This is a genomic window from Thermoanaerobacter ethanolicus JW 200 (genome assembly GCF_003722315.1).
Classification (GTDB): Bacteria; Bacillota; Thermoanaerobacteria; order Thermoanaerobacterales; family Thermoanaerobacteraceae; genus Thermoanaerobacter; species Thermoanaerobacter ethanolicus.
This window is the reverse complement of sequence record NZ_CP033580.1, coordinates 495,001-552,671: the sequence shown is the minus strand read 5'-3', so window position 1 is coordinate 552,671 and position 57,671 is coordinate 495,001. Positions and strand designations below refer to the sequence as shown.

Sequence of the window (57,671 nt, the reverse complement as noted above, 5' to 3'; positions counted from 1 at the left end):
ACTTTCAAGACCAGTAAGTTCCCCTATTACAACTGTAACTTTGGTAACTTTTTTAACCTCTCTCTTTTCTGCTTCTTCCAGCACCATGTCAACCAGACTTTGGGTCACAGACAACTCATGCAATTTATATTCCTTCCTTCTTATCCTTTTCAGGAGGATTTTTAACCTCTTTCTTTTGCAATACGACATATTTGTCATTAGAAATAGGTCGATATTCTCTTAGCATGGTCAGGGACTTAGTAGGACAAGCATCCACACAAACACCACATATTATACAAGCAAAAGGCTCAAAGCCCCACGTCCCTTCTTTTCTATCTACCTGTATACAATTTGAAGGGCAAACTCTTTGACATATACCACATAAGATACACTTCTCAATATCATTTTCTATATGGCCTCTTGCCCTTTCGAAAGGTTCTCTCTTTTCAAAAGGATATTTTCTTGTAGCCGGTTTATGAGTAAGATTACTTACTACATTTTTAAGCATATCCAGCATCTACACCACCTACCTTTCAGTACAGCTGATACATGGGTCAATTGTCAAAACAAGCACAGGCACATCTGCTAAAGTACTGCCTGGAAGCATGTGCAAAAGAGATGCTAAATTTGCAAAAGTAGGCGTTCTTATTCTAAGCCTATCTAAGTATTTTCCTCCAGTGGATTTAATGTAGTAAAATACTTCGCCTCTAGGCTGTTCGACTCTTGAGATAACTTCACCAGCAGGTAAATTAGGCTTTACTTTTACATTTATTTCACCTTCTGGCAGCTTACTTATTGCTTGTCTTGCAAGGTCTATTGACTGAAACATTTCTTTTACCCTTACAATTGTTCGCGCATAAGTATCTCCATCTTTTTCTACAATTGGTTCAAAATTTAAGTCCTTATAAGCAGCATAACCTGTCGTTCTCATATCGATAGGTACACCGCTTCCCCTTAAAGTAGGTCCTACAGCTCCCAACTTATATGCTTCATCTTTAGAAAGTACACCAACACCTACAGTTCTTTGCTTAATAGTATAATTATTTCTAACTATTTTATCAAGCTCTTTTAAGCCTTCTTCGACTTCTTTAAGCTCATTAAGTAACCATTTTGCTTGTTCACTATTAATATCTCTTCTCACACCACCAACAATGTTTACAGAAATAATCACTCTGTTACCAGCTGTAGCTTCCAGTATATCCATTATCTTTTCCCTTATTCTCCAAGACAACATAAAAAGATTCTCAAATCCAAAAGCATCTGCCAAAAGGCCAAACCATAGAAGATGGCTGTGAATCCTGTGAATTTCTGCCCAAATAACCCTTAAATATTTTGCTCTCTCTGGTACATCAACGCCAATCAATTCTTCTACTGCCTGGCAATAAGCCTGGCCATGCATAGCACTGCAGATGCCACAAATATGGTCAACCACATATACCATTTGATTAAAATCCTTTTTCTTAACAAGCAACTCAAGCCCTCTATGAACAAAACCAAAAGCCGGGTAAGCCTCTACTACTTTTTCATCCTCAACGACCAATTTCAAGTGTATAGGCTCTGGCAAAACAGGATGTTGTGGGCCAAATGGTATTGTACTTTTTTCACTCATTCTTATCACCTTTATCCCTTCTCATGATTTCTATACTAGCTTGTGGAGAAATAGGAGCGTATTCCCCTAAAAATAACAATCCTTGGAAGTCAAGTACTAAATTTTTAAATTTCATTCCAAACATTTCATGTATCTCATTTTCCACAGGAAGTGCAGCAAAATATATTTTTGAAATGCTGGGTACCTCTTCTTGTGGAGATACAAAAACATGAAAACTATCCATTTGATAGTCTTTTTCAAAGGTATAAATTATTTTAAATTTGCCTTCTTCTTCAAGACATGTTTCAGTAACAAATCTATACCCATTTTCATAATAATATTTCGTTTCTTTTTCGATATCCTCCAATTTTATTTCTTTAGTCGTAATCATTTTAACACCTCTTCAGCTTTCCCCATTTTTTCATATTTTTCTTTTAAAATCTCAGCCGCTTTATAAAGCCCGTCTATTATAGCCTCCGGCTTCGCAGGACAACCTGGCACATAGACATCTACAGGAATTACTTTATCAATTCCTCCTATAACATTATAAGCTTCTCTGAATACTCCACCAGTCGCGGCACAAACTCCTACTGCTACCACAACTTTAGGGTCAGGCATTTGGTCGTATATATTTTTTAAGACTTCCTTATTTCTTGTATTGACTGTACCTGTCACCACTAAAATATCCGCATGTTTCGGATTTCCTACATTTACCATTCCAAACCTCTCCATGTCATAGAGAGGAGTCATACAAGCTAAGATTTCAATATCACAACCATTACAACTGCTGCAGTTGTAATGCAAAACCCACGGTGACTTTTTAAAAGATTTTTCTACAAATTCTTTTAAACCCATACCAATCATCTCCTAAAATATATATAAGCTATATTCACAATTGTAAATAGAATACTTATACTCCAGCTAAAAGCTAACATCCATTTTACTGTCATTCTTGCTGTTATATTATCTATGACTATATCCACAAAGAATGTCGCCAAAGCAATAAGAGCACCTATTACAAGATTTTGAGACCATAATATAGCTATCATTGCTAGTATTAAAATCATTTCATACCAATCAGCAATATGAATCAAAGCAAGGTAAGGACCTGAATAGTCCGTCAAAATGCCTCGTACCAACTCTTGATGAGCATGTTCTGAAGCTGATAAGTCAAAAGGTGATTTCTTTAACTTGATTGTCAAAACCAAGCCCAAAAGTATAAACATCAAAGGCAAATCTAAAAGCAATTTGCCATGGGTCATTATTTGAGCTAAATTAAAGCTTCCGGTCACATTGTAGACTGCTATAGCAAAAAATATCAACATCGGTTCATATGCTAACATCTGCATTAGCTCTCTTTGAGCCCCAACTTGGCTGTAAGGAGATTTTGTTGAAAGAGCTCCCGCTATATAGAACACAAGTCCTACAGACATTATAAACAAAATCATCAAAAGGTCTGCTTTTATAGCAAAAAGCCCCACAGAAAGAATCGCTGATAAAAGATACATATAGGCAGAAAACACTTGAAAGTCATTTACTAATAGTCTTTGCTTGTATAAAAGTTTTATTACATCGTAAAAAGGCTGCCAGATGGGAGGCCCATATCTTCCTTGTATAAATGCTGTTAGTTTTCTGTCAATCCCTGATAAAAAACCGCCGATTAAAGGAGCTAAAATCACTGCAACAACAAATATCCCAATTTCTTTTATCATAGGATAGCACCTCCCAGAATCACAGCAATTAAAGCAACAGAAATATAATTAAAATATTTTGTCAATATCCCTTCAGTTGCAAAAGTCGTGAGATAGTAGTTTTTTACATCATACCCATCCTCTTCTACATAAGTAAGTCCTGCTGTATAAGGAGTAGTTTTTACAGCAACTCGTGTAGATTTTCTTATGGAAATTAGTGATAACACTATCGCTATACCAATTGTTATGAAAATAGGATAAATGGTAAATCCTCCGTTTGAAGTATATAAATAGCCTTTAACAGCTTTGAGAGCCACATCCATTTTCATATTCAATATTTGAGGCATTACTAACATATTATATAAAGTTGAAATTGCAAAACTTAATACAATAGCTATAGCTGTTAAGCTGTAGAGAGAAATACCAATTGTGGTATTCATATGCTCCTCTGAGCGCTTACTAAAATACGTTCCCGATAAAAGATTTCCTATCCATCTGGTGTAATAAAGTACTGTCAAAGCACTTCCTATCGCTAATATAACAGAAATCCATATTTGATTAGCTGCTACTTCTATTATAAGCCATTTAGATACAAGCATTCCAAAGGGTGCTGCCATAAGAGTTAAAATTCCTATAAAAGTTATTGCCGCTGTTACAGGCATCCTATTTACCAAACCCTTCATATCTTCAATATCTCTACTTCCAATATGTTGCTCTATCGTTCCAACGCACAAGAACAACAAAGCTTTAGACACTGCATGGAATATCAAAAGCAATATAGCTGCAGCAATAGCACTTGAAGTATTAATTCCAATGCTTGCTATCATAAGCCCTAAATTTGATACAGTAGAATATGCCAGTATTCTCTTGGCATTGCTTTGACTTATAGCAAGGAAAGCTGTAGCTATGAAAGTAAACGCACCATATATTGCTATAAAATCACTCAACAATGTACCTCTAAAAAGTGGCGAAAATCTCAGTAAAATATATATACCCGCCTTAACCATTGTACTGGAGTGCAAAAGTGCAGAAACCGGCGTGGGAGCCACCATTGCCCCAAGAAGCCAACTCTGGAAGGGCAGTTGCGCAGATTTTGTAAAAGCTGCAAATGCTATAAAGAACATTGGCAAAAGTATATACGCAGTATCTTTTATGCTTAATACATCAACTAAAGATATAGTGTTGTAGTTAGTGTAAATAAATATTATGCCCAGTAAAAGTGCAAAACCACCCATCATGTTAATCCATAAAGCTCTTGCTGCATTTCTAATAGCTTCTTCTGTTTGGTCATGGCTTATAAGCATGAAGGAACTTAATGTAGTTACTTCCCAGAAGAAATACATCCACATCAAATTATTAGAAAATACTACTCCATTCATTGCCCCTATGAATATAAGTATAATAGCAAAAAATCTTGGCTGTCTTGTAGGTGATACATGTTTCTCTTCTTCATGATGGTCCATATATCCAAAGGCATAAAGAGCTATTAGAGAACCAACAATTGATATAATCAAGTTCATTATAATAGACAGTTCATCTACTAAAAACATTGCAACTTCGTGTTCCTTTAATATAAAAAACTCAAAGTATATTAAAGGAACAAGTTGTAATACTGCAAAAAAAGTCGCTCTCCATTCTTTAATTTTAAAAGAAATATAAAGAACATAAAGCAAAAGAACAAAGTCCCCTATCTTGATGGCCACATCCATACCACTGTAATAAGCCGGTGAATTAAAAATATCAGGTACTTTTAAGTTCTCCAACATAATTAAAGATAGTAAAATGATTACACCCAAAGATACAGCAATAAAAACCTTTCTAATAGAAGATTGCCTCAAAAAAAGAACAATAATACCCGCTATAATAGGAAATATAATGCTTAGCAGTAATAAATTTGACTGCATAAAAACACCTCTCTTAAAAATTTAACTAACTGCAACTTACATATTGTATACAGAATCCTAATTAATTGATAAACCTTCTACAATGATTATACGGTTTCATGTGTATAAAGTCAATAACAATAGATAATATTTATCATGAAATAATGATAATTTTTTCTGTTATTATTTTAACAAATTAGGCTTCTTCCTTTCTTAACTGTCTTTTAAATCTCCACTTATTAGAATTCATAATACTCTTATTTTTTTCTTATGATTCGTTTTATTTTTATCATATAAAAGAAGCGCCTTTTATCAGACGCTTCTTTTATACAAATCAAGCTATAGCAACTTCCTTTTCACCTATCAGTTCTCTTAGTTTCTCTCCTGATATAGTTTCTTCTTTTCTTAAAATATCTGCAATCGCTTTTAATACTTCCAGTTTTTCCTCTAAAATTTCTTTTACTTTTCCTTCTTGGACCTGAATAATTTTATTTACTTCCTCATTGACCTTTTCCTTAGGAACATCTTCTTTACTTACTATCCCTAAATCGGACAATCCAGTGTATACCATCTTCTTTGCAATATCAACCGCCTGTTCAAAGTCATTAGCAGAACCAGTACTTCTATTGCCCAAAACCAAAAGCTCAGCTACTGTACCACCTAAAGCCACCATTATATCTTTTTCCAACTGTTCTTTTGTATAAATGAGCATGTCTTCTTTGTCTGTCTGCCTCACAAATCCAAGTGCTTTACCTCTTGGTACAATTGTCACAGTCGCAACAGAACCTGGATTTACTGTTTCGCTTATTATAGCATGTCCCGATTCATGAACAGAAACTCTAAATATTTCTTCTTCTGTAGGTTTTCTATCACTTTTTTCTCCCAATATAACTTTATCTACAGCCTCTTTAAAATGCTTTTGTAAAATAACTTCTGAATTATCTCGCATAGCAAGAATTGCTGCCTCATTGCAAAGGCTCTCTAAATGAGCTCCAGAAAAACCAAAAGTATCTTCAGCTATTTCTTCAAGATTAACATCTTCCCCCAAAGGCTTATTCTTTGTATGAATTTTTAAAATCTGCAGCCTTCCACTTTTATCAGGCAAGTCCACAACTACTTGCCTGTCAAATCTGCCAGGTCGCAAAAGAGCAGGATCTAATAAATCTGGCCTGTTTGTTGCAGCAATTACTAAAATATTTATTTCTCCATCGCTTTTAATCCCATCCATTTCCACTAGCAATTGATTAAGGGTTTGGTCGTATTCATGATGGCTTTCATTAGTTCCTCTTTTAGCACCTAATATGTCAATTTCATCAATAAATATTATTGCACTGTTTTTGCCTTCTTTTCTAGCAAGATTTTTTGCTGTTTCAAAAAGATTTCTAACTCTTTGAGCACCTACTCCTGCATACATTTCTATAAATTCACTACCTGAAGTAGCTATAAAGCTGGAATTTGTATATTTTGCAGCTGCTTTAGCTAATAAAGTCTTACCAGTTCCAGGAGGTCCTGTCAGTAATATGCCCTTGATAGGCCGTATACCCATTTTAGAGATTTTCTCCCTATTTATTACAAAATCCAAGGCTTCTTTTAACTCAGAAATAGCAGTATTTTGTCCTCCAATATCTTCAAAGGATATTTCCGATTCGGGTTTTATAATATTTTTGCTCCCTGGTATTAACCCTTTATTTTCCATAATATAATTAAAAAGTAAAAAAGCACCTGCCAGAAAGAGTAAAGGAGTAACATTTATACCAAGAAAAGCTGCAAATATAGCAAATGCGATAGTTATTCCCAGTAAAATTTCTTTAACCATCTAGCTTTCCCCCTTGTAAACTTCACGTGGTATTATTTTATATAAATAATGAGAACCATCTCTTAAATCTAAATAGATGTTTTGCTTATCAATATATATATAAGATATTATACTATTTTTACTTGAAATTTCTCTTATTGTATCATACATCTTCATATAATCGCCTTTTTGTATACCTTCGTAAATTGAAAACTGAGAGTTATAATAAACATTATTTAACTTTTCATTAGGATTGTCAATAAGTAAAATATTTATTTTAACAGAGTATTTATTTACCTTGTTTTCTATTTCTTTGTAAGTTTCCATTAAATTTTCTACTTCTCCTAATCTAACTTTTATAGCATATCCATTGGTATCAGTTGAAATTGTTACCATTTTAACAAATTTAACTGTACTTACATCTTTTGAAATCTTATCGGGCAGAATTTTATTTTGATACAATTGAAAGCTGGCAAATAAAAATCCTAAAACTACTACAAAAGTTATCAAAACAATCTGCCATTTTATTCCCTTGAGCAAAACTCTCACTCCTCATTTATTGATATACTGTATTATATCATAGAATATATACCAAGTACAATATTAAAAATTTTGTTTTCTCTCTTATAGGGAGTATAATTAATTTATAGAAAATACGTAAAAAATAAAGAGGCAAATTTGTATGAGAATAGCTGCTACAATAACAGAGAAGGGCTATATTGAAAAACTTCCCGACGGGCCATATATAATTATTTTTGATACACAAAAAGAAAATAGTGAAAAGTACGATAATCCAGGATACTTTCTAAAAGAAGGGAGAAGAAGTGCTATTGTAGATTTTCTCCTTGACCAAAAAACCGATGTAATAATAACTGTGCCTGAAGCTTTTTGCAGTCTTTCTTATGGAAAGGCAAAGCAAAAAGGGCTAAAATTTATACGTCTTGAGAAAAGTTTGCCTTATGAAAAAGTTATACAAAACCTCTCAAAATATGTTGAAAATTTAACCGATACAATTCCTGAAGACGAACTTGCAAAATAAAAAACCCTCACAAAGAGGCTTCAGACTGTAGACAAACTTTCATCAAGGAGATATTTTGCAATCGGTGTGACTTGTTACAAAGCGCTAACAAAAGTTAGCAAGACTGAGGGTGGAGGCAGGGCCGAAGCCAAGGATGGCAGAGGCGGGCATTAAGACAAGGAGGTCGAATGTGGCCGGTACCCTGCCGGAGCCCGAAGGTCGAGCTTTAGTTTTGTCGCTTTGTAACATCGGAGCTACGATGCAAAATATCTCCTTTGAATATTTTTAACTTTGTCAGTAAACTGAAGCTTTACAAAGAGGCTTTTTTTATTTGATAGGCCTTACTTTCTCCACAACCTTTTCCGCCAGCTCAATATAAGGAAGTCCCTCAGGTCCATCATCAAGAGCAGGTGGTATACCTACATCGCTTAATTCTCTGACTTTAACCGTTATTGGAATCTTTACAAGTATTTCTGTTCCTAAATCTTGCGCTAATTTTTCTGTTTCCCCTTCACCAAAAATATTATATCTTTGGTGGCAGTTAGGACATTCAAAATATGACATGTTTTCCACAATACCTATAACTTCTAAATTAACTTTTTTAGCCATATAGCCAATTCTTCCCGCTACGTGAGATGCTGAAGCTTGTGGAGTTGTCACAAGCACAAATTTTGACTCGGGCAATTTTTGCATCACTGTAAGAGGTATATCTCCTGTTCCTGGTGGTAAATCCAATACTAAATAATCTAATTCTCCCCAATATACATCATTGAAAAACTGATCAAGAACTCCTGACAAAAGTGGACCTCTCCATATCAAAGGTGTATCTTCGTCAGTAAAATTACCCATCGAAATCACTTTTATTCCGAATCTTTCTAATGGCAAAATAGTATGCTCATCCAATGCATAAGGTCTTTCATCCACAATCCCCAAAAGCCTTGGAACACTAAATCCCAACACATCCGCATCCAAAAGCCCTACTTTAAAGCCTAATCTGGCAAGAGCTACAGCTAAATTAGCTGCAACAGTTGATTTACCTACTCCACCTTTTCCACTACCTACTACTATTACTCTCGTATTTTCAAATATAGGTTTTCTGCCACCGCTAAGCTTTCTTGCTAAATTTTGTCTTTCTTCTTCTGTCATGCTACCTAAATTTACTATTACTTCTGAAACTCCTTCAAGTTTGGATACTTCTTCGATAGCATCTTTTTTAATAGTATCTTGAAGAGGGCAACCTTTCACAGTAAGGTTTATGTCAATTGTAACTTTATCCCCTTCTATTTGAATATTTCTCACCATATCAAGGTCAACTATACTTCTTCCTATTTCTGGGTCATAAACCTTTCTTAGAGCGTTTAATACTTGTTCTTTTGTAAGCAACTCTATACCTCCCATTGGTATTTTTTTGTTGACATTTATATTATAATATATAATCATTATTAATAGAATACCCTCAAAAAATTTTGTCGATGCGAATAATATAGTGGGGTGGTTAAGTTGGATATAAACGACAGAGTATACGTGGCTAAAAAAGACCCCTCCGAGAGAGAAAAATTAATTGAGGAATATACCCCCTTTATCATAAAGCAATTGTCTTTATTTACAAACAAATACATAGATGAAAAAAATAGTGATGAATTAAGCATAGGACTTATAGCTTTTAGCGAAGCCATAGACAGCTTTGATGATACAAAAGGCTCATTCTTAAGCTTTTCAAGTTTGCTTATTAAAAGGCGACTTATAGATTTTTTACGGCAAAATCGGCAAAATCAGCAAAATACTATTCCTTTAGAACTATATGTAGAAAAAAGCACTGATTATGAAGCGGAAAATAGAAAACTAGAAATGATTTCTTTTGTAAACTTGCTAAGTCTTTACAACATAACTTTAGATGATTTAGTCAAACAATCTCCCAAGCACGCAGACACAAGAAAAATAGCTACAAAAATTGCTTATACAATTTGTGAAAATAGGGGCTTACTGGAATATTTAAAAAGCAAAAAGAATCTTCCTATAAAAGATTTAGTAAATATTTTAAAAGTAAGCCGCAAGACTATAGAAAAACACAGAAAATACATAATAGCGCTAGTAATAATCATTTCTGAAGACTTGCCTCTTTTAAAACAATACATAAGCCCCGAAAGTGAGGTGTCAAAAATATGAAGGCCGTTGTAGTTCAAAAAGAAAAAAATAAAACTTATGTAATGACTGAAAAAGGGGAATTTAAGTGTTTGAATAATTTGCAAAATGTAGATATAGGTGAAACTATCGAACTTAATGAAAATTTTTTAGCTTTAAGGCATACTGCTAAAATTTTAATAGCTGCTTCTCTTCTTCTCGCATTAATATTTACTATTATTAATTTTAAATCACCAGAAGTTTACGCCTATGTGTATATAGATATAAATCCAAGTATTGAAGTTTTAATAGATAAAAACGCCAAAATAATAAGTGCCAATCCTTTAAATGAAGATGGAAAAAAAATCTTAAAAAATCTCTCTTATAAAGGCCTTGACATTACAACGTTTATAAATCAAACAGTAAAAGAATCACAAAAACTTGGTTTTTTGAAAGAAGAAGATACCATAGTAATAACTACCGTTAACATAAAAAATTCACATGTTATAAATGAAGATATACAAAAAGCCATAAATGACATAAAAAAAACAAATGCTAAAATTCAAATAGAAACTTTGAAATCCAATGAAGTACAAAGAGAAGAGGCTAAAAATGAAAAAACATCACCTGGCAGGCTTATCCTCTGGGAAAAAGCTAAAAATGAAGGAATAAACATACCAAAAGATAAATTAAATAGTCCCGAATTTTTTAAAGAACTAAAACAAGCTTATACAAAAATAAAAGAAAAACAGGATGAAAAAAAGATGAATACTACCTCTCAAGATTCTAAAGATAAAGATATTCCTAAAGTTAAAATTACCACTGATAAACCTGCTAAAATAAATACAAAAGACCTTTATAAAGAAGAACCTACTCAAACTATAAAAAATGTAAAAAAAGAAGAAGCAAAAAATCAAAACAAATCAACTAAAAAAGATGAGAATATTGATAATAAACCTACACAGAAAGATATCGGAGCCACAGAAAATACAGAATCAAAAAAAAGCAACACCAATAATGTTTTTGATCAAAAAGAAGAAAATAAAGTAAAATCCAATTCTGATAATAAAGAATTGAATAATTCTGATAAAAGTCTTGATAAAAGCTTTGATAAAAATCCTTACAAAAATGTAAAAGAAATTGAAAACTACCCCCAAAAAGATGACAAAAATAGCGAAAAATATAATGAAAAAATGAGGGAGGTGAAAGATTAAATGCTAAAAAAATCTCGTTTTTTTATTTCAGTAGTTTTAATCTTTTTACTATTGTTTTCCACGACAGCATATGCAAAACCGCAGCCAAAATACTCTTTTGACGACATTCAACAATTCACATGGGCAGTAAAAGCAATTGAAAAAATGTATGCAAAAGGTTTTATAAAAGGAGTTGGAGATAAAAAATTTAACCCTTCAAAGCCTGTCACTCACTTAGAGGCATTAGTAATGATTTTACGGGCGATGGGTTATGAAGAACAAGCTAATAAAATAACTGAGCTACCTAAAGAGTACAAAGGCCCAAAACTTAGTTGGGGAAAAGGCTTTATTACGCTGGCATACCAAAAGGGCATATTAACTTATGACGAGTTAAAAAGGTTTAATCCAAATGAAAAGGCAAAAAGATACGAAATAGCAAAATATTTAGTTCGCGCTTTAGGCTTGGAAAACCAAGCTCAGCAAAATATGAATAAAGTTTTGAACTACAAAGACTGGGATAAGATCCCTAAAGATGCTATAGGTTATATGTACGTAGCTGTAGAAAAGAACCTCATCAAAGGAGATGGAGAAAAGCTCAAGCCAAACGATCCAGTCAGAAGAGTAGAAATGGCTGTTTTATTGGAAAGGCTTGACGAAAAGGTACAAAATAACCTCAATGGCCGTGATGTCGTTGCTACTGTTTATGCTATAGATAACAATACTATAACTGTAAAAGTCAATGGTGGACTAAAGACTTTCAATATATTAAAAAATGTGCCAGTTTACAACGAAAATGAGTATGTCGGAATAGATTATCTAAAGCCCGGCTATCAAATAAGATTAATATTAGATTTCAAAAATAATATAATATTTGTGGAAGTGTTAAACAATAAAAGTGAGGAAGTGATTCCTATAGAACTTAAAGATGTTAAAAATCCTCCTGAAAAAGTATCATCAGCTGTGGAAGCTATTAAAAATAAGCCTGCTGTTAAACTAGTAGAAGAAAATGGAATATATTATGTAATCGCAACTCGCGGTATGATGCGAACAGGTGGATATATCGTAAATATACAAAAGGCTCAAATAATAAAAACGTCAAAAGATACCATATTAGAAGTTGAAGTAAAATATATAGACCCTTCTCCCGATGCAATTGTGACACAAGCTATAACTTATCCATATGACATAAAAAGTTTTACTTACGATGGTAAAATTACACAAATAAGTGTTAAAACAGATAAAAATATAAATGTTTCTGTTGATATTGATTTAGCCTCAGATGTTAAGTAAAATCCCTCATTGGAGGGATTTTACTTTTGAAAACAATTACTAAAATAAGCATAAAATTTTTGTGAAAAAAGCTAATTGATAAAAGTCCACAAATCATATACGATAAAGTTAAATCCATAAAAGGGGGAATTATCCGTGAAAGAAATAAAAGTAAAATTAACTACAATTGAAAGTGTCAAAAATTTTGTAGAAAAAACTTCAAAATATCCTTTTGACATAGACGTGACTTCTGGTCGTTATGTAATAGACGCAAAATCAATAATGGGCCTTTTTAGCCTTAATTTAGAAAATGTCCTTACAGTAATACCTCACACAACTGATGAAGAAAGCTTGAAAAAATTAGAAGAAGATTTAAAAGAATTCATAGTATAATAGTATAAAAATAAAAGCGTAGAGACTACGCTTTTATTTTTATATCAAAGGCGGTGGAGTTGGTTCTATAGGCACAGCAATTTGTCCTGTCTTTGCATCAATATGCAAAATCCAATATCCCTCATCCCTCGCGCCTCTTAAATTTTCTTTAACTGGCTTCCAAACTACAAACCCTGTCATACCACCAAAAGGCTGGTCTGCAAGAGTAAAAAATCCTGGCATTCCATACACAATGTATTTTAATTCACCCTTCTCATCATTTACAAATCCCACAAGATAATGGTCAAAGCTTCCCTCCCTGTAACCCGTTTTAACTTTCCACCACCTATAACCTTCAAAATTTTTTTCAAAAGGCTGAACTTCCTCCAAAAAACTCACTATATTGTTAACATACTCTCTTAAATATTTTATATATCCTTCCTCTACTTCCTCCTCAAACTTAAAAGAAGTTTTCTGTTGTTGAGTATCAGAAGAATACATCAATGGCTTAGGAGTTTCTTCAGGGGCAGAAATATAAAAATTGGTTTCAAATTGAGTCTCTTCCGAAACATTTTGTAAAGTTTCATCTTTTTTAGTAAATTCATTTTTAATATTTTCATCTTCCGCACTTTCATAGTCTTGGGGTATCGCAGTTTCAGTTTCCTCCTGCTTAATTCCCCTATCATTCTTATCACTCTTCTCTGTTAATGTTTCTTCTTGTTTTACCTTTAACAGATATTTTTTATAAGCAGCCTTCCAGTTTGTAGTTTTCTTGTTTATAACAGATGCCAAAGGTACTAAAGTTTTTATGCCATCATGGGCTTCTATAAATGCTACAGAAAATTCCTCCCAACTAATTCCCGAATCTTTTACATTCTCTACATTAAAAGTCCATTCTCCTCCACCGCGTCCTTTATCATCTACTTTTATTGCTCCAAAATCTACAACAGCAACTTCTCCCTCGCCTTTTAGCAATTTCACATTATAGGAATACGTGGGATTAAGATTTTGCAAAGCCGCTGTTATTCTTCCTCTGCTTCCTCTAAACTCCACTTTTAAATAACCTGTCACTTCTTTTCCTTCAATAGAACATCCCTTGTCTTCTTGATTAAAGACAATATAAAACCTTTTATATATATTTATTGGCATTTATTCTTCCCCCTCATTTATCTTAAATATAACTTTGCAATATATATTATGAAAAGAGGGGGATTATTATTACTGCTTTGTCAAATCATAAATAACATTTGCCAAAGCAGCAAACTCCTCTATACTAAGAGTTTCTCCTCTCCTTTGAGGTGATAAGTTTGAAAGAGTAAAAGCTTTATCTATAATTTCTTTTGGAAGTCCTAAAGTTTTTAAAGCATTGGACAATACTTTTCTCCTTTGTCCAAAAGCAGCTTTTACCACGTTAGAAAATAACCTTTCATCTTTTACCTCAACTAAAGATTTATCAAGTATCTCTAATTTAACCAGAGAAGAATCTACCTTAGGTGGAGGAACAAAAACACTTGGTGGTAGATTAAAAAGTTTCTTAGGCTTTGCTTTAAAATTTATAAAAACTGTAAGTATCCCATAGTCCTTAGTACCCGGCAGAGCACAAATTCTTTCAGCAACTTCTTTTTGCACTAGCACAGTTATCTCTTTTACAAATTTACACTCTAAAAGCATCATTATTATAGGAGAAGTTATGTAATAAGGAAGATTAGCAACTACTTTAAAAGGCTTCCCTTCAAAATATTCATTAGCTATTTTATTTAAATCTACCTTCATTATATCTTCATTTATGATAATCACATTGTTATAAATGTTAAGTTTTTCTTTTGTTGCTTCATAAAGCTCTCTGTCAATTTCAAAAGAAATTACCTTTTTAACCCTTTTAGCTAGTTCTTCTGTCAAAGTCCCTAATCCTGTTCCAATTTCTAGTACAAAATCTTCAGAAGCAACTCCCGAAGCAGTCACAATTTTTGCTAAAATATTTTTGTCAAATATGAAATTTTGTCCCCATTTTTTCTTTACATTAACCCCTTTTACTTTCATAGCTCCACCTCAAAAAATAAGACAGGGAAACCCTGTCTATTTTAAAATATAAACTTTCACGTATCTTCTTCCCCATTTAATTGTTTCCTCAAGAGTCGGGAAAAAAACATCAATTTTATCCCCTTTAATAGCTCCACCTGTATCTGCAGCAATTCCAAATCCATATCCTTCTACGTAAAGTCGTGTGCCCAAAGGTATAACCCTTGGATCTACAGCTATTACTCCCCTTGTAGCTTTCGTACCAGTAGCAGTTATCCCATAATTGGGATCTCCTGGTTTTTTACCGGTATCTGTTACGCTATTAGTATAAGCAGTAGCAACCATAGTTCTAATTTCCCTATACCTAAAAGTCTCTCCTCTTGAAGTAGTAAAAACTCCTAGTGTTCCAACATGCACAATTTGGTTTATCGGATTTTTTATTATCTTTTCCTCTATTATATTTTTTGCTACCTCTTTGCCGTTTTCATAAGTAACTTTCATCACAATTTGTTTTTTCCCAACTTCTCCTTGTTGAACTACTCTTACTTGTCCTCTTTCCATATTGTCATTCTTTACTGTCTCTGTTTGATATGGTATATCTACTTCTTGAGTAACAATTTTTTCTGTTACTTTTGTAACGTCGATGTACATGTACCTAAACACAGGCGTATCTAAACTCATATTCACTTTGTCTTGTGGTCCTAAAGTTATACTATTTTGTTGAAATACTTCTTTTACATTAGATGCAGCAGTGTAAATATCTTTTGCTTTTCCACCCACACAGATAGTGATAGGAACTGCTCTTTTGATAGTCACCTTCATGCCATTTTTTAAAGCAGTGTCTAAAGAAGGCGTTACTACATCTTCTTTTCTTAGCTTAATTCCTTTCTCTTCTAACAAATCCTTAACTGTTGATTTAAATGTTGTAACAACCATTTTTTTATCTTCATCCTGAAGGGTTATTTCCTTTTTTAAGCTTGCGTATGTTATAGCTCCGACAATCAATAGGAATACTGCAGCCAACGTTAGAAGAGCAACTGGTTTTTTAACTATTTCACCAAGTCGCTTTCTAAACTTGTCTGTATCCATCCCATAACCTCCTGTTAAAAATTTAATTTAGGGGAGTCGTAAGTAATTTTAATCCAATTAAATTGATTTGTCAAATTTTTATACACAATTTTTCATTTATGGGGAAACCAAACTCAATGATATTATACGCATTTTTTTGACTTTTGATACCTCCCCTCAAAACAGGAGGTTGTTTTTTAAAACTTTTATTTGAGAGGGATGTTAAAAAGTTTTATAGCATTTTCAGCAGTAATCCTACAAACCTCCTCATAAGGCATCTCTCTTAATTCTGCAATTTTTTTCGCTACAAATTTCACATACACCGGTGTATTCCTTTTTCCTCTATAAGGCTCAGGAGTAAGATAAGGGCTATCTGTCTCAATTAAAAGTTTTTCAATGGGAACAGCTTTTGCTACTTCTTTAGGTTTTTTTGCATTTTTAAATGTCACAGGCCCTCCTAAAGAAATGTAAAAATTCATTTCAATTACTTGAAAAGCCATTTCAACACTTCCCGAATAACTGTGAAAAACCCCTCTTAAATCTTTTGTCCATTCCTGTTTTAATATATCTAGTATATCTCCATGAGCATCCCTATCGTGTATTATTATTGGAAGATTTAGCTTTTTCGCAAGCCTTATTTGTTTTATAAAAATCTCTTTTTGAAACTCTTTGGGAGGGTCGTCGTAATAATAATCTAACCCTATTTCTCCTATTGCTACAACCTTTTCCTGTAAAGCTAATCTCTCTATTTCTTCCACTTTGTCAAATTCCCTTTGTGCATCATGGGGATGAATTCCAACAGAAGCATATATAAAGTCATAGTTATGAGCTAGCTCAATAGACTGTTTAGAAGTTAAGAGGTTAGACCCCACATTTATTAAAAATGTGAGGTCTTTTTTACATTCTTCAATAACTTTTTCTCTATCTCTATCGTATTTCTCATCTTCAAGATGAGCGTGAGAATCTACCAACAATTTTATCACTCCTTAGCTTATCTTTGCCCCACTTTCTATATCCCTGTCCACTGTAAGAAGGGACATTTTTCCTTCGGTAGATGCTGCTAAAAGCATTCCTTGAGACTCAATACCCTTTAGTTTCTTTGGCTCCAGATTATATACAATAATTATTTTCTTTCCTATAAGCTCTTCAGGAGTGTAATAACGAGCAATTCCTCCTACAATTTGCCTTGTCTCCTCTCCCACTTTAAGCTTCATCTTTATAAGCTTGTCAGAGCCTTCCACTTTTTCGGCTTCCAAAATCTCTGCAACCCTAAGCTGAATTTTTGCAAAATCCTCAATAGTGATATAATCTATCTTTTTCTCTTCCTCCTCTGCTTTTTCTTCTATAGCACTCAGCTCCTTATTTACATCTATTCTCGGGAAAATAATTTCTCCTCTTTTTACTTTTGTACCTTCTTTTAACAAGCCAAACTTTAAGCTCTCCCAAGTCGTCAAATCTTTTTCTATTCCTAATTGTTCAAACATTTTTTGCGGGGTATTTGGCATAAAAGGAGATATAAGTATTGCAATAAATCTCAAAGCTTCCGCTAAATTATACAAAACAGTACCCAATCTTTCCTTTTTGCTTTCATCTTTCGCTAAAATCCAAGGCATTGTTTCATCAATGTACTTATTAGCTCGTCTTACTAATTTCCATATTTCAATTAAAGCGTTGGAAAACTGAAGTTTATCCATGTACTCTTCAACAGTTTTAGGTAGATTCTGTGCAGTATTTATAAGGTCATCATCTACTTCTTCTTTTTGTGAAGGCTTTGGCAGAATGCCCTCAAAGTATTTTTCAATCATTGTAACAGTCCTACTCAGCAAGTTTCCAAGGTCATTAGCAAGGTCTGAATTTATTCTGTTTATCAAAGCTTCATTAGAAAACACTCCATCCGCCCCAAAAGGCACTTCTCTCAAAAGAAAATATCTTACAGCATCCACGCCATATTTCCTAACCAGCTCTTTAGGGTCTACTACATTGCCTTTAGATTTTGACATCTTGCCTCCTTCCAGTATAAGCCAACCGTGTCCAAACACTTTTTTAGGAAGGGGCAAGTCAAGAGCCATAAGCATTGCTGGCCATATTATTGTGTGAAACCTCATTATCTCTTTTCCAACCAAATGAACATCTGCTGGCCAGTATTTTTTAAAGTCGTCGTCATGGTCTGTAGAATATCCTAAAGCAGTTATGTAATTTGACAAAGCATCTATCCAAACATAAATCACATGTCTTGGGTCAAAAGGTACCTTTATACCCCAGTCAAACGAACTCCTTGAGACAAACAAATCCTCCAAACCTGATTTTATAAAGTTTATCATCTCATTGCGCCTTGACTCAGGCTGTATAAAATCAGGATGTTCATCATAATATTGTAACAGCCTATCCCCATATTTAGACAATTTAAAAAAATACCCTTCTTCTTTTACCCTTTCTACTGGTCTACCACAGTCTGGGCATTTCCCATCTACAAGCTGGCTTTCTGTCCAGAAAGATTCACAAGGAGTACAGTACCATCCTTCATATTCGCTTTTGTATATATCTCCTTTTTCATACAATTTCGTGAATATTTTTTGTACTATTTCCTCATGATATTTATCGGTTGTGCGAATAAATTGGTCATTACTTATATCCATTGTCTTCCATAAATCTTTTATCCATTCAACTATCCCGTCTACATATTCTTTAGGAGACATCCCTTTTTCTCTTGCTATTCTTTGAATTTTTTGCCCATGTTCATCAGTACCGGTCAAAAACTTGACATCATATCCGGTAAGCCTTTTAAACCTTGCCATTGCATCTGCAGCAACTGTAGTATATGAATGACCAATATGTAATTTATCACTGGGATAATAGATAGGTGTCGTAATGTAAAAAGTCTTTTTCATATCCATCCTCCTCTTTTTTGTAAATAAAAAACTCGCCTCCACATAAGGGGCGAGATTGTCGCGGTACCACCCTTCTTCACATGCGCCTCACGACGCATGCCTCACAGAGTGCTAACACACTCCTACCCTGTAACGGGAGTTCCCGGTAAAACCTACTAGCCTTCGGCAGTACGGCTCCGGAGCCATCTTCAAAAGCCCAAACTTTATCGGTTCGCACCTCGCCCGACTCTCTGTGAAAGTTCAAGCTTTTTACTCTTTCCTTCATCGCCTTTTACTATATCTATTTATTCTTTAATATACCCTTTATAAAAAGTATTGTCAACTACCTTTTTAGTATATTTTCTGCATTAGTATAGCTTTTACAATTACACTCGTCGCAATATATCACATTTATGAAATCAAACCTCAAAAAAATGAACAACTTTTTGATATAGAAGCCGCTTCAGATGTAAAATATTTTACAAAAAGTAAAAACTATTCTTTTGATGTTTTAATCGAAATAGGTAAGGGTCAAAAAAATCCAAAAGAAAAAAGCAATTATACAAAAATAAAAGCTTTTTCATTTTCCTCTCTATCCCAAAAATGCTAACAATATTATATAATTGATTTTTAGTAATTGTCATCATAAATTTTTCTTATAATTTGGTTTCTTACACAAAAAAGTGTTAAAATAAATATCGAGAACATCAAAAAAATATAGAAAGGAAGGATTGCAATGCCTTTTATAACAATTGAAGGACCTGACAATTTAAGTAAGGAAACAAAAGCAAAACTTATTTCTGAACTTACAAAAGCAGCTTCACAAGTACTCAATATTCCTATAAATGCATTCTCAGTGATTATAAAAGAAAATAATCCAGACAATATAGGCGTAGGAGGAACCCCTCTCTCTGAACTACATAAAAAATAACTCTTATAAAAAAGAGATGCAGCGAAAATTTTTGCATCTCTTTTTAAATTATATTTTCTCTATTTTCATTCTTTCTTTTACAAACTCTACAGCATCTTCTTTATCTTGAATTTCTCCGTAAAATCTATTTTTCCTTATTTCATATAAAATCTGTCCTAATTTTTTCCCATCTTTTACATCAAAATTTATTATTATATCCAGCGGCGAAAGTAATGGTTTTTCTGTTTCTTTAAATTCTACATATCTTTTTAAAAGCTTGGTAATATAATCTGTAAACTTTGGTATCTCTTCCTCTTTACCTAAATTAAGCCTTGTAGCAGTAAAATCAGCCTGAGATAAAAGTAGAATCGCTATTGAATCATCCTTAAGTTCGGAAAAAAATCTAAAAAGAGATTTATTCGTTGGTCCGCCATTTACATAGTACATTAAAGGCTTCATGTGATAAAGGACAAGCTTCTTTAGCAAAGAAGACTCTTTTTTGGGCATTTTCATCCTTGATGCTATCTTTTTTACGATTTCTGCTCCTTTTGTCTCGTGGTTGTAAAAATGTACTCTATTTTCAGTATCAATGTATATGGATTCTGGTTTGCCTATATCGTGAAAAAGAGCTCCAAGTTTTATTATGTCCTTTACTTTGTTGTCAGAAGAAAGCTTTCTATCTAAATACTCCGAAACTATATCATATACGTCTTTGGGAAATCTCATAGAATTTATGATATTTTCGTATTCTTCTACAGTTTTTAGTGAATGTATCCAAGCATTTGTAAGGTGATAATAGCACTTTCCTACTTCTTTCATTTTAGCAACTTCTTCAAATATATTTTCCATAAGCTTTAAATCTTCCATCATTCTTAAATATTTGTGAGAATTCTTTTCTTTTAATATTATAAAAATTTCATTCATTATTCTCTCTGGCGCTACTTGTTTTATTAAGGCCGCTTCTTCTCTTATTTTAGCCTTTGTACCCTCATCAATATCAAATTTGTAAGTCGCAGCAAATCTTACGGCCCTCAAAGCCCTTAAAGGGTCTTCTTTAAAGGTCATCACACCCACATGCTTTATTTTCCTGTTTTTTATGTCCATCATGCCACCAAAAGGGTCAATAATATATTCAAATTCAAAATAATCTGTCAGTTTTATAGCCATAGCATTCATTGTAAAGTCTCTATGAGCTAAATCTATGTATATGTCTTCACCTCTTAAATTAGTAAAATCTAATATTTCATCTCCTACAACAACCCTATATGTGCCTTTTTCCGCCATAAAAGGCACAAAAGTACCCCCTAATTTTTCTGCCGCTAATTTGGCGATTTTCTCTGCATCTTCCTGAACTACAAAATCATAATCTTTAGCTTCTCTATTTAAAATCCTGTCCCTTATGTATCCCCCAACAATATACAAATTATATGCTTCTTTTCCTAATTTTCTTATTAATTTTGGTATTGTTGCCACAAAAAATCATTCCTTTCCTTTTAAAAGGCAAAAACAACATTACACTATATAGTATAACAAAAGTGAAAAAGTGTACAAGTATTAAAAAAATAATCTGCTATAAAATACACAGGAAAGTATTGCAACAATATCTGCAAAAATTCCAGAGATAACAGAATGTCTCATCTTTTTTATTCCCACTGCCCCATAGTAAACAGCAAGAACATAAAAAGTGGTCTCAGTAGATCCATACATAGCAGAAGCCATTTTCCCGATTAGAGAATCGGCACCATGAGTTTTTATAATCTCAGTCGCAATCCCCAAAGCACCACTTCCCGAAAGGGGCCTTATTAAAGCAAGAGGCACAAGCTCCTGTGGCATGCCTATTTTATTTGTAAAAGGCATTAAAAATTTCCCTAACAAGTCAAGGGCACCTGACGCTCTTAATACACCTATTGCCACAAGCATCGCTACAAGAGCTGGAAATATTTTTATAACTACAGAAATTCCTTCTTTTGCCCCATCGACAAACCCTTCATACACTTTGACATTTTTTATGATTCCATAAAAAGGAATAACAAGAACAAGTATAGGAATAATCCATTCAGATATAATTTTCATCATTATTTTCACTCCTTAAATATAGGCATTTTTTCAAGGTATTTATTCAAAATAAGGCCAGCTACAAGAGCAGTGCTGGTTGAAAGTACGCTGACAATCACAAAATCCGCAGGATTTTTAGCTCCCAAAGAAGCCCTTATTCCAATCATCACTGCAGGTATAAGCTGTATTGAAGCTGTATTTATCACTAAAAAGCGGCACATAGCATTTGAAGCACTGTCTTTTTTATTAAGCTCTTGAAGGTATTCCATAGCCTTAATCCCAAAAGGTGTTGCTGCATTACCTAATCCCAACATATTAGCTGATATATTCATTATCATCGCTGAAATAGCTGGGTGATCTTTTGGCACATCAGGAAAAAGCCTTATAATTGTAGGTTTTAGTAATTTTGCGATAATATCTGTAAGGCCTGACTTATCTGCAATTTTCATTATTCCAAGCCATAAAGACATTACACCAACTAGCCCTATCGAAATAGCAACAGCAGTCTGTGCTGAATCAATTATAGCTTTGGATACTTCTGCCATTCTGCCATTTATTATTCCTACTAAAACTCCTATCGCTATCATAAAAAACCATATGTAATTTATCATGGTATAGCCCTCCCAAATTACCAAAAAAACTTCGTTTATGCTTTTCTTCTTATGTAATAAAATTTATGTTATTAACCTTAAAAAATTCCAAAAAAGGTGTTGACTTATTTTTCAAAACTTGGTATTATTATAAGTGAAGTTTAGTTGTCGAATTTTGTAACTCAGGAGGGGAGAAAAATGTTGAAATCCACAGGTATTGTAAGAAAAGTAGACGAATTGGGAAGGGTAGTAATACCAATCGAGCTCAGGAGGACACTTAACATAGCAGAAAGAGATGCTCTTGAAATCTATGTTGATGGGGAACAAATAGTCCTCAAAAAGTATGAGCCTGCTTGCATTTTCTGCGGCAACGCTGAGAATGTAATAAACTACAAAGGCAAAAATATATGTAAAAATTGCCTTGAAGAGTTAAAGAAATCTGTAGACTAATAGCAGGATAAATAATAGGAGGGTGTGTCCTCCTATTATTTATCCTCTTCTTTTTTTCTTTCCGGTTCTACATGGATTATCACATGGGAATCAGGGAATTTATCAGTTATTTGTTTTGAAACCTTATGGGACAATTCATGGGCGTCTACTATGTTGTAATTTCTGTCCACTCTCAAATGAACGTCTATTTCTCTTCGAGGCCCCGATTTTCTCGTTCTCAATTTGTGAAAACTTGTAATTTCAGAATTTGATTTTATTATATTCTCTATTTCTTTAACTTCCTCTTCTGGAAGACTAGTGTCTGTCAAATCTTTTAAAGCTTCCTTTGTCAACTCAATTGATGCTTTTATAATAAGCAATGCAACAAAAATAGCTATGATTGGATCCAAAATATCCAATTTAGTGACTTTTATGGCAACAAGTCCTAGTGTAACTCCCAAAGACGTAAATACATCAGTTAAAAGGTGCATTGCATCTGCTTTTAAGGCAATAGAATTTTCTTCTTTAGATACTTTAAACAAAAAATATGATACTACTCCATTTACAAAAGATGCAAAAAGCATGACAATAATGCCCATTCCTAAATTTTCTACATAAGTACCAGTAATTATTCTTCGCACTGCCTCATATATGATAAGTATAGCTGCAAAAAAAATTAAAATAGCTTCCACAAAGCCAGAAACGTTCTCATATTTGCTGTGTCCAAAAGGGTGGTCCTCATCTGCGGGTTTTACTGCTACTCGTATGGAGAAAAAGGCAATTAGACTAGCAATTAAATCAATTGAAGAATGTATGGCTTCAGAAATTACCCCTACTGAATGCATTAGTATACCTGCCAACAATTTTATAGCTATCAATACACTGTTAGAAACCACAGATAGCAAAGCTGCGTTTTGTTTATTCATAACATCCTCCATATTCTCAATTGAAATTTCACTGTTGATATATATTATAGTTTATTGGTGAAAAATATGCAAATATTTTTAATTTGGGATATTGAAAATCAAATTCAATTGATAATAACTATTATTTCCAACTTCTTTACTTTTTTCCTATAGTAAGTTTATACACTTGACTTTTGGGTATTCCCAATTCCTTAGCAACTTTTTTAATAACCTCTTTTTTATCCATTCCTTCCTCAAGGTATTTTTGAATTAATTTTTCTGGTTTTTCTTCAACTTGTTGTTTTTGTGCTCCTTCAATAATTAGTACAATTTCACCTTTTATTTCATCCCCCAGTTTCGTTAAAACCTCATCTATTGTCCCTCTTATAAATTCTTCATGAATTTTAGTAAGTTCTCTTGCTATGACAATCTTTCTTTCAGCTACATAAGATTTCAATTCGTGGAGAGTTTCTTTTAAACGATGAGGTGCCTCATAAAGTATGACAGTTCTCTCTTCTTTTGAAATACGGTTTAGCCTTTCTTCTCTTTCTTTATTTTTTGTCGGCAAAAAACCTTCAAAAACAAAGGAAGAAGTATTTAATCCTGAAGCAACTAAAGCGGTAATTGCAGCAGTTGGACCAGGCAATGACACAACTTTTATGTCTTCTTCTATGCAAAGTTTCACAAGGTCTTCCCCAGGGTCTGAGATTGCAGGTGTACCTGCATCTGTAACTAAGGCAATTGACTTCCCTTTTTTTAATTCCTCTATAAGTTTTACCCCTTTTGTCCTTTTGTTATGTTCATGGTAACTGGTAAGAGGTTTTTTTATGTCAAAATGATTTAAAAGTTTAAGAGTTTGCCTCGTATCTTCGGCAGCTATAATATCAACTTCTTTTAAAGTTTTTAAAACTCTTAAAGTTATATCTTCTAAATTACCAATAGGAGTGGGACATAAATATAATACCCCATAATTTTCCATCTTTATTCCTCCTCTAATTGCGTTTTAGAGTATATTTCTATAATTTCTTTTGTATACTCTCCACTTTTTTCATACACATAAAGGGGAGCCAATATGTTTAAACCTGGCTGAGAACCTTTTTTTGATTCTATTAGCAAAAGATTGGGTTTACTATCTACATAAGGATGCACAAATCTCAATTTTTTAGGTTCTAAATTGTATTTTCTCAAAAAATACAAAATGTCAACTAATCTTTCTGTTCTATGAATCATAAAAAATTTTCCTCCAAATTTTAAAAGTTTCGAAGCAGCCTTTATAAATTCCTCAAGTCCTCCATATATTTCGTATCTCGCGATATTTTCTGACTTTTGTTTTTTATCAAATCCCGTTTTTACTGGCATATAGGGAGGATTTGAAGTCACTATATCAAATTTTTCATATCCTAATATCTTTTCTAATCCTCTTACATCGCCTTTTATTATTTTTATTCTTTCTTCCATTTTATTAATAACTACACTTCTTGTAGCCATATCCGCCATATCTTCTTGTATCTCAACACCGTAAATAAAGGTATCTTGAGTTTTAGCAGCAATTAAAATAGGTATTATGCCAGACCCACATCCTAAATCTACAATTTTATCTCCTTTTTTAGCAGTAACAAAATTAGCAAGCAATACCGCATCCATTCCGAATTTAAATTTATCCTTGTGTTGAATTATAACTAAATCTTTCAAGTTTAATTCATCTAATCTTTCCCCATCTCTTAACATTTTATCACCTCTATAATATTCTTGATTTAGACTTGTGCAAAATTCAGAAGCCTTCATTTAAGCCATTCCACAGACATGCTTTTTTTCTATCACTCTTGAATTTTTTATCTTTTATGTAGGATTTCCCCTCCCATTTGTCGAATTATTATATATACACTATAAAAAATTTTTTAAGAAGGAGGAAATCCTACATGTACCAGCTTCAATTACTTTTAAATATACCTGAACTCTTTACCTCTCAGTCTAAAATTGATTTCTATTCTTCTATGTTTGAAAATCTTGACCTGTCTTCAATACCTGAATTCCCTTCCTCTAGTCCTGGCCGTAAGGGTTACTCTCATCATGCACTTTTTAGAGCTTTTATTGTCATGAAAGCTGAAAGATTCGGCACAATTTCTGACCTTTTAGATTATCTCCGCAATAATCTTATCATTGCTCATCTTTGTGGCTTCGACATTTCTAAACCTCTTCCTTCTTATTGGACTTTTCGCCGTTTTATTAATGACTTCTCTCATGATTATTTGACCTCTATTTTTCAAAATCAGGTCAATATCCTCAAAAATATGGGTATTATCTCCGGTGAGTTTATTTCCATGGACTCTACCCCTATTAAAGCTAACACTAAGTTAAATAACCCTAAGTCTTTTTCTAAAAATAAATTCTCTAAAGATAATCAGCCTAAGTCTGATAAGGATTGTAAATTAGGCGTTTATTCTGCTTCTAATGATTCTTCTAATAAACGCTATAAGTTTTATTGGGGCTATAAAAATCACATTATTGTTGATGCTATCTCTGGTTTACCCATCGCTGAAACTACTACCCCCGCTGATGCCCCTGATTTTGAAGTCGCTTTATCTTTGCTTGAGAAGACTAATAAGTGGTTTAACCTTAAGTATGTTAATTTTATTGCCGATAAGGGGTATGATGTTAAGAGAGTTTATAATTTTGTTAGAGATACTCTCCATGGTCATTGTTTTATTCCTCTTAACAAGCGTAATTCTAAAAATCCCCCACTGACTGATGATGGTTATATGGTTTGTGAAGCAGGTATTAAAATGCTCAAAGACGGCAAGCAATATTTTGATGGTTTTATTAAGCAAAAATTTGTTTGCAAGTTCTGTAATTCTAAAGATGACTCTGCCTGCCCTATTCAGCATCCTAAATATTTTAATGGCAAAAAGCATAGAGGCTGTACTAAGTATGCTATTATATCTTCTGATTATAGGTCCTCTATTAATAGAGACTCCCTATATTTTAAGGCTGTCTATAAATTGAGGATTGAATCAGAAAGATATAATTCCCGCTTTAAAGCTCTAGATTTTGAAAAAGCTTATGTTAGAAATATTAATTCTGTCAGCAACCTTAATACTTTTGGCCATATTACTTTGCTTACTGTCGCTATTGTAGCTATTAAACTGGGTAAATTTGATGAGTTTAAGTCCCTTATTGGTCTGATGCAATCGGCTTAACTTTTACTGAATTTAGTTCATGCCATTTTTTAACATTTGACTTCTACAGGATATTTATGCCCTTTTTTAGCTCCTCTTTTTGTCTTTTCTTTTCCCTTACCACTTCCTTTATGTTTGATTGTCAGTTTTGATTACTATATATTGTATATCATACATATTCTGGTTTTTGATCGTGATTATTTTTATTAATTTTGCACATCCCTATTCTTGATTTATTTTATCACAATTGCCAAAAGTTTTTATTAACTTTTTAAATACGTATTGAAAATTGAAGTAGTGCACAGTATACTATATAAAGAATTTAAACATTAGGAGGATGAAAAGTTGACAAAAGTAGTTACTGCTCCCCGCGTAAATTCAGAAATAAATAAATTAAAAACAACGATTTTGCACAGGCCAGGGAAAGAATTGGAAAGATTGACCCCTCAAAATTTATCCGAGCTTCTTTTCGACGATATCCCTTGGGTTAGAAGGATCCAAGAAGAACACGACAACTTTGCAAAAGTATTGCAGCAAAATGAAGTCCAAGTACTGTATTTACAAAATCTCTTAGAAGAAATATTAAAAGAAGAAGATGTAAAAGAAAAATTTATTGAGGAATTACTTCAAGTAAATGGAGTTACCTCTCCAAAAATCAATAACTATTTAAAAGAATTCCTTAAAGAAAAATCTTCAAACGAGGTTGCCGAAATAGCAATTGCAGGTTTGGCTCTAAATGAAATAAAGATAAAAAAATCTATGATGGGTTTAGCAGAATACATATACCAAGATAATTATTTTTATATAAAGCCCTTACCAAACCTTTATTTTACAAGAGACCCCGGAGCAATGATAGATGGCGGCTTAATGATAAGTTCTATGAAAACAGCAGCGCGAAAACCAGAAACTCTAATATTAAAATACATTTATAAATATCATGAAATTTTTAGAAAAAATAATATTCCTTGGTGGTATGATGATAGCTATCCTCATTCCATAGAGGGCGGAGATGTGCTGGTATTAAGCGAAAAAGTAATTGCAGTAGGATGTAGTGAAAGAACAACTCCTCAGGCAATAGAACAATTAGCCCATAATTTATTTGAAAAAGGTTCCTCTGTCGAAAGAATATTGGTAGTGCAAATCCCTATAAACCGTTCTTATATGCATTTAGATACAGTTTTCACCATGGTTGACACAAACAGATTTGTTTTTTATCCAGGAATAAAAAACGAGTTGAGAGTATTTAGCATCATAAAAGAGGAAAAAGGTTTCTCTATACATCAGGAAAAAGATTTGCAAACAGCATTAAAAAATGCGCTAAATCTCTACACAATAGATATAATACCAACTGGCGGGTTAAATGCAATAACTTCTGCAAGAGAACAATGGAATGACAGTACAAACACTTTAGCTATCGCTCCGGGAGTTATTGTAACCTATTCTAGAAATGAAATATCTAATAAAATAATGGAAAAAGAAGGAATAAAGGTAATCCCTATTGAAGGGTCGGAACTTTCAAGAGGAAGAGGCGGCCCTCGTTGTATGACTATGCCCCTTTTAAGAGAATAAATTAAATCACAGTCCCCTTTTTATGCACAAATTTAAAGCATAAAAAAGGGGATTTTTTAATTTGCATTGAAAAGTTATTAACAAATTAACAGATTTAACCTTTCTGTTGTTAATAAATTTTTAATAATTTAATGGTATAATGTTTGGGTGTCAATTTACTAATTGAAAAGGAAGGATAATCTATGAAAAAGTTTTTTGCAATTTTTTTATGTCTTGTGTTTATTTTCTTTGCAGTTTCCCCTTCAATTTCTTTTGCATCTCCAACAAAGAATAAAATAGCAGTGCTCTTTATTTTAGATAGGACAAGTATTAATGACCTTGCTAAATACAATCTTCCAAATATAAAAAAGTTATTAGACATAGGTTCCTTAGCACTTATGAATACAAGAGCAGCCGGAAGTTATTCAGAACCTTCTTCTTATCTCACCATAGGAACAGGTACCCGAGCTTCGGCTGGTGAAATGGGTAGCTTATGTTTTAACAATGATGAAGTTTATGGCTATACTTCTGCAGAAAAATTATATCACCTTTACACTGGGAAACTTCCACAAGAAGGTAATATAGTTAACTTAGGAATACAAGATTTAATAAATCAAGCTTCTACTTTAAATTATACTGTTACGCCGGGATTGTTAGGTGAACTTTTAAAAAGAAATGAAATTAACGTGTACGTATTAGGGAACTCTGACATAAAGACTCCCTCTGGAATATCCTATAAAAGATATGCCCCTTTAATTGGCATGGACAAAAACGGGATATCTGAGGGAGATATTAGCGAAGATTTATTAGTAAAAGATGATAATAGTCCTTACATGGTAAAAGCCGATTATGAAAAACTTTACAATAAATTTGTAGAATACAGTAAAAATGGTGGCCTCATTATTATAGACCCTGGAGATATTTTAAGGGCAGATGTATTTTCTAAATATACTTCCCCTTCCTTGGCTCAGCGTTACAGAGAAAAGGCATTATATGAATCTGATAAACTTATAGGTAAAATATTATCTGATTTGGATTTGTCTAAAGATTTATTTATTGTCGTGACTCCTTATCCTTCTAATCAAGATATACAAATTAACAATTTAATTACCCCTGTAATAATAGCAGGTCCTTCTTATTCACAAGGCTTTGCGACTTCTAATACTACAAAGCGCCAAGGAATTATTACAAATTTAGACATAGCACCAACAATATTATCATACTTTAACATAGAACCCCCTGTAGAAATGTTGGGACATCCAATTGAAAGCATCAAATACCAAAACGCCCTTGGTTATCTTATCAACGCAGATAAAATGATAGTTTCTGTCCACAATGCTAGACCATTGGTATTGAAAAGTTACGTTTTGTTTTTAGTCATTGTGCTAATACTTTATATAGGCCTATTGTTCTTGAAAAAAGAATATTTAAAGTATTTGACACCTATAATTTTAGGAGTAATGACTGTTCCTCTGACATTTTTAATTCTGCCTTTATTAGGCCCCTTATCTCTTTACTTAAACATTGTGGCTGTTGTTGTTTTAACTGGATTAATTGACGGGTTAATCATGTATTTTGTAAAAAATGATTTAGATAGACTAATGGTAATAAGTTTGGTAACCACAATCACAATAATAATAGATTTGTTACTTAATTCTCCTTTGATGAAAAACTCTATATTAGGATATGACGTCATAAGCGGAGCTAGGTTCTATGGAATAGGAAATGAATACATGGGAGTCTTGATAGGTTCTTCAATTATGGGAACTATGGCATTAACTGAAAAATATAAAACCAAGAGCGTAAAAATTTTAGGCTTTATCCTTTTTACTGTTGCATTTTGGTTAATGGTTCTACCACAATTTGGAGCAAAAGTCGGCGGATTTATAACTGGTTTTATGGCTTTTGGTTCCACAATTTTGATGCTCTTTGGAGTAAAAATAAATAAAAAGACCTTTTTAATAATGTTTATCTCTATGGTAATATTACTATTTTTGATGTTTATAGCTTCAATGTTTTTTGGAACTACTACCCATATGGCCCAAACAGCTATTATTGTAAAAAGTGAAGGTATAAATTCTTTGTTCCAAATTTTTACAAGAAAGCTTCAAATGGAGCTTAACCTTATAAGATACACTATATGGTCATGGGTACTTATAATATCTATTTTAGTACTATTTATACTATCTTATAGACCAACGGGAGTACTTAAAAACATCTTCAAAAATTATAAATACGTGTATTACGGATTTTTTGGCAGTATCGTAGGTATGCTTTTTGCTCTTGCCTTCAACGATGCTGGCATTGTAGCAGCAGCCACTACCTGTATATACGCAATACCTCCTATTTTACTACTCCTTCAAAGGAAGGTATAATAAATAATCACTGTAGCCTTTATATTTGGCTCCTTTTAAAGGGTATGTTATAATTGTTATTGTAGCAATTGACCCAACAAAAACAAGGAGATGATAATGTGGTTTTAACCTCTCTAGAAATTCTCGCCTTTTCTTTTATAGCAGGAATTTTTGGAGCCCTTTTAGGATTAGGAGGAGGAATAATTGTAATTCCAGCTCTTACTTTGTTATTAGGTGTAGATATCAAATACGCTATAGGTGCAAGTATAGTTTCAGTCATCGCAACTTCCAGTGGGGCAGCAGTTGCATATGTGAGAGACAAAATTACAAATTTGAGAATAGGGATGTTTTTGGAAATCGCTACAACTACAGGAGCTATAACAGGAGCTTACATTGCAGGATTGATAAGCCCAAAATATCTTTATATAATTTTTGGCATTGTGCTTTTGTATTCGGCTTTGGCTATGCTTAGAAAAAGGCATGAAGAATTGCCTCAAAATGTCGTATCTCACCCTTTAGCTAAAAAATTGAAATTAGAAGGGTCCTATTTTGACAAAGTGTTAAATAAAGAAGTAAAATACAAAGTAGCGGGAGTTTACAGCGGTTTTGGAACAATGTATGTAGCTGGCGTTTTATCAGGACTTCTAGGAATAGGAAGTGGTATTTTTAAAGTTATGGCAATGGATTTATTTATGAAATTGCCTATGAAGGTCTCTACCGCTACAAGCAATTTCATGATTGGAGTGACTGCTGCAGCCAGTGCAGGTGTGTATTTAATGAGAGGTTATATAGACCCAAAAATAGCCGGTCCAGTAGCTTTAGGAGTTCTATTAGGAGCAATGTTGGGAACAAGAATAATGGAAAAACTTAAAAATACTACTATAAGGAAAATATTTATACCAGTGCTCGCCTATATTTCTATTCAAATGCTTATAAAAGGCTTGGGGGTGTAAAACCATGGAAAGAGAAAGTAATAAAGATTTAATGTTAAAAAAAGAAAATAAAGAAAATGAAAAAATAATGGCTATGGAACTTATAATAAGCAAGGCTTTAAATATAGGGGTTACCACCAGCGCAATTGTCATTCTTATAGGCCTTTTAATGCTTATAATAACAGGGAAAAGTGGATATCCTATTGGTTATTATCCCACTTCACCAGGTGAAATTTTAAAAGGTTTCATCTCTTTAAAGCCTTATGCTATCATCCTTACAGGACTTTTATTACTTATATTAACGCCTGTATTTCGGGTGGCCGTATCTATAATTACTTTTTTGTACGAAAAAGATTATTTGTATGCGGGTATCACTACACTCGTTTTTATAATTTTAATAATAAGCTTCATACTTGGAAAAGTAGAATAAAAATAGAGGAAATTTATTCCTCTATTTTTTCTAAGTCCTCCTCAAATAGTTCATCCTCGTAGGTTCCTTCAATTTCTTCTCTTTCTTCTATAACTTCCACTTCTTCAGGATCGTACTCTTTTATTATCTCTATTCCTTCTACATTTTTCATTTTTACTTTGAGTTTTCGTCTAATCACATCTACTTCTGCAATCTTCATTTCTTTATCTCCAACTCTTATTATGCTGCCAACCTTAGGAAGCTCTGCTCTAATTTTTTCATACATCTCCTGTTCATACTTTAAGCAGCACATCAATCGCCCGCAAATACCCGATATTTTGGTGGGATTTAAAGATAAATTTTGGTCTTTAGCCATTTTGATAGAAACAGGCTCAAATTCCCCTAAAAAGGCGGTACAACATAGAGGCCTTCCACAAGGTCCTAAACCTCCTATGATTTTTGCCTCATCCCTTACTCCTATTTGCCTTAGTTCTATTCTCATCCTAAAAACTGCAGCCAAATCTTTCACTAATTCTCTAAAGTCTACTCTGCCTTCTGCAGTAAAATAAAATATGACTTTGGTGTTATCAAAAGTGTACTCTACATCAATTAAATTCATTTCCAAACCATGCTGTTGTATCTTCTGAAGACATATTTCAAAAGCCTCAGCTTCTTTTTTCTTGTTTTCATAATAATGTTCTACATCTTCTGGTGTCGCAATCCTTATTACTTTTTTTAAAGGAGCCACAATCTCTTCTTCTGGCACCTCTTTTATACCGACAACTACTTCGCCAAATTCTATCCCTCTTATTGTTTCAACTATAACTTTATCTCCTACTTTTATTGGCAAATCCCCTGGGTCAAAATAGTATATCTTCCCTGCTTTTTTAAATCTCACACCCACAACAGTAACCAAAATTATAAACCTCCCGCTATATCTAAAAGTAGATTCTCTACTGCTAATTGATAGTTTATATTTGAATTAATCTGTGAATTAAACTGCTCTATTCTATTAATTATATTATTAAGCTTATTGATAGTCAATCGAGATTCCATTTTCTGTATTCTATTTAAAAAATCTATATTTTTTATGAAAGAGGCATCTTTTGTAGCCTTAAAAACTAACAAATCTCTCATATAGGAAAGTAGAATTTTTAAAATTTCTTCTATATTGTCTTTATTCTTATCAAAAAACTCAAACTCCTCTATCACTTCAAATCCCTTCGTAGCAAGAATTTTTTCTATTTCTTGTATTGCCTCTCTTCTAAAATTTAAATATTCCTTATTAGCTAATTTGTTAGCTTGAGCAAAATTACCATCAGCAATATGAGCTAACACTTCCGCTTCTTTTTCAGGAATATTGTGTTCAAACATTAAATAGTTCTTTATCGTATTTTTATTTTCCTTATTAAAACGAATTATATTACAGCGAGAGACAATCGTAGGCAAAAGCTCTTCTTGTTGTGGTGCAATCAATATAAAAAGGCCATATAAGGGAGGTTCTTCTAAAGTTTTGAGAAAGGCATTTTGAGCTGCTACAGTCATTTTATCAGCTTGGTCTATAATAAAAATCTTTTTGTTAGCTTCATAGGGTCTTATATTGATTTCATTAGTTATATATCTTATAGTATCTACTTTTATAGAATTCTCCTCCGGCTCTATAAAAAACACATCTGGATGATTTTTATCCATTATCTTTAGGCAAGAACTACACCTAAAGCAAGGCTTTGCAGTTTCCCCTTTGCAATTTATCATCATGGCAAAATACTCTGCCATAAATCTTTTCCCTAATCCTTCTTCTCCTACAAACAAATAAGCATTTGAAATTTTATTTTGAGATATTACATTTTTAAAAATATTTAATACGGCTTCATGCCCATAAATCCTATACACGCTATCACCTATGAATATATGTCTATTAATAATCCTCTTATATCATCTATCATTTTCAAAAGTTCCAAGTGCTTGGAATCTTTTAAAAACTCCTCTGTAAGCTTTTCTAGTTTGTCATTTACTTTTTCCACTAGAGAATAAATTTTCTTCCTACCTCTTAAGTCGACGTATTCTTTTTTGGTGTATTTTAACATGCCATTTGTCGCTTCCTGTAAAAACTTCTTTACAAGTTTTTTGTAATTAATTAAGTCCTGCAAAGTTAAATTTTCTTTTAATTTTTGTGCTGCACTGTCTATCTCTGATAAAATCCCATTCAATTTATCTTGATGAAATTGCTCTAATTCTTCGTCAAAGGTATCAATAAATTTTTTAGAAACTCTATAAGACTTATTGTACTCACTTTTTATATCAGATGAAATCTTTGGAGATTTTACCTCTTCAATTCTCATGTCAAACACCCTAAATCCTAAGGAATTTTTCTACATTTAATACAAAAACTGTAGCTCCACCAATTGTAACTTCAACGGCTTGTGGCAGGAAAATGTCTGTAGCACCACCCATAGGTGTAGGAGAAGTAATTATTCTATCGCGAGTTTTACATTTTTTCTCTATTATGCTGATAACATCATTTAATTTTTCGTCTTCTACACCTATTATCAAAGTTGTATTGCCAGACCTTAAAAATCCACCAGTAGATGCTATTCTCGTAAAGCTAAATCCCCCTTCAGTCAGGCCATCCATAAGTCTTCTTACATCCTCGTCCTGCACAATAGCTAACACTAATTTCATGTTATTGCCCTCCTTATAAATATTTTTTTACTACATCAATTATGTCTTGGTGCACTTTCATAAGCTCTTGCATTCCATCTATAAATACAAACCTTTTAGGAAATTCTTTAACTAATTTAATATACCCCTCTCTCACTTTTTTGTGAAACCCCCAACTTTCTTTTTCTAATCTGTCTGCTTCTCTTTTTCCTCGCCTTTTCATTGCTTCTTCAGGAGTAATGTCTATATAAATTGTTACATCAGGCAAAATCCCCATTGTAGCTATTTCATTAACTAACTTAACTTTTTCTATCCCTAAACCTCTTGCATATCCCTGATACACATATGAACTGTCTACAAAGCGGTCTAAAATTACAATTTGGCCTTTTTCAAGGGCGGGCAAAATTTTCTCCTCCACTAGCTGAGCCCTAGAAGAAGCGTATAAAAGCATTTCTGTAACTGGAGAAATAAAATTATTTTTATCTAATAAAATATCTCTAACTTTTTCTCCAACTTTTGTGCCTCCAGGCTCCCTTAATACCAAAATATTATAACCCTGTTTTAAAAGATACTCCTCCAGAAATTTTATCTGAGTAGTCTTACCGCATCCATCTATTCCTTCAAAGCTTATAAATTTTCCTCTCATATTTCACACACCAATAGGCTGTTATTTTTAAGACCTAATATCTTAATACCTTTATTATATAATACATTTATATATTTTACCATATCTTTTTTTATGCGCTCTCCCGGACAAATAAGTGGAACACCTGGAGGATAAGGGATAATAAAGTCTGCAGAAACACGGCCTTCTGCTTCTTCTAAAGATATTAATTTAGTCTTTTGCCTTACTGCTTCAGAAGGTTTTAAAACCATTTCTGGAGTATCAGGATAAGCTGCTACTTCTTCAGCTGTTTTTTTATCTTTTTTTACATTTGCAAGCCCTTTTATCCCCTTTATTAAAAGGTCAACCTTTTCTTTATCATCCGCTAATGTAACCATAGCAAGTATATTAAAAGTATCGGCCATCTCTACCTGTATATTAAAATTCTCTCTCAAAAACTTTTCTGCTTCAGGCCCTTTTATACCTAAGTTCTTTACACTTATAGTAAGTTTGGTTTTGTCAAAGTCAACAATGGCGTATTTGCCTACTATTTCTTTACCTAAACATCTTATTCCCTCAATGGTGTTTATCTCATATCTTGCATAATCAGCAAGAATAATCGCTTTTTCTAATCTATTTTTACCTTCTTTCTCCATGTAATCTCTTGCAATGTCAAGGGAGGACATGAGAATATAAGAAGGAGATGTTGATTGAAAAAGGCTTAAAGAATATTTTAGTCGATTTGTATCTACTCTATCAGAATTCAAATGAAGTATAGAGCTTTGAGTAAAAGAAGACAAGGTTTTGTGTACACTCTGTACCACAATATCTGCTCCTGCCTGTATAGAAGAAAGAGGCAAATTATTAGAAAAAGGAAAGTGAGCTCCATGGGCTTCATCTACAATTAAAATTTTATTGTATTTATGAACAATGTCAGAAATTCCTGTGATATCGCTACAGAACCCGTAATAATTGGGATAAGTCATCACAACTGCTTTTATAGCCTCATCTTTTTTTAAATATTCTTCCAATTTGTTTATGTCAATTCCCATTGGAATACCGTCTTCATAATCAATTTCCGGGTTTATATAGACAGGCACTGTTCCTGTCAATACAAGGCCATTGTACACAGATTTGTGAGAATTTCTCATTATAAGTATTTTATCGTCAGGATTTAACACTGCATACATCGCTGCATATATGCCGGATGTCGTCCCATTTACAAGAAAAAAAGACTCTCTTGCCCCAAAAGCTTTTGCTGCAAGTTTTTGTGCCTCAAGTATGGGACCTTCAGGGTTGTGAAGATTGTCAAGTCCTGGTACCTCTGTTAGATCAATCTTTGCCAAATTAACAAGATATTCTCCTGGAAAAGTCCTTCCTTGTTTATGACCTGGCATGTGAAAAGGTATAATTTGGTTTTTTGCATAATCCATAAGTGCTTCATATAATGGAGCTGTCATACAATACCTCCGTATAATCATAATTTTTCGTTATTTTGATTATACCATAAAAATATGAAAACCGGATTTACTTTATCTGAACTCCAAATGAGGCAGGTCTTATAAACAAAGGCCTGCCTCATTGTATATATGTAAACAATGTAAAACTAAACTGTAATAATAGATAGGGTGCATGATGCATTATACGAATGAACCTTAAATACCTTTATCGTAATCTTCGCCATATCTACGTGCCAAAATGCCTTTTAAGCGTTGGACTTCTTTCTCTAACTCTTTTATACGCTTGTTTTTTGCAGCGATAAGGACATCTTTGCTTGCATCCGTCATCTCCCGTTTTACTTGCTTTAGAGAAGGTAGTCCTTCTTGCTGTTTTCGGAGTGTATCAATACGGTCATAATGGTTATCATAAAGGTATTTTTTTGAAACATTGGCTCTTTCAGCAACACTATTAAAGTTAATCTTCTCTTTTTCCTTCAAAAGTTGCTGTATGGCTTTATCAACTCTTTCCTGACATTCTTCCGACTTCTTTTCTCTGGCTTTAGCAAGACCTTCAGTATTTCGCTTATGGTCACTTGTCATTGTTTCTTTCCTCCCCGATATACTCACGACCTTTTTTACCTGCTTTATGGTGTATCTTTCCTTCCTTTAGTACCTTTAAAATCTCTTCATAACGCTTTAAAAGGCTCATATTCTTCTCAACCCATACAGTACGTCCTTGTGCTTTACCACGTTCAATAAGGGCCTTTGTCTCCTGTATTTCAAGTTCATACTGTGGTATAAAATCTGGAGTGGTACAAAGGTTTCTACAGGTAAGGCAAGGATTTAATTGTGTATGACATTCCTGCTTTTTAGGCTTCATGCAATACCCAAGAGGCATTCTCACAGCATCAAGATTGTGTCGGATGTACTCCCATTCAATTACATCCTCATTCTGTATGTCAGAAATATTAATTTTTTTGATTTTACCTGATTCGTCAATCTTGAATAGCCCCTGTTTTGTTGCTTCTTCCCATGATTTGCGCATGGTTGTATCAAGAATTTTAGCATAACAGAGTGTCATTTCAGGGGAAGCATGAGCCATCCACTTCTGAACATGCAAGATGTTCATTCCGTTATTGATTAATTCAACTCCTTTGGTATGGCGAAAAGCATGGTTGCCAAAGTGAAATACATTACCTTGGTCATCAGTAATATTTTGATTTTTAGAAAGACGATTAAGTGCCTGTTGTATTAAATATCCTTGAGGGCAACGGCCTTTTCTTTTTCCATCAAACCTGACAAACAATAGATGATTGGGATTGTTGTCATCTGTACTTTTTTCTTTGACTTCATCAACTACTGCTTGTACAACTGCATAGACTTCATCGGTAATTGGTATACGATGGTTTAAAATCTGTGTTTTTAGAATATCTCCACAAAGATACCAACCTTGGGAAGTACGGTCTAAACAAGTATCATAACGCAAATTAAGAATATCCGATATTCGCCAGCCACTGGCTCTTAATAGAAAAACAATTGGGATGTATTCAGAAGGTGTTAAATGCTCCAGATTATCTTCCAACTGTTGAAGAACTCTTTCAGGAATATATTTAATATCATTTTCGGGCTTTTGAGGTTTTCTTGGAATATCCTCTTTGAATAATAAACATACAGATGGTAATTCAGGTGCTTCTGGATACATAGCACGTTGAATATAATCAAGGAAGATTCGTAAGGAAATTAGATATTCAATGTGCCTTTTTTTCCAACCAATTGTATATTCTCTATACCAGGATAAATAGTTCTCCATATGTTTTCGTGTCAGCATAGTTAAGTTTTTCCATGTAGGCTCTTGAGCATGAATGTATTTTGTAAATAGGCGTAGAGCCATAATGTCTGCTTCGCATTGTCCCTGTGAATTGTTGGTTGTTCTAAATTTTATAAATTTTTTAACTAATTCTCGAAATTCTACTGGTATATCTGAAAAATTGAGGTAATAATTAGATTTATTTTCTGTTATCTTTGCTCCAGGTATCTTTCGGCAATCCCAAATATCCTTTTCATATTCATCACGAGTATCATAAAGATTGGTAAAGAAAGAATATAATTGGTTAAAAACCGTCTCGTATTGCTTATTTGAAATTTCTCCGTCATCATTTATACTCATACCCTTGTCAACAAGAAAAGAACGCCATTGTAACAGAGCCTTGTCATATGTAATATCTACAATACTGGCTATGTGAGGATAATATTCATTAAGAAATTCAGCAAAACGGTTTAATGCAATACCATATGCAACAACGGTAATGAGCCTAATTTCCTTTTCCTGCAATCGGTAAGCATACATATACTTAACTTCATTTTTGATTGAAGAGCTAAAGGATGAAAAGTCAATAGTTTTATTGGATAAACTCCACTTTGCAGGGCGTAAGTCATCAAAAAAGGAATCTCTAATATCCCAAACATCATTACCCCAATAACCACTCAATAACTTCCTAATTTCTTGCTTTTTTTCTACTGTTGGTTTAACTTGATATGCAACACTCACTTTTTATCATTCTCCTTGGTTTTATTTTTTAACTTCATACGTTTTTCAGCCTGTTCCCAGTCTTTACGCATTTCTTCTTCGTCTGGATGTGAATATATCTGCATAGGTGTTTGAACATTCGACCATCCGCCACGTTGCTTAATCTTTTCAAATCCCCAACCTTGCTTCCGAAGTGTATCAAAATGACTGTGACGAAACATATGGGGAGTTACATATATGCCCGTTTTTTCACGTAACCTTTTAAATAGTGAAGCCACATCAGGATATTCCATAGGTTGATACTTGTTTTTTCCTGAAAGTTTAATAAAGACATGGTTTGTATCTACTTCATCAGTGTGATACTCTGCAACATAGTCCATATACAGGTTCATTAGGTCAGCAGATACATCTATCCTTCTTGGACTGCAAACTGTTTTAATATCAGCAAGGTTAGGCAATTCACCCCTGTCTTTAAGGTCAATCTTCCTTGCATCAATGATGAAATCCTCAAGCCATAAGGATAAACACTCACCTATACGGAATCCACTTTCCCAGAGCAGTTGTATAAGGAACTTGTCCCTCAAATTAGAACAAGCATCTATCAATATAGCGATTTTCTCTTTTGAAATGGTTTTTGGGCGTTTTTTTGGGACTTTAACCTTTAAAATTTTCGTATTGTAATCCCTGTTCTTGTTAATATGATATAAGAAATCCTTAAATTCTCTCCGAGAACCTGGTATCTGCTTTTTAAGCCTTTGAGATAATTGTATAGAATAATCATCAATCTTCATTAGATAGTCATAAAACTCAATAACACTTGATATGTAGGCATTAACAGTATTTGCTTGTAAAACATCTTGCGAAAGCTTTATTGATGATACTTTTACATTCCTATGTGGTGTTTGTAGCCATCTCATGAACTCTGCCATATCGTCTATGCTTATATCACGATAATCTCTGTCTTTTTGTTGAAGAAACTCAAAAAACTCCTTCAAATGATAACAGTATGCACGAAGAGTGTTCCTTGCTTTTCCAGCATTATCTTTAAATTTTAAAAACCTATACACTGACTCTACTGGCTCACCGTCATCATCAACAAGCAAGTATCGCTTCTGTCCTCCTAGTATAACTATTTCCTCCACTCTCAAGGGAACACCTCCTATGCAAAAATATTAATATACCAAGTATACTAAATATACTACAATTATTCAATATATATTAATATTTACTTATGTATAAAAATAATAGATAGAGCATACACAAAATACTGTGTAGCCTATCTATTATCATAGTTTAGTTAATTCATATCCGGTTTTCATATTTTATGTCTTTCATATAGCCTTCCCATATGTCTATCATTTTTTGCCTGTAAAAATCATAACCTTCATCAAAAGGAGATAAGTTTATCAATTTTTCTTGGCAATTTGTACAAAGAAATTTTCCTAACACTTCTATTCCATCTTGTGATTCCTGTTCGCATATAAAGCATTTCCTTTTCGTTGCTATGCTTTCCATATGCAACACCATCTTTCAAAATTTTCTAATGTAATTATTCCCTTTTGTGCAAAAATATATTCACCCTTTTTTGTATTTCCTAATTTCATTATATTTTTTCGTAAAAGAAAAAAAGCAAGTCTCAATGCAAATTGCACCAAGCCCTGCCTGTATTATTTAAAAGTCTCAACTAACTCCTTATATCTAAAGCAACTTATTAAATGATCATTTACTATTCCAACCGCCTGCATATAGGAATATATAATAGTAGAACCTATAAAAATAAATCCTCTCTTTTTAAGGTCTTGGCTGATTTTATCTGATAATTCAGTTTTAGAAGGTATATCTTCAATTTTTTCCCACGCATTTATTATAGGTTTATAATTTACAAAACCCCAAATATATTGATCAAAACTTCCAAATTCCTTTTGTATTTCTATAAACCTTTTTGCATTGTGTATTGAAGCCTCTATTTTCTTTCTGTTTTTTATAATTCCACTATTTTTTATGAGTTCTTCTACTTTCTTTTCGTCATATTGTGACACTTTTATAGGGTCAAAGTCAGCATAGGCCTTTCTGTAATTTTCTCTTTTTCTTAAAATAGTAATCCAACTAAGACCTGCTTGTGCCGATTCTAAAACCAAAAACTCAAAATGTTTTTTATCCTCATGAACAGGCACTCCCCATTCTTCATCATGATATTTTATGTAAATGTCGTCACTAAGACACCAAGGACACCTATTCATATTTCACCTCTTATAAAAGTAATGCTGCCGCTCCTAAAACACCCACGTTTTCTCCAAGCTCTGCTTTTACTACTTCACATACTTCGGCATTAGGCTTTAAAGCTTTTTTCTTTATTGTTTCCATCATTTTATCATAAAGCATCTCCCATTGAGTGGATACGCCACCACCTATGGCAATTCTTTTTGGATTATAAAAAGCCATGATATTTGAAATTCCCACTCCAAGATAAAAAGCTTCATTGTCAACCAATTCTTCCGCAAACTCATCTCCCAATTTTGCCGCTTCAAATACATGTTCCGATTTTACTACTCCATCTTTGGCTAAATCCCTTATCATTGTATCTTTCCCATTTTGAATTCCTTCTTGAGCAAATCTCGCAATAGCCGTACCAGAAGCAAAAGCCTCAAAGCACCCATAATTTCCGCAATTACATCGAGGCCCATTAAAATTTATAGTATGGTGCCCAATCTCAGCTGCATTAGAATTTTCTCCGCTATAAAGTTTTCCTTGAATTATCACGCCACCACCAATCCCAGTACTTACAGTTATATAAACAAAATTGTCTATACCTCTTCCTGCGCCAAATAAATGTTCTCCAATAGCTGCAGCATTTGCATCATTCTCTAATTTTACTTCAACTCCCAGCTTATGAGATAAAATATCCACAATGGGAACATTGTCCCAACCTGGAAGATTAGGTGGGCTTATAACTACCCCCCTTTTGGCATCAAGGGGCCCTGGAGATCCAATCCCAACTCCTTTTAAATCAGATATTTTTAATCCTGCTTCTTTTAAAACGTCATAAACACTTTGTTCGATTCGCTTAATTACTTCTTCTGGCCCTTTTTCTGCCATAGTAGGTATTTTGATGCTCTTTATGATATTGCCCTTCTCATCTACAAGCCCTGTACTTATCTTTGTCCCCCCTAAGTCCACACCGCATAGGATTTTCACCATTTTTATCCCTCCATTGCCATATTCTTACCTTTAAAGAATTATATATACCATTCTGGATAAAAAACCTTTAAATAATTATAGCATTACTAAAATTATTAATAAAGTCAATCGAGTAGGAGCTGAATAATTATTTTATTCAGCGTCCTCTCACACCACCGTACGTACCGTTCGGTATACGGCGGTTCATTAGGAATTGTGTACAATTAGATATCTTTGGGATAAACTCTTATAACCTATGCTTTCAAAGTATTTATTTGTAAGAGTCTTATTTAGGATTGGGCTATTGGATATTCTTAAGTCACCTTTCCTTGTATTGGCGTATTCCCAGGCTTTTTGTTCTTCTACTCCTAGTTTTACTAAGTTATCATGCTTCGTTTTTATCTTCTTCCATTGTTTCCATATACATGCCCTTAGTCTTCGCCTTATCCATTCGTCAAGGGTTTTCATTATGCTTTTCGCGTCTGCTAATCCAAAATAGTTGACCCATCCTGTCGTTATTTGATTTAGTCTTTTTATTCTGTTTTCCATGCTTATTCCCTTGTTCCGATTGGTTATTTCTCTTACTTTTTCCTTAAACCTTTTGATGGATTTTTCATGGATTCTTATTCTTACTTCGTTTTCTTTTGTGTAGAATGAAAATCCAAGAAATTTTCTTCTCCATGGTCTATCTACAGCACTTTTTGCTTCGTTGACTTTTAGTTTTAATTTGCTTTCTATGAACTTCTTTATGCTCTTCATTACTCTGTTTCCTGCAGACCTGCTTTTTACATATATGTTGCAGTCATCTGCATATCGGCAGAATTTATGCCCTCGTTTCTCAAGTTCTTTGTCTAGTTCGTCCAACATTATGTTTGCTAATAGGGGACTTAATGGCCCTCCTTGGGGTGTCCCTTCTTCTGTTGATACTTTGATTCCGTTTATCATTACTCCTGATTCTAGGTATCTTCGTATTAACTTTAGTACCCTTTTATCTCCTATCCGCTTTTCTAGTTTGGACATTATTATGTCGTGGTTTACTCTGTCAAAGAACTTTTCTAAGTCCATATCTACAACCCATGTGTATCCTTCATTTATGTATGCTTCTGCGGCTTTTATTGCGTCTTTTGCACTGCGTCCTGGTCTGAATCCATAACTGCTATCTGAAAATGTATGGTTGTAGACTTTATTTAGTATTTGGGCTATTGCTTGTTGTATTAGTCTGTCTAGTACTGTAGGTATTCCTAGTAGTCTTACTCCTCCATCTGGTTTGGGAATTTCTACTCTTCGCACTGGTTGTGGTTTGTATTTCCCCTCCAGCAGTTGTTGTTTTATGGTTGCCCAGTTTTCTTTGAGATACGGTAGAAGTTCATCTACTTCCATCCCATCGACTCCATGGCTTCCTTTATTTGCAACAACGCGCTTGTATGCTGCTTCCATGTTCCTTCGTTCTACTATCATTTCAAGCATCTTGCTGGTATATCTTTGTACTTCGTTTCTTCCATCTTCCGACGCCGATGATATACTATGCACTTCCGTTGTCTTTTGAAATTCCATTTCTCTATTCAACGGATAGCCTCTTTGTTGAGTTGTCTGCAGTCTCTGCATATCTTTCGAGTCCATAAGATTTCCAAAACCTCCTAACGTTCGGTCCTTCCTTATCTATTCATGTCTAGATAAGTACTATGACCTCTGCTGACTTCTCAAGGTTCAGCCATACATCACTGCATGGGTTGTCACTTCAGATTTTACTTCCATGACTTATCCTTGAGACCTCCCCGGGTAAGAACGATAACTTTCATCTCATATATCTGCCAGATTTACTGTATGGGATTCGGGTAGTGTTGGACTTCGTTTTGTTACGCAAACTCATCCACCCCAATTCAGCCTCTTATCTGGTTCTTGTTCATCAGACCGAGATTTTGCCTTAAGCTTCCTTCAGATTCCACCTCACGATGGACACCCTTGCTCTTGGCTAGTGGTTCCCACTACCAAGCCCACAGCGGACTTTCACCGCCTAGCTATCGCCCATGCCGGGCGCACATCGAGTAGGAGCTGAATAATTATTTTATTCAGCGTCCTCTCACACCACCGTACGTACCGTTCGGTATACGGCGGTTCATTAGGAATTGTGTACAATTAGATATCTTTGGGATAAACTCTTATAACCTATGCTTTCAAAGTATTTATTTGTAAGAGTCTTATTTAGGATTGGGCTATTGGATATTCTCCAGTAGCCTTTCCTTGTATTGGCGTATTCCCAGGCTTTTTGTTCTTCTACTCCTAGTTTTACTAAGTTATCATGCTTCGTTTTTATCTTCTTCCATTGTTTCCATATACATGCCCTTAGTCTTCGCCTTATCCATTCGTCAAGGGTTTTCATTATGCTTTTCGCGTCTGCTAATCCAAAATAGTTGACCCATCCTGTTGTTATTTGATTTAGTCTTTTTATTCTGTTTTCCATGCTTATTCCCTTGTTCCGATTGGTTATTTCTCTTACTTTTTCCTTAAACCTTTTGATGGATTTTTCATGGATTCTTATTCTTACTTCGTTTTCTTTTGTGTAGAATGAAAATCCAAGAAATTTTCTTCTCCATGGTCTATCTACAGCACTTTTTGCTTCGTTGACTTTTAGTTTTAATTTGCTTTCTATGAATTTCTTTATGCTCTTCATTACTCTGTTTCCTGCCGACCTTGTCATTTCTCAAATTAATTTAGCCCAAAACCGATAAAATTTTTCAGATTAAATAATCTTGTGATAAAATTAATGCTAAAGGAATTTAAAAAAATTTTTTCAGATTCCTTTAGCATTAATTTTAATTGGAGAGGTTACTTATGCAAATAATTTTCCATGTTGATAACATTGAAGAATATTTACATAAAGGTAAAGATTACAATTTTCCTGACCCACCAGATAGATGTCCTTATCCCGATTGCAAGTGTAGAGTAAAACTAAAAAAGCACGGGTTTTATTACCGTTACTATTTAGATGGACCTAACTGTATAAAAATAGCCATAAGAAGATATATATGTCCTGTGTGCAAAAGAACTCTTTCCTACCTTCCTGATTTCTGTCTCCCCCATTTTCAGTATTCTTTCAATATGATTGTAAAGTCTTTAAAAGAGACACTTACAAGAGAAAAAACTCTCAGTTCTTTCATAAGTGACTTAAAAAGAAACTTTCCTACCATACTATTTTCAAGACAGCATATATATTTTTACACCAAAAGGATAATGAATAATTTAAGTTTTATCATATACGGATTAAGGCAAATAGACCCTTACATAAAGTTATCTGAGACTGACTCACAAAGAGAGAGGGCCAGAGAGATTTTGGACATAATAAGCATTGTACCACTCTTCTCCCAACGGTTTTATGCTCATTGCCAAAAATCATTTCTGGCCTCTCTCACATAATTCTAGCATTAAACCTGAAAAATTTAAATAAAAATTTTGATTTTTTCTTAGCAACATAACTTTTTCCTTTAATGTCCCCCAGGTATGAGCTAAAATTACGATTAAGAAATCAAAAAAGTGAAGGGGGAACATATAAATGCTTGATGAAAAAGCGAGAGAAGTTATAGCATTAAAGAGATTTTCACTGATAAGTCCGGTGCTAAACGGACAGGTAAAAAATCAGAAAGAATATTTTGATGCTCTTTCCGATAAACCTATTGAGATACCTTATCTTGGAATGAGAAGATATACTCCCAAGACACTTAGAGGGTGGCTATATCAGTATTTAAGAGGTGGTATAGAAGCGTTAAAGCCGGGTTATCGAAGCGACAGAGGCAAATACAGAAAGATAGACTTTGAACTTTCAGAGAAAATAAAGCAAAAGAAGCTTGAACATCCTGAAATGCCAAACAAACTTCTTTATGAAACATTGATAGGAGAAGGAATAATATCACCGGATAAAGTATCCCTTTCGACATTCTATAGGTTTTTGAAAAACATTCCTGTAAAATCTTTAGATAAAGAAAAAGAGGGTAAAACAAAGAGGTTTTCCCATGAATACATCAATGAACTGTGGCAAACTGATGTCATGTATGGGCCATATATTAAAGAAGGTAAAACAAAGAGACAAACGTACCTTATTGCATATATAGATGATGCTTCCAGGCTGTGTACCTATGCTCACTTTTACTATACCCAGAATTTTTTAGCTTTAAGAGACTCATTTAAAGAAGCAGTGCTAAGAAGGGGAATACCCAAAATGCTCTACACTGACAATGGAAAGATATATAGAAGCAGTCAATTTGAATATATATGTGCCTCACTAGGTACATCTCTTATTCATACTGAGCCCTTTTCACCTCATTCAAAAGGAAAAATAGAAAGATTCTTTCATACGGTGAGAATGAGATTTTTAAGCACAATAGATCCTACATCCATAAAGAGTATAGATGAGCTCAATATGATGTTTTTTAAATGGCTGGAGGATGATTACAACCGAAAAGAACACAGCAGTATTGGCATGAGTCCTTTAGATTTTTTCATGTCTCAAATATCAAGGGTAAATATGTGTGGTGACATAGATATGTTGAATGAATGTTTTCTCATAAGAGTAAATCGTAAAGTAAACAAAGATGCTACACTTAAAGTGGAAAATATACTTTATGAAACAGAAGAAAAGTTTAAAGGTATGCGCTTAGAAGTCAGATATGACCCGCAGTGGCTTAAGGATAATACACCTCTTCTACTTTTTCATGAAGGCAAAAAAGTGGGGGAAGCGTATAAGGTAAATTTTCATGATAATGCTAAAATTCCCATAGGATACACCCAAAACAAAAATGCTGTAAGCAGAAATGAAGAGTTAGTTGATTTTATTAAACACACAGTGATATCCTTTAACGATATCATTGATTAAAAAAGAGGTGTTTACAATGTTTACCCAATATTTTGGAATGAAATTTAATCCATTTTCTAAAGAGATAAGTGTAAACGACCTTTACATAAGTGAAGACATTGCTGAATTAAATGCCAGGCTAAAATATTTACAAGAAACAAGGGGTATAGGACTTATCGTTGGGGAGGCCGGTTCAGGCAAATCTACCGCATTAAGAAGATATGCTGAAAGCCTCAACCGTTCTACATTTAAACCATGTTACTTTGCTCTATCTACACTCACAGTGAGAGAATTCTATCAAGCATTGGCTATGATTTTAGGCGAAACACCCTCATACAAAAAAGTAACGCTCTTTCACCAGATACAAAGAGCGATAACAGAACTTTACTATAGCCAGAAGATAACTCCTGTCATAATATTAGATGAAATACAACTGGTTTCTAACGATGTTCTTGAAGATTTGAGAATAATATTTAACTTTAATATGGATTCTCAAAACCCGTATATATTGATACTTTCAGGACAACCACACATAAGAAACAAACTAGCCTTGAATGTAAACAGTGCACTAAGGCAAAGAATTTCTATAAAGTATGTGATGCAAGGGCTAAAAAAAGAAGAAATTCAAGATTATATAAAAACAAGAATGAAAATAGCCGGAGTGGTGAATGATATATTTACACCATCAGCATATGAAGCAATATATTCTCTAACAAAAGGGCTCCCAAGGATAATAAATAACCTGGTAACAGCTTCTCTTCTCTATGCGTATTCTAAAAGGCTAAGAGAAATAGATGAAGAAGTAATATACCAGGCACAAAATGAAATCAGTTTGTGAGAGTAGTAGCTTTCGCTACTCTCATTTTTTATTATACATCAATTAACCCAAATTGCCAATAACAGATATTAACATATTTTAGCGGTAATGCTCTTAAAAAGTGAAAAAAATTTTTAATCAGGCTGTGATAATTTGAGAAAAAATACTTTTATACACTTAAAAAATGCCATTATAATTTGAAAATCTTTGGAGATTTAATTTGAGAATTGACACCGACCTGCTTTTTACATATATGTTGCAGTCATCTGCATATCGGCAGAATTTATGCCCTCGTTTCTCAAGTTCTTTGTCTAGTTCGTCCAATATTATGTTTGCTAATAGGGGACTTAATGGCCCTCCTTGGGGTGTCCCTTCTTCTGTTGATATTTTGATTCCGTTTATCATTACTCCTGATTCTAGGTATCTTCGTATTAACTTTAGTACTCTTTTGTCCCCTATCCGCTTTTCTAGTTTGGACATTATTATGTCGTGGTTTACTCTGTCAAAGAACTTTTCTAAGTCCATATCTACAACCCATGTGTATCCTTCATTTATGTATGCTTCTGCGGCTTTTATTGCGTCTTTTGCACTGCGTCCTGGTCTGAATCCATAACTGCTATCAGAAAATGTATGGTTGTAGACTCTATTTAGTATTTGGGCTATTGCTTGTTGTATTAGTCTGTCTAGTGCTGTAGGTATTCCTAGTAGTCTTACTCCTCCATCTGGTTTGGGAATTTCTACTCTTCGCACTGGTTGTGGTTTGTATTTCCCCTCCAGCAGTTGTTGTTTTATGGTTGGCCAGTTTTCTTTGAGATACGGTAGAAGTTCATCTACTCCCATCCCATCGACTCCATGGCTTCCTTTATTTGCAACAACGCGCTTGTATGCTGCTTCCATGTTCCTTCGTTCTACTATCATTTCAAGCATCTTGCTGGTATATCTTTGTACTTCGTTTCTTCCATCTTCCGACGCCGATGATATACTATGCACTTCCGTTGTCTTTTGAAATTCCATTTCTCTATTCAACGGATAGCTTCTTTGTTGAGTTGTCTGCAGTCTCTGCATATCTTTCGAGTCCATAAGATTTCCAAAACCTCCTAACGTTCGGTCCTTCCTTATCTATTCATGTCTAGATAAGTACTATGACCTCTGCTGACTTCTCAAGGTTCAGCCATACATCACTGCATGGGTTGTCACTTCAGATTTTACTTCCATGACTTATCCTTGAGACCTCCCCGGGTAAGAACGATAACTTTCATCTCATATATCTGCCAGATTTACTGTATGGGGTTCGGGTAGTGTTGGACTTCGTTTTGTTACGCAAACTCATCCACCCCAATTCAGCCTCTTATCTGGTTCTTGTTCATCAGACCGAGATTTTGCCTTAAGCTTCCTTCAGATTCCACCTCACGATGGACACCCTTGCTCTTGGCTAGTGGTTCCCACTACCAAGCCCACAGCGGACTTTCACCGCCTAGTTATCGCCCATGCCGGGCGCACGCACACAAAAAGAGAATGCCCTTTCAGGCATTCTCTTTTATCCTTTTTCCAATAATTTCTTATATTTTTCGGCTGTCATTAAATCCTCAAGTTGTGATTTGTTTTTAAGTTCTACTAATACAAGCCAACTACCATAAGGATCACTGTTTACTAGAGAAGGGTCATCAACAATATTGTTGTTTACCTCAACCACTTTTCCATCCACTGGTATATAAACGTCAGAGGCTGCTTTTGCTGATTCTAGAACTCCAAGTACATCGCCAGCAGTGAATTCCGTCCCTACTTCTGGCAATTCAATGTATTCTATATCTCCTACAGAATCCTGTGCATAGTCAGTTATTCCTATATATGCTTTATCTCCCTCTATTTTGAGCCATACATGGTCTTTCGAATAGTACAATCCTTCCAAAACTTCCACTTTGGAAAACCTCCTATTTCATGAAATATTTTGTCCATTTAAAAAACTACCAAACTTTAGTTTTTAATAATAGTTGTATTTAAGAAAATTACACTTTGTGTATAGACTCCCCAAAGATGTCCTTAGCAGCTTCCATAATAGTTTCACTTCGGGTAGGATGGGCATAAACCGCTTTCTTCAAAGCTTCTGCATCCACACCTTCTTGACAAGCCGTTGAAAGTATGTGAATAAGTTCAGAAGCTCCACTACCTACTACCCATGCACCAACTACTTCTCCATTTTCATTTGAAATTATCTTTGCAAAGCCCTCTGTTTCTCCATAAGTTTTAGCTCTTCCATTGTGTTTGAAATCAAATCTTCCTACTTTTATTTCTTTAAATTTCTTTCTCGCTTCTTCTTCGGTATAACCAAAATATCCAATCTCTGGCTCTGTAAACACTGCTGCAGGTATTTTCATATAATCTAAAGTAGATGATTCGCCAAAAATATTATCTACCGCAACTTCTGCTTGTGCTGAAGCAACATGAGCCAGCATCATTTTGCCTGTGACATCACCTACTGCATAAGCTCCTTCTACATTTGTCTTCATGTGCTCATCAACTTTAATAGCTTTTCCTTCAAATTCTAATAGTTCTACAATTGGACCAATATCCGTATTTAACTTCCTCCCTATAGACACAAATACCTTGTCTGCGTATATGCGCTTTATATTTTCACCATTTTTAACTGTTACTATACTCCCACCGTTTTCTTCTTCATCTATTCTCTCAACCGTTGAAGAAGTATATATCTTGATTCCTCTTTTTTGTGCAACGAATTTAATAGAGGAACTTATCTTTTTATCAAGTGTAGGAAGAATATTAGGCATCATTTCAACAACTGACACTTTTACTCCAAATTGATTCATTATAAAAGCAAATTCCATGCCTATTACTCCGCCACCTATAATGCATAAACTTTGAGGTAAAGAGGTCATTTCAAGAATAGTATCACTATTCATGACATTTTTAGAATTAATGCCTTCAATAGGAAGTTCAGCAGGTGATGACCCAGTTGCAATAATAATGTTTTTCGCTTTAATTTTATTTTCTCCAAATAGTACATTCTTTTCTTTGTCAACTTTTGCTTCAGCATTAAAAACATCTACTCCATTAGCCTTCAGCAAAGCATTAATGCCTTCAACAAGCTCCCCTACAATATCATCTTTTCTCTTTACAACTTGAGTATAATCAAAAGAGTTCACTTTTACATCAAATCCAAATTCTCCAGCTCGTTTTAAAATGTCATACACTTCGGCAATTCTTGCATAAGCTTTTGTCGGTATACATCCTCTGTTTAAACAGGTACCACCTAATTTATCTTTTTCAAATAAAGCTACTTTTGCACCTTTTTTAGCAGCTTTAATAGCAGCAACATATCCTCCAGGACCTGCCCCTATTACAGCTAAATCATATTCCTTGACATCTGAGAATTCAGCCACTTTTATCTCTCCATTCATTTGACATACCTCCAGCGTGATAGCCAATCATACCTCTAAGAAATTATTTTCTCATCCCTTTCTATAAGATCAGCCCATCCCTCATAATCTATCAAAGGAATTTGGCTTTCACTCTCTTCAAATCCTCTTGCAATAAAATCTTCCTTAAGCGCGAAGAGCTCAACCCCTTCTTTTACAAGGCCCTTTAGATTTTTTTCAATTGCAAAAATGACCCCATCCTGTATGAAAATAACTTTATCCTGAGGCAGTGCAAGTTTCAACAAAAATTCTGAAAGTTTATCAGCTGGACTTTTCTTAACAATTATTAACGCCATATCTTTTCCCTCCTAAAAGAATACTACCTTATCGAAAGAATGTACAAACTCTGGAAGTTCTTCTTTTATTATCGTCTTTAAATTCCAATGAGGTTCAATCTCATTTTCTTTTATGCTATATTTTTCAAGGTCTTCTTTTACTGCATATACTTGAGTATTGTATTTCTCCAAATATTTAAATGTAATAGAGAGCGGTAAACATCCAATTATTTCTGGTTTGCATTGTTTACGAACTGCAAGAACTGCTTCGTTTACAAAAAGTACAACCGGTTCAAGGTCTTCTCCATACATGCCAAAAGCACTTCTGAAAGCCTCATTTATCCAGATGCTCCCAACAGGCGAATTGTACACTGCAAATAAAACTTTTTTCATTCTTTACACCTCCTATGGCAGTAAATTGATGTATCTATCGGAATTGTAAATAAGTGCTGCCATCTCCGGCACTCCGGAAAAATCTGCACCTTCAATTTTCATATCTTCTGTAATTCCCCTATACTGCGCACAAAGGCCGCAAATGTGAACCTCTATCCCTTTAACGGAAAGTTCTTGAAGTTTTAACGGAATATTCCTATCAATTTTCATGGGCTTTACCAGTTTATTTGTTGCAAGAACAGAATCAGCAAACAAAAATATTGAAACTTTATGCCCCCTATTCACAAGGGTTTGCGCTAAATTAATGGCTGTATCCATATCCTCATTTGTATAAGGTGGTACATTTACCTGTATTGTTATATGCATATTTATCCCCTCCTCTTAAAATTTCGTGGGAAGGGCAAAGCCCTTCCACAATTTATCTTCTTTCAAAAAGATACCACACCATAAACCAGTTTCCGAGCACTGCAAATACCGCAAAAACAATTGAGCTTATAGCTAGATGGGGAAGTCCAGAAAGAATGTGCCCTATATTGCATCCTCCTGCACTTCCTGCACCAAGTCCCATTAGAACGCCACCTATTGCAACTTGTACAAAAGTTTTTGGGTCTTTTGGAGCTCTTAATCTAAATTCTTTTGTAAGAAGAGCCGCTATAAATGCACCAATTATAATCCCTAATACTTCCATTCCTTCCCAGTTGTACGGAATTGGTTCTGTTGGATTAATATTTGCAGTTGTAGTTCTAAAAAGATTTACCCAACCCCCAGTAATTCCAAGAGCATAAGTTTTTTGTGAAATATATCCTATAGTTCCTACAAGACCAAGAGCAATGCCACCTGTAATCCAATCAAGTCCTGACACTTTTCTCTCTGTTGTTTTCCACACAATAACTATGATCAAAAGTATTACTGCAAAAATGATTGCAACAATCCATGGATTAATATTAAGCAGATTTGCAATAGTTAGATTTACAGCTCCATCTTTTGCCCCATACAATCCACCGGGATTGTTAGTGGTAGTGATAGGCTTCCCCAGCCAATTGTTTACAAATGATAGAGGACCACCTTTTACAGCTGCTGCAGTGATTCCGTAGAAGACTGCTGCAATAAATGCTGTTATATATCCCTCGCCTATCCTATAAGTAACACCGCTGGCACAACCACCTGCTAGAACCATGCCCATACCAAATAAGAAACCGCCTATGATCTGAGCGAGAGGAATCAAAGGTTTTGGATTTAATTTAATCCAACCCAGTTGCGCCGCCAGATGAAAGCCAATCGTCTCTACAAGTATTGCAACCAGAGCCATTTTCATGAGATAATTATCTTTTGTCATTTTGACATCCCTAATAGCAGAGTTAAAACACATCCTACCTCTTTGCAAAACAATTCCAAAAAGAATCCCAACTAAAAGCCCCTGTAACCTCGGATCCATAAAATCTCCCCCTCAACTTATCAAAGCTTTTTAATGAGAATTCTCCACTCACTGGGTCCAATTTCCTCAATAGAGATGACTTCCCCTCCTACTTCTTTAACTCCAGCTGGGATTCTTTCTTTGGAAAGCGCATAGTCAATAAGCACTTCAAGAATTTCCCCTGATTTCATCTCCTTAAGCTTCCTTCTCGTGTCTACATCTGGAACTGGACACACTTCACCTCTTTCGTCTAAAGTATAGGTAGGTTTAACATCATTACCCATTTTACATTCCTCCTCACTTTGTTATCATTTTAACATTCTAGTTTCATTATACTATAAAATTTTCTTCTCATATCATTTGAAATTCTTATGTAATATTAGTTTTACTTATAACAAACTTTGTAGTATAATAAAACTTAACGAAACGAAACGTTGTATTGCGATAGCTTTTTAACAAACAGGGGGGGTATTGTGAATATTGAAAATTTAAGAGCATTTTATAAAACCGTATACTACAAGAGCATTTCTTCCGCAGCAAAAGAATTGTATCTCTCACAACCTGCTATAAGTCAACAAATAAAAGCGTTAGAGAAAGACTTAAAAGTTACTCTTTTAAAGCGCAGTAACAGAGGAGTCATTCCTACCCCAGCTGGGGAATTGGTGTATCAGTATGCAGAGAGGATATTAAATCTATGCGATAATATGATTAAGGACTTAGAGTGCTGCGAAAACGACTGCATAAATAGGCTTACAATTTCTTCTTGCCCCACTATTGGCCAATATGCTCTCCCTTGCACTCTTCACGAATTTAAGAGAAGGTATAAGAATGTGACAGTTCATGTAGAACACAATTTCACACCAGAAGTAATCTATAACATCAAAGAAGGAGGAATAGATATTGGGTTTATAGAAGGCTGTTATGTCGATGAAAATATTTCCTGTATACCTTTGGGAGAATTCAAAATGCATTTTGTTGCAAGCGGTAATTGGGAAGAAAAAAGCTTGTTAAAAAACAAATTATTACGTTATAATTTTTTTATAATACACAAAAAGTGCGCTCTAAGAAAAGTAATTGAAGAAACACTTCTAGCCAATGGAATTGACATCAAAAAACTAAAAATTGAAATTGAATCTCCCTCTATTGAGTCGATAAAGTCCTCTGTAGCAGCAGGACACGGTCTGTCTATTTTACCTTATATAGCCATAAAGAAAGAATTATATACTAAGACCTTGTCCATAGTTCAGGTTGAAGACATAGAATTTAATTACACTTATTCAATCATATACAATAAAAAGATTTACAAAAAATCCAAGTCTGATTTCATCGACTTTATAAAAAACAGCGGTAAAAAATTTTTCTGCTAAAGGTGATGCAAATGGTTCATGAAATCATGTGTATGGGGGAAATCTGTCCTTTGCCTCTTTTAAAAACCAGAAAAAAATATGAAGAAATGAAAGAAGGGGATGTATTAAAAGTAGTTGTAGACCATCGCTGTAGTTTGGACAATATAGAAACATACTTTTCTAAAATAGGTTGCACTTTAAAAATAGAGGAAGTGTTAACTGGCGTCTGGGAAGTATATATAAAAAAATAAACTCCTTTACAGGAGTTTCATAAAGGGGGCTTTATAAAATTTTACCGGCAGCGACCTACTCTCCCGCGAAAGCAGTACCATCGGCGCTGGAGGGCTTAACTTCCGTGTTCGGAATGGGAACGGGTGTTTCCCCTCCGCTATCGCCACCGGAAATCTAGACCCTCAAAACTGCACAAAGCCTTCTCGGTCAAGTCCTCGACTGATTAGTACCGGTCAGCTAAGAGTGTTTCCACTCTTACACCCCCGGCCTATCTACCTCGTGGTCTTCGAGGTGTCTTACCCCGGCACTCAACTCTACTCACTAGTGGAAAGACTATTCTTTATCCTCTCTTTTAGCCATCTACGCCCTTGTCCTGACTTTTTTAAATGTTTCTCCCTTATTAACGCATCTTTTTTATCTCTATATGCTTCATAGTATACTAATCTCCATTTTCCTTCTCTTGTACTCTTTACTTCTTTTCGTTGATGCGCTAAATACCTTTCCTTTATATTAGACGTATAGCCTATATATATCTTTCCTTTTTCATTTGTCAGGACATACACATAATACATCTTGCCTTCCTCCAGTAAGTATAGTTGAGTGCCGGGTGGGAAACCTAATCTTGAGGCGGGCTTCACGCTTAGATGCTTTCAGCGTTTATCCCCTCCGAACTTGGCTACCCAGCTGTGCACCTGGCGGTGCAACTGGTACACCATCGGTTCGTCCACCCCGGTCCTCTCGTACTAGGGGCAGTGCCTCTCAAGTTTCCTTCGCCCGCGACGGATAGGGACCGAACTGTCTCACGACGTTCTGAACCCAGCTCGCGTACCGCTTTAATGGGCGAACAGCCCAACCCTTGGGACCTACTTCAGCCCCAGGATGCGATGAGCCGACATCGAGGTGCCAAACCTCCCCGTCGATGTGGACTCTTGGGGGAGATCAGCCTGTTATCCCCGGGGTAGCTTTTATCCGTTGAGCGACGGCGTTCCCACTCACTGCCGCCGGATCACTAAGCCCGACTTTCGTCCCTGCTCGAGATGTCTCTCTCGCAGTCAGGCTACCTTCTGCCTTTGCACTCTCTCGCGCGATTCCCGTCCGCGCTGAGGTAACCTTTGGGCGCCTCCGTTACCCTTTAGGAGGCGACCGCCCCAGTCAAACTGCCCACCTGCCATTGTCCCTACGCCGGTTCCACGGCTATAGGTTAGAATTCCGGTAATCCCAGGGTGGTATCCCAACGCCGACTCCAGTAAGGCTGGCGCCCTACCTTCTCCGTCTCCCACCTATCCTGTACAAGAATTACCAAAATCCAGTGACAGGCTACAGTAAAGCTCCACGGGGTCTTTCTGTCCAATCGCGGGTAACTCGCATCTTCACGAGTACTACAATTTCACCGGGCCCCTCATCAAGACAGCGCCCAAGTCGTTACGCCTTTCGTGCGGGTCGGAACTTACCCGACAAGGAATTTCGCTACCTTAGGACCGTTATAGTTACGGCCGCCGTTCACTGGGGCTTCGGTTCAGTGCTCTCACACTTCCCCTTAACCTTCCAGCACCGGGCAGGCGTCAGCCCCTATACTTCGTCTTCCGACTTAGCAGAGACCTGTGTTTTTGGTAAACAGTCGCTTGGGCCTCTTCTCTGCGGCCTTTCGGCACTCCTTCTCCCGAAGTTACGGAGTCATTTTGCCGAGTTCCTTAATGAGGGTTCTCCCGCTCGCCTGTGGATACTCTCCTCGCCTACCTGTGTCGGTTTGCAGTACGGGCACCTTGGACCTCGATAGCGGCTTTTCTCGGCAGCTGCTTCGGTGGCTTCGCCTTCCGGCTCCCCTTCTCAGGCCCCTGCCAGTACGCGGATTTGCCTACGTACCCTTCGGTGCCTGATTGGACGTGCCCTACCAACCGCACGCTCCACCTATCTCGCTGCGTCCCCACTTCTCTTTGCGGCCCTCGGTGGTACCGGATTCTCTACCGGTTCCCCATCGCCTACGCTTTCGCCTCGGCTTAGGCCCCGACTTACCCTGGGTGGATTACCCTTCCCCAGGAAACCTCAGGCTTCCGGCGGTAAGGTTTCTCACCTTACTCTCGTTACTCATGCCGGCATTCTCTCTACTGTACAGTCCAGCTTAGCTTACGCTTTGCCTTCTACCCGTACAGTACGCTCCCCTACCCCACCGCTTCCGCGGTAGCCCCAGCTTCGGTGGCATGTTTGAGCCCCGTTCATTTTCGGCGCAGGACCTCTCGACCAGTGAGCTGTTACGCACTCTTTAAATGTATGGCTGCTTCTAAGCCAACATCCTGGTTGTCTTCGAAGTCCCACTTCCTTTACCACTTAACATGCCC

The 57,671-nt window shown here is 34.8% G+C and carries 59 protein-coding genes, 2 rRNA genes, 1 pseudogene and 1 other annotated feature (2 of these 63 only partly in view); of the genes and pseudogenes, 17 read left to right on the top strand and 45 right to left on the bottom strand.

Going from position 1 to position 57,671, the window contains the following annotated elements:
• The 9 genes from hypA to EB239_RS02740 all read right to left on the bottom strand — a co-directional run.
• Window positions 1-123, bottom strand: the start of a protein-coding gene (hypA, locus tag EB239_RS02780; RefSeq protein WP_003868943.1) for a hydrogenase maturation nickel metallochaperone HypA. 219 nt of this gene lie to the left of the window's left edge; 123 of the gene's 342 nt are visible here — the first part of the coding sequence; its start codon is at window positions 121-123; the stop codon falls past the left edge of the window.
• Between the two features lies 1 nt (window position 124).
• Window positions 125-496, bottom strand: a complete 372-nt coding sequence (locus EB239_RS02775) for a 4Fe-4S binding protein (RefSeq protein ID WP_003868942.1) — start codon at window positions 494-496, stop codon at window positions 125-127.
• Between the two features lie 9 nt (window positions 497-505).
• Entirely contained in the window at window positions 506-1,588 is a 1,083-nt protein-coding gene (locus tag EB239_RS02770) for a hydrogenase large subunit (protein WP_042835378.1), read from the bottom strand.
• Window positions 1,581-1,958 (bottom strand): NADH-quinone oxidoreductase subunit C, encoded by a 378-nt coding sequence (locus tag EB239_RS02765; RefSeq protein ID WP_003868940.1) that lies wholly within the window; start codon window positions 1,956-1,958, stop codon window positions 1,581-1,583. Before EB239_RS02765 ends, EB239_RS02770 begins: the two co-directional genes overlap by 8 nt.
• Entirely contained in the window at window positions 1,955-2,422 is a 468-nt protein-coding gene (locus EB239_RS02760; RefSeq protein ID WP_003868939.1) for an NADH-quinone oxidoreductase subunit B family protein, read from the bottom strand. Before EB239_RS02760 ends, EB239_RS02765 begins: the two co-directional genes overlap by 4 nt.
• 5 nt (window positions 2,423-2,427) lie before the next feature.
• Complete coding sequence (locus EB239_RS02755; protein WP_003868938.1) at window positions 2,428-3,279, bottom strand: respiratory chain complex I subunit 1 family protein; 852 nt, start codon at window positions 3,277-3,279, stop codon at window positions 2,428-2,430.
• Window positions 3,276-5,162, bottom strand: coding sequence for an NADH-quinone oxidoreductase subunit 5 family protein (locus EB239_RS02750; protein ID WP_003868937.1), 1,887 nt, complete (start codon window positions 5,160-5,162; stop codon window positions 3,276-3,278). Before EB239_RS02750 ends, EB239_RS02755 begins: the two co-directional genes overlap by 4 nt.
• A gap of 313 nt (window positions 5,163-5,475) precedes the next feature.
• A complete protein-coding gene (locus EB239_RS02745) occupies window positions 5,476-6,957 on the bottom strand; it encodes an AAA family ATPase (protein ID WP_003868936.1) in 1,482 nt (493 codons plus the stop codon).
• A complete protein-coding gene (locus tag EB239_RS02740) occupies window positions 6,958-7,476 on the bottom strand; it encodes a hypothetical protein (protein WP_003868935.1) in 519 nt (172 codons plus the stop codon).
• A 142-nt stretch (window positions 7,477-7,618) separates the two neighbouring features.
• Between EB239_RS02740 and EB239_RS02735 the strand changes: the two genes are divergently transcribed.
• Complete coding sequence (locus tag EB239_RS02735; protein WP_003868934.1) at window positions 7,619-7,975, top strand: hypothetical protein; 357 nt, start codon at window positions 7,619-7,621, stop codon at window positions 7,973-7,975.
• Window positions 7,976-8,281: 306 nt separating this feature from the next.
• Here the strand turns inward: EB239_RS02735 and EB239_RS02730 are convergent, their stop codons facing one another.
• Entirely contained in the window at window positions 8,282-9,394 is a 1,113-nt protein-coding gene (locus tag EB239_RS02730; protein WP_003868933.1) for an Mrp/NBP35 family ATP-binding protein, read from the bottom strand.
• 60 nt (window positions 9,395-9,454) lie between these two features.
• Between EB239_RS02730 and sigI the strand changes: the two genes are divergently transcribed.
• The 4 genes from sigI (at window position 9,455) to EB239_RS02710 (ending at window position 12,930) form a co-directional block, all read left to right on the top strand.
• Window positions 9,455-10,120 carry an RNA polymerase sigma factor SigI gene (gene sigI / locus EB239_RS02725; RefSeq protein ID WP_003868932.1) on the top strand — a complete coding sequence of 222 codons (666 nt, stop codon included), beginning with the start codon at window positions 9,455-9,457 and terminating at the stop codon, window positions 10,118-10,120.
• Window positions 10,117-11,289, top strand: a complete 1,173-nt coding sequence (locus EB239_RS02720) for an anti-sigma factor domain-containing protein (RefSeq protein WP_003868931.1) — start codon at window positions 10,117-10,119, stop codon at window positions 11,287-11,289. Before sigI ends, EB239_RS02720 begins: the two co-directional genes overlap by 4 nt.
• Window positions 11,290-12,558, top strand: coding sequence for an S-layer homology domain-containing protein (locus EB239_RS02715; RefSeq protein WP_003868930.1), 1,269 nt, complete (start codon window positions 11,290-11,292; stop codon window positions 12,556-12,558).
• Window positions 12,559-12,693: 135 nt separating this feature from the next.
• A complete protein-coding gene (locus EB239_RS02710) occupies window positions 12,694-12,930 on the top strand; it encodes an HPr family phosphocarrier protein (protein ID WP_003867338.1) in 237 nt (78 codons plus the stop codon).
• A gap of 39 nt (window positions 12,931-12,969) precedes the next feature.
• On the opposite strand, the gene EB239_RS02705 is transcribed toward EB239_RS02710, so the two are convergent.
• The 5 genes from EB239_RS02705 to metG all read right to left on the bottom strand — a co-directional run bounded on the left by EB239_RS02705 (window position 12,970) and on the right by metG (window position 18,926).
• Window positions 12,970-14,058, bottom strand: a complete 1,089-nt coding sequence (locus tag EB239_RS02705) for a hypothetical protein (protein ID WP_003868929.1) — start codon at window positions 14,056-14,058, stop codon at window positions 12,970-12,972.
• Window positions 14,059-14,127: 69 nt separating this feature from the next.
• Window positions 14,128-14,949, bottom strand: coding sequence for a 16S rRNA (adenine(1518)-N(6)/adenine(1519)-N(6))-dimethyltransferase RsmA (gene rsmA / locus EB239_RS02700; protein ID WP_003868928.1), 822 nt, complete (start codon window positions 14,947-14,949; stop codon window positions 14,128-14,130).
• Between the two features lie 36 nt (window positions 14,950-14,985).
• Window positions 14,986-16,017, bottom strand: a complete 1,032-nt coding sequence (locus EB239_RS02695; protein ID WP_003868927.1) for a ubiquitin-like domain-containing protein — start codon at window positions 16,015-16,017, stop codon at window positions 14,986-14,988.
• A 185-nt stretch (window positions 16,018-16,202) separates the two neighbouring features.
• Window positions 16,203-16,970 carry a TatD family hydrolase gene (locus tag EB239_RS02690; RefSeq protein ID WP_003868926.1) on the bottom strand — a complete coding sequence of 256 codons (768 nt, stop codon included), beginning with the start codon at window positions 16,968-16,970 and terminating at the stop codon, window positions 16,203-16,205.
• A gap of 12 nt (window positions 16,971-16,982) precedes the next feature.
• Window positions 16,983-18,926: a methionine--tRNA ligase gene (metG, locus tag EB239_RS02685; RefSeq protein ID WP_451919110.1), complete on the bottom strand. Its 1,944-nt coding sequence runs from the start codon at window positions 18,924-18,926 to the stop codon at window positions 16,983-16,985.
• Window positions 18,927-19,158 (bottom strand) — a binding site (T-box leader). It abuts the gene before it with no gap.
• Window positions 19,159-19,599: 441 nt separating this feature from the next.
• Here metG and dmpI point away from each other — a divergent pair.
• Window positions 19,600-19,794, top strand: coding sequence for a 4-oxalocrotonate tautomerase DmpI (gene dmpI, locus EB239_RS02680; RefSeq protein ID WP_003868924.1), 195 nt, complete (start codon window positions 19,600-19,602; stop codon window positions 19,792-19,794).
• A gap of 48 nt (window positions 19,795-19,842) precedes the next feature.
• Here dmpI and EB239_RS02675 read toward each other — a convergent pair whose 3' ends face one another.
• The 3 genes from EB239_RS02675 to EB239_RS02665 form a co-directional block, all read right to left on the bottom strand.
• Window positions 19,843-21,246: a CCA tRNA nucleotidyltransferase gene (locus tag EB239_RS02675; RefSeq protein ID WP_003868923.1), complete on the bottom strand. Its 1,404-nt coding sequence runs from the start codon at window positions 21,244-21,246 to the stop codon at window positions 19,843-19,845.
• An 81-nt stretch (window positions 21,247-21,327) separates the two neighbouring features.
• Window positions 21,328-21,849, bottom strand: coding sequence for a spore maturation protein (locus EB239_RS02670; protein ID WP_003868922.1), 522 nt, complete (start codon window positions 21,847-21,849; stop codon window positions 21,328-21,330).
• 5 nt (window positions 21,850-21,854) lie between these two features.
• Window positions 21,855-22,439, bottom strand: coding sequence for a nucleoside recognition domain-containing protein (locus tag EB239_RS02665; protein ID WP_003868921.1), 585 nt, complete (start codon window positions 22,437-22,439; stop codon window positions 21,855-21,857).
• Between the two features lie 177 nt (window positions 22,440-22,616).
• Here EB239_RS02665 and EB239_RS02660 point away from each other — a divergent pair, with 177 nt between their 5' ends.
• Window positions 22,617-22,868: an AbrB/MazE/SpoVT family DNA-binding domain-containing protein gene (locus EB239_RS02660; protein WP_003867347.1), complete on the top strand. Its 252-nt coding sequence runs from the start codon at window positions 22,617-22,619 to the stop codon at window positions 22,866-22,868.
• Window positions 22,869-22,903: 35 nt separating this feature from the next.
• Here the strand turns inward: EB239_RS02660 and EB239_RS02655 are convergent, their stop codons facing one another.
• The 3 genes from EB239_RS02655 to EB239_RS02645 form a co-directional block, all read right to left on the bottom strand.
• Window positions 22,904-23,773 (bottom strand): cation diffusion facilitator family transporter, encoded by an 870-nt coding sequence (locus tag EB239_RS02655; RefSeq protein WP_003868920.1) that lies wholly within the window; start codon window positions 23,771-23,773, stop codon window positions 22,904-22,906.
• A 136-nt stretch (window positions 23,774-23,909) separates the two neighbouring features.
• Window positions 23,910-24,731, bottom strand: coding sequence for a 16S rRNA (cytidine(1402)-2'-O)-methyltransferase (gene rsmI, locus EB239_RS02650; RefSeq protein ID WP_003868919.1), 822 nt, complete (start codon window positions 24,729-24,731; stop codon window positions 23,910-23,912).
• 2 nt (window positions 24,732-24,733) lie between these two features.
• Window positions 24,734-25,480, bottom strand: a complete 747-nt coding sequence (locus EB239_RS02645; protein WP_006569889.1) for a tRNA1(Val) (adenine(37)-N6)-methyltransferase — start codon at window positions 25,478-25,480, stop codon at window positions 24,734-24,736.
• 191 nt (window positions 25,481-25,671) lie between these two features.
• On the opposite strand from EB239_RS02645, the gene EB239_RS02640 reads away from it, so the two are divergent.
• From EB239_RS02640 to EB239_RS02620, 5 genes are all read left to right on the top strand, one after another.
• A complete protein-coding gene (locus tag EB239_RS02640) occupies window positions 25,672-26,949 on the top strand; it encodes a transposase (protein WP_003868917.1) in 1,278 nt (425 codons plus the stop codon).
• Window positions 26,950-27,273: 324 nt separating this feature from the next.
• Window positions 27,274-28,497, top strand: coding sequence for an arginine deiminase (gene arcA / locus EB239_RS02635; protein WP_003868916.1), 1,224 nt, complete (start codon window positions 27,274-27,276; stop codon window positions 28,495-28,497).
• A 182-nt stretch (window positions 28,498-28,679) separates the two neighbouring features.
• Window positions 28,680-30,851, top strand: a complete 2,172-nt coding sequence (locus EB239_RS02630) for an alkaline phosphatase family protein (protein ID WP_003868915.1) — start codon at window positions 28,680-28,682, stop codon at window positions 30,849-30,851.
• Window positions 30,852-30,949: 98 nt separating this feature from the next.
• The gene (locus EB239_RS02625; protein WP_003868914.1) at window positions 30,950-31,783 is read left to right on the top strand and encodes a sulfite exporter TauE/SafE family protein; all 834 of its coding nucleotides are present in this window, start codon (window positions 30,950-30,952) and stop codon (window positions 31,781-31,783) included.
• Between the two features lie 4 nt (window positions 31,784-31,787).
• On the top strand, window positions 31,788-32,192 hold the full coding sequence (locus EB239_RS02620; protein ID WP_003868913.1) for a DUF1634 domain-containing protein: 405 nt from the start codon (window positions 31,788-31,790) through the stop codon (window positions 32,190-32,192).
• Between the two features lie 13 nt (window positions 32,193-32,205).
• Here EB239_RS02620 and EB239_RS02615 read toward each other — a convergent pair whose 3' ends face one another.
• The 14 genes and pseudogenes from EB239_RS02615 to EB239_RS02545 all read right to left on the bottom strand — a co-directional run.
• Entirely contained in the window at window positions 32,206-33,087 is an 882-nt protein-coding gene (locus EB239_RS02615) for a PSP1 domain-containing protein (protein ID WP_003868912.1), read from the bottom strand.
• A 2-nt stretch (window positions 33,088-33,089) separates the two neighbouring features.
• A complete protein-coding gene (gene holB / locus EB239_RS02610) occupies window positions 33,090-34,064 on the bottom strand; it encodes a DNA polymerase III subunit delta' (protein ID WP_003868911.1) in 975 nt (324 codons plus the stop codon).
• 8 nt (window positions 34,065-34,072) lie between these two features.
• Window positions 34,073-34,513: a YaaR family protein gene (locus tag EB239_RS02605; RefSeq protein WP_003868910.1), complete on the bottom strand. Its 441-nt coding sequence runs from the start codon at window positions 34,511-34,513 to the stop codon at window positions 34,073-34,075.
• 10 nt (window positions 34,514-34,523) lie between these two features.
• Window positions 34,524-34,853, bottom strand: a complete 330-nt coding sequence (locus tag EB239_RS02600) for a cyclic-di-AMP receptor (RefSeq protein ID WP_003868909.1) — start codon at window positions 34,851-34,853, stop codon at window positions 34,524-34,526.
• Window positions 34,854-34,866: 13 nt separating this feature from the next.
• Window positions 34,867-35,478: a dTMP kinase gene (gene tmk / locus EB239_RS02595; RefSeq protein ID WP_003868908.1), complete on the bottom strand. Its 612-nt coding sequence runs from the start codon at window positions 35,476-35,478 to the stop codon at window positions 34,867-34,869.
• On the bottom strand, window positions 35,475-36,896 hold the full coding sequence (locus EB239_RS02590) for an aminotransferase class I/II-fold pyridoxal phosphate-dependent enzyme (RefSeq protein WP_003868907.1): 1,422 nt from the start codon (window positions 36,894-36,896) through the stop codon (window positions 35,475-35,477). The genes tmk and EB239_RS02590 overlap by 4 nt, the downstream gene beginning before the upstream one ends.
• 195 nt (window positions 36,897-37,091) lie before the next feature.
• Window positions 37,092-37,475: a DUF6262 family protein gene (locus EB239_RS14835; protein WP_003870889.1), complete on the bottom strand. Its 384-nt coding sequence runs from the start codon at window positions 37,473-37,475 to the stop codon at window positions 37,092-37,094.
• Window positions 37,465-39,423, bottom strand: a complete 1,959-nt coding sequence (locus tag EB239_RS02580; RefSeq protein WP_003870888.1) for a tyrosine-type recombinase/integrase — start codon at window positions 39,421-39,423, stop codon at window positions 37,465-37,467. Before EB239_RS02580 ends, EB239_RS14835 begins: the two co-directional genes overlap by 11 nt.
• Window positions 39,420-40,544: a tyrosine-type recombinase/integrase gene (locus EB239_RS02575; protein WP_318261425.1), complete on the bottom strand. Its 1,125-nt coding sequence runs from the start codon at window positions 40,542-40,544 to the stop codon at window positions 39,420-39,422. Before EB239_RS02575 ends, EB239_RS02580 begins: the two co-directional genes overlap by 4 nt.
• Window positions 40,545-40,704: 160 nt before the next feature.
• Complete coding sequence (locus EB239_RS02570) at window positions 40,705-40,929, bottom strand: sigma factor G inhibitor Gin (RefSeq protein WP_003871545.1); 225 nt, start codon at window positions 40,927-40,929, stop codon at window positions 40,705-40,707.
• Window positions 40,930-41,069: 140 nt separating this feature from the next.
• Window positions 41,070-41,642 carry a DNA-3-methyladenine glycosylase I gene (locus tag EB239_RS02565; protein ID WP_003871546.1) on the bottom strand — a complete coding sequence of 191 codons (573 nt, stop codon included), beginning with the start codon at window positions 41,640-41,642 and terminating at the stop codon, window positions 41,070-41,072.
• Between the two features lie 10 nt (window positions 41,643-41,652).
• Window positions 41,653-42,600: an ROK family protein gene (locus EB239_RS02560; protein ID WP_003871547.1), complete on the bottom strand. Its 948-nt coding sequence runs from the start codon at window positions 42,598-42,600 to the stop codon at window positions 41,653-41,655.
• A gap of 186 nt (window positions 42,601-42,786) precedes the next feature.
• On the bottom strand, window positions 42,787-44,199 hold the full coding sequence (ltrA, locus tag EB239_RS02555) for a group II intron reverse transcriptase/maturase (protein ID WP_129545071.1): 1,413 nt from the start codon (window positions 44,197-44,199) through the stop codon (window positions 42,787-42,789).
• A gap of 499 nt (window positions 44,200-44,698) precedes the next feature.
• Window positions 44,699-45,274, bottom strand: a pseudogene (locus tag EB239_RS02545) (group II intron maturase-specific domain-containing protein); the annotation flags it as partial.
• A gap of 137 nt (window positions 45,275-45,411) precedes the next feature.
• Here EB239_RS02545 and EB239_RS02535 point away from each other — a divergent pair.
• The 3 genes from EB239_RS02535 (at window position 45,412) to EB239_RS02525 (ending at window position 48,263) form a co-directional block, all read left to right on the top strand.
• Window positions 45,412-45,993: a DUF6431 domain-containing protein gene (locus EB239_RS02535; RefSeq protein WP_003870792.1), complete on the top strand. Its 582-nt coding sequence runs from the start codon at window positions 45,412-45,414 to the stop codon at window positions 45,991-45,993.
• Between the two features lie 136 nt (window positions 45,994-46,129).
• The gene (locus tag EB239_RS02530; protein WP_129545082.1) at window positions 46,130-47,446 is read left to right on the top strand and encodes a DDE-type integrase/transposase/recombinase; all 1,317 of its coding nucleotides are present in this window, start codon (window positions 46,130-46,132) and stop codon (window positions 47,444-47,446) included.
• Between the two features lie 16 nt (window positions 47,447-47,462).
• Window positions 47,463-48,263 carry an ExeA family protein gene (locus tag EB239_RS02525; protein WP_003871651.1) on the top strand — a complete coding sequence of 267 codons (801 nt, stop codon included), beginning with the start codon at window positions 47,463-47,465 and terminating at the stop codon, window positions 48,261-48,263.
• 156 nt (window positions 48,264-48,419) lie between these two features.
• Here the strand turns inward: EB239_RS02525 and ltrA (EB239_RS02520) are convergent, their stop codons facing one another.
• From ltrA (EB239_RS02520) to EB239_RS02480, 8 genes are all read right to left on the bottom strand, one after another.
• Window positions 48,420-49,322 (bottom strand): group II intron reverse transcriptase/maturase, encoded by a 903-nt coding sequence (gene ltrA / locus EB239_RS02520; RefSeq protein WP_451919108.1) that lies wholly within the window; start codon window positions 49,320-49,322, stop codon window positions 48,420-48,422.
• Between the two features lie 457 nt (window positions 49,323-49,779).
• Window positions 49,780-50,160, bottom strand: a complete 381-nt coding sequence (gene gcvH / locus EB239_RS02510; RefSeq protein WP_003871391.1) for a glycine cleavage system protein GcvH — start codon at window positions 50,158-50,160, stop codon at window positions 49,780-49,782.
• An 88-nt stretch (window positions 50,161-50,248) separates the two neighbouring features.
• Window positions 50,249-51,658, bottom strand: coding sequence for a dihydrolipoyl dehydrogenase (gene lpdA / locus EB239_RS02505; protein ID WP_003871392.1), 1,410 nt, complete (start codon window positions 51,656-51,658; stop codon window positions 50,249-50,251).
• A gap of 35 nt (window positions 51,659-51,693) precedes the next feature.
• The gene (gene tusB, locus EB239_RS02500) at window positions 51,694-51,972 is read right to left on the bottom strand and encodes a sulfurtransferase complex subunit TusB (protein ID WP_003871393.1); all 279 of its coding nucleotides are present in this window, start codon (window positions 51,970-51,972) and stop codon (window positions 51,694-51,696) included.
• A gap of 12 nt (window positions 51,973-51,984) precedes the next feature.
• The gene (locus EB239_RS02495) at window positions 51,985-52,344 is read right to left on the bottom strand and encodes a DsrE family protein (RefSeq protein WP_003871394.1); all 360 of its coding nucleotides are present in this window, start codon (window positions 52,342-52,344) and stop codon (window positions 51,985-51,987) included.
• Between the two features lie 12 nt (window positions 52,345-52,356).
• Window positions 52,357-52,710, bottom strand: a complete 354-nt coding sequence (locus EB239_RS02490; protein WP_003871395.1) for a DsrE/DsrF/TusD sulfur relay family protein — start codon at window positions 52,708-52,710, stop codon at window positions 52,357-52,359.
• Between the two features lie 52 nt (window positions 52,711-52,762).
• Window positions 52,763-53,779 (bottom strand): YeeE/YedE family protein, encoded by a 1,017-nt coding sequence (locus EB239_RS02485; RefSeq protein WP_003871396.1) that lies wholly within the window; start codon window positions 53,777-53,779, stop codon window positions 52,763-52,765.
• Window positions 53,780-53,799: 20 nt separating this feature from the next.
• A complete protein-coding gene (locus EB239_RS02480; RefSeq protein WP_003871397.1) occupies window positions 53,800-54,042 on the bottom strand; it encodes a sulfurtransferase TusA family protein in 243 nt (80 codons plus the stop codon).
• Window positions 54,043-54,231: 189 nt separating this feature from the next.
• On the opposite strand from EB239_RS02480, the gene EB239_RS02475 reads away from it, so the two are divergent.
• Together EB239_RS02475 and EB239_RS02470 are read left to right on the top strand one after the other, a co-directional pair.
• Window positions 54,232-55,125: a LysR substrate-binding domain-containing protein gene (locus tag EB239_RS02475; RefSeq protein ID WP_003871398.1), complete on the top strand. Its 894-nt coding sequence runs from the start codon at window positions 54,232-54,234 to the stop codon at window positions 55,123-55,125.
• 11 nt (window positions 55,126-55,136) lie between these two features.
• Window positions 55,137-55,355 (top strand): sulfurtransferase TusA family protein, encoded by a 219-nt coding sequence (locus EB239_RS02470; RefSeq protein ID WP_003871399.1) that lies wholly within the window; start codon window positions 55,137-55,139, stop codon window positions 55,353-55,355.
• A 42-nt stretch (window positions 55,356-55,397) separates the two neighbouring features.
• Here the strand turns inward: EB239_RS02470 and rrf are convergent.
• Together rrf and EB239_RS02460 are read right to left on the bottom strand one after the other, a co-directional pair.
• Window positions 55,398-55,506: ribosomal RNA gene (gene rrf, locus EB239_RS02465) — 5S ribosomal RNA — on the bottom strand.
• A 32-nt stretch (window positions 55,507-55,538) separates the two neighbouring features.
• A 23S ribosomal RNA gene (locus EB239_RS02460) occupies window positions 55,539-57,671 on the bottom strand; it runs 1,150 nt beyond the window's last position.

Excerpts from the sequence above, each read along its gene's own strand:
- EB239_RS02705 (WP_003868929.1), bottom strand. The coding sequence starts at position 14,058 with ATGCCAATAAATATATATAAAAGGTTTTATATTGTCTTTAATCAAGAA.
- EB239_RS02765 (WP_003868940.1), bottom strand. The coding sequence starts at position 1,958 with ATGATTACGACTAAAGAAATAAAATTGGAGGATATCGAAAAAGAAACG.
- EB239_RS02760 (WP_003868939.1), bottom strand. The coding sequence starts at position 2,422 with ATGGGTTTAAAAGAATTTGTAGAAAAATCTTTTAAAAAGTCACCGTGG.
- EB239_RS02730 (WP_003868933.1), bottom strand. The coding sequence starts at position 9,394 with ATGATTATATATTATAATATAAATGTCAACAAAAAAATACCAATGGGA.
- EB239_RS02715 (WP_003868930.1), top strand. The coding sequence starts at position 11,290 with ATGCTAAAAAAATCTCGTTTTTTTATTTCAGTAGTTTTAATCTTTTTA.
- dmpI (WP_003868924.1), top strand. The coding sequence starts at position 19,600 with ATGCCTTTTATAACAATTGAAGGACCTGACAATTTAAGTAAGGAAACA.
- EB239_RS02670 (WP_003868922.1), bottom strand. The coding sequence starts at position 21,849 with ATGATGAAAATTATATCTGAATGGATTATTCCTATACTTGTTCTTGTT.
- EB239_RS02695 (WP_003868927.1), bottom strand. The coding sequence starts at position 16,017 with ATGGATACAGACAAGTTTAGAAAGCGACTTGGTGAAATAGTTAAAAAA.
- EB239_RS02655 (WP_003868920.1), bottom strand. The coding sequence starts at position 23,773 with ATGAATAAACAAAACGCAGCTTTGCTATCTGTGGTTTCTAACAGTGTA.
- EB239_RS02470 (WP_003871399.1), top strand. The coding sequence starts at position 55,137 with ATGGTTCATGAAATCATGTGTATGGGGGAAATCTGTCCTTTGCCTCTT.
- EB239_RS02750 (WP_003868937.1), bottom strand. The coding sequence starts at position 5,162 with ATGCAGTCAAATTTATTACTGCTAAGCATTATATTTCCTATTATAGCG.
- EB239_RS02480 (WP_003871397.1), bottom strand. The coding sequence starts at position 54,042 with ATGGGTAATGATGTTAAACCTACCTATACTTTAGACGAAAGAGGTGAA.
- EB239_RS02735 (WP_003868934.1), top strand. The coding sequence starts at position 7,619 with ATGAGAATAGCTGCTACAATAACAGAGAAGGGCTATATTGAAAAACTT.
- lpdA (WP_003871392.1), bottom strand. The coding sequence starts at position 51,658 with ATGAATGGAGAGATAAAAGTGGCTGAATTCTCAGATGTCAAGGAATAT.
- EB239_RS02600 (WP_003868909.1), bottom strand. The coding sequence starts at position 34,853 with ATGAAATTAGTGTTAGCTATTGTGCAGGACGAGGATGTAAGAAGACTT.
- EB239_RS02645 (WP_006569889.1), bottom strand. The coding sequence starts at position 25,480 with ATGTTAAGAGATGGGGAAAGATTAGATGAATTAAACTTGAAAGATTTA.
- tusB (WP_003871393.1), bottom strand. The coding sequence starts at position 51,972 with ATGGCGTTAATAATTGTTAAGAAAAGTCCAGCTGATAAACTTTCAGAA.
- EB239_RS02720 (WP_003868931.1), top strand. The coding sequence starts at position 10,117 with ATGAAGGCCGTTGTAGTTCAAAAAGAAAAAAATAAAACTTATGTAATG.
- EB239_RS02660 (WP_003867347.1), top strand. The coding sequence starts at position 22,617 with ATGTTGAAATCCACAGGTATTGTAAGAAAAGTAGACGAATTGGGAAGG.
- EB239_RS02565 (WP_003871546.1), bottom strand. The coding sequence starts at position 41,642 with ATGAATAGGTGTCCTTGGTGTCTTAGTGACGACATTTACATAAAATAT.
- EB239_RS02485 (WP_003871396.1), bottom strand. The coding sequence starts at position 53,779 with ATGGATCCGAGGTTACAGGGGCTTTTAGTTGGGATTCTTTTTGGAATT.
- EB239_RS02640 (WP_003868917.1), top strand. The coding sequence starts at position 25,672 with ATGTACCAGCTTCAATTACTTTTAAATATACCTGAACTCTTTACCTCT.
- EB239_RS02745 (WP_003868936.1), bottom strand. The coding sequence starts at position 6,957 with ATGGTTAAAGAAATTTTACTGGGAATAACTATCGCATTTGCTATATTT.
- ltrA (WP_129545071.1), bottom strand. The coding sequence starts at position 44,199 with ATGGACTCGAAAGATATGCAGAGACTGCAGACAACTCAACAAAGAGGC.
- tmk (WP_003868908.1), bottom strand. The coding sequence starts at position 35,478 with ATGAGAGGAAAATTTATAAGCTTTGAAGGAATAGATGGATGCGGTAAG.
- EB239_RS02525 (WP_003871651.1), top strand. The coding sequence starts at position 47,463 with ATGTTTACCCAATATTTTGGAATGAAATTTAATCCATTTTCTAAAGAG.
- EB239_RS02495 (WP_003871394.1), bottom strand. The coding sequence starts at position 52,344 with ATGAAAAAAGTTTTATTTGCAGTGTACAATTCGCCTGTTGGGAGCATC.
- ltrA (WP_451919108.1), bottom strand. The coding sequence starts at position 49,322 with ATGGACTCGAAAGATATGCAGAGACTGCAGACAACTCAACAAAGAAGC.
- EB239_RS02630 (WP_003868915.1), top strand. The coding sequence starts at position 28,680 with ATGAAAAAGTTTTTTGCAATTTTTTTATGTCTTGTGTTTATTTTCTTT.
- EB239_RS02755 (WP_003868938.1), bottom strand. The coding sequence starts at position 3,279 with ATGATAAAAGAAATTGGGATATTTGTTGTTGCAGTGATTTTAGCTCCT.
- EB239_RS02775 (WP_003868942.1), bottom strand. The coding sequence starts at position 496 with ATGCTGGATATGCTTAAAAATGTAGTAAGTAATCTTACTCATAAACCG.
- EB239_RS02770 (WP_042835378.1), bottom strand. The coding sequence starts at position 1,588 with ATGAGTGAAAAAAGTACAATACCATTTGGCCCACAACATCCTGTTTTG.
- rsmI (WP_003868919.1), bottom strand. The coding sequence starts at position 24,731 with ATGGAAAATTATGGGGTATTATATTTATGTCCCACTCCTATTGGTAAT.
- EB239_RS02570 (WP_003871545.1), bottom strand. The coding sequence starts at position 40,929 with ATGGTGTTGCATATGGAAAGCATAGCAACGAAAAGGAAATGCTTTATA.
- EB239_RS02560 (WP_003871547.1), bottom strand. The coding sequence starts at position 42,600 with ATGGTGAAAATCCTATGCGGTGTGGACTTAGGGGGGACAAAGATAAGT.
- EB239_RS02605 (WP_003868910.1), bottom strand. The coding sequence starts at position 34,513 with ATGAGAATTGAAGAGGTAAAATCTCCAAAGATTTCATCTGATATAAAA.
- EB239_RS02530 (WP_129545082.1), top strand. The coding sequence starts at position 46,130 with ATGCTTGATGAAAAAGCGAGAGAAGTTATAGCATTAAAGAGATTTTCA.
- EB239_RS14835 (WP_003870889.1), bottom strand. The coding sequence starts at position 37,475 with ATGACAAGTGACCATAAGCGAAATACTGAAGGTCTTGCTAAAGCCAGA.
- EB239_RS02490 (WP_003871395.1), bottom strand. The coding sequence starts at position 52,710 with ATGCATATAACAATACAGGTAAATGTACCACCTTATACAAATGAGGAT.
- rsmA (WP_003868928.1), bottom strand. The coding sequence starts at position 14,949 with ATGAAAGTAAAAGGGGTTAATGTAAAGAAAAAATGGGGACAAAATTTC.
- EB239_RS02665 (WP_003868921.1), bottom strand. The coding sequence starts at position 22,439 with ATGATAAATTACATATGGTTTTTTATGATAGCGATAGGAGTTTTAGTA.
- EB239_RS02535 (WP_003870792.1), top strand. The coding sequence starts at position 45,412 with ATGCAAATAATTTTCCATGTTGATAACATTGAAGAATATTTACATAAA.
- EB239_RS02590 (WP_003868907.1), bottom strand. The coding sequence starts at position 36,896 with ATGACAGCTCCATTATATGAAGCACTTATGGATTATGCAAAAAACCAA.
- EB239_RS02620 (WP_003868913.1), top strand. The coding sequence starts at position 31,788 with ATGGAAAGAGAAAGTAATAAAGATTTAATGTTAAAAAAAGAAAATAAA.